This is a genomic window from Acinetobacter halotolerans, from assembly GCF_004208515.1.
Classification (GTDB): Bacteria; Pseudomonadota; Gammaproteobacteria; order Pseudomonadales; family Moraxellaceae; genus Acinetobacter; species Acinetobacter halotolerans.
This window is the reverse complement of record NZ_SGIM01000006.1, coordinates 57,672-115,342: the sequence shown is the minus strand read 5'-3', so window position 1 is coordinate 115,342 and position 57,671 is coordinate 57,672. Positions and strand designations below refer to the sequence as shown.

52 protein-coding genes (2 of these 52 cut by a window edge) are annotated in these 57,671 nt (G+C 39.7%); 29 read left to right on the top strand and 23 right to left on the bottom strand.

All coding sequences use genetic code 11. The features are described 5' to 3' along the window. Nucleotides 1-1,505, top strand: partial view of a mechanosensitive ion channel gene (locus EXE30_RS08935; RefSeq protein WP_130162080.1) — the 3' portion only. The gene continues 58 nt to the left of window position 1, outside the view; the window shows 1,505 of its 1,563 coding nt (coding positions 59-1,563); its start codon lies off the left edge, out of view; it ends in the stop codon at nt 1,503-1,505. Between the two features lie 94 nt (nt 1,506-1,599). Beyond that, nucleotides 1,600-1,776 carry a hypothetical protein gene (locus EXE30_RS15890; protein WP_165382395.1) on the top strand — a complete coding sequence of 59 codons (177 nt, stop codon included), beginning with the start codon at nt 1,600-1,602 and terminating at the stop codon, nt 1,774-1,776. A 31-nt stretch (nt 1,777-1,807) separates the two neighbouring features. On the opposite strand, the gene EXE30_RS08930 is transcribed toward EXE30_RS15890, so the two are convergent. The 5 genes from EXE30_RS08930 to EXE30_RS08910 all read right to left on the bottom strand — a co-directional run bounded on the left by EXE30_RS08930 (nt 1,808) and on the right by EXE30_RS08910 (nt 7,392). Further along, nucleotides 1,808-3,004 (bottom strand): BaiN/RdsA family NAD(P)/FAD-dependent oxidoreductase, encoded by a 1,197-nt coding sequence (locus EXE30_RS08930; RefSeq protein ID WP_130162079.1) that lies wholly within the window; start codon nt 3,002-3,004, stop codon nt 1,808-1,810. A gap of 31 nt (nt 3,005-3,035) precedes the next feature. After that, nucleotides 3,036-3,929: a 1-aminocyclopropane-1-carboxylate deaminase/D-cysteine desulfhydrase gene (locus EXE30_RS08925; RefSeq protein WP_130162078.1), complete on the bottom strand. Its 894-nt coding sequence runs from the start codon at nt 3,927-3,929 to the stop codon at nt 3,036-3,038. Between the two features lie 66 nt (nt 3,930-3,995). After that, on the bottom strand, nt 3,996-5,054 hold the full coding sequence (locus EXE30_RS08920; RefSeq protein WP_228256116.1) for an HlyD family secretion protein: 1,059 nt from the start codon (nt 5,052-5,054) through the stop codon (nt 3,996-3,998). 120 nt (nt 5,055-5,174) lie between these two features. Continuing rightward, entirely contained in the window at nt 5,175-6,830 is a 1,656-nt protein-coding gene (locus tag EXE30_RS08915; protein ID WP_130162076.1) for an MFS transporter, read from the bottom strand. Nucleotides 6,831-6,843: 13 nt separating this feature from the next. Next, nucleotides 6,844-7,392, bottom strand: a complete 549-nt coding sequence (locus EXE30_RS08910; RefSeq protein WP_130162075.1) for a TetR/AcrR family transcriptional regulator — start codon at nt 7,390-7,392, stop codon at nt 6,844-6,846. A 185-nt stretch (nt 7,393-7,577) separates the two neighbouring features. On the opposite strand from EXE30_RS08910, the gene EXE30_RS08905 reads away from it, so the two are divergent. Next, on the top strand, nt 7,578-8,201 hold the full coding sequence (locus EXE30_RS08905; protein WP_130162074.1) for a LysE family translocator: 624 nt from the start codon (nt 7,578-7,580) through the stop codon (nt 8,199-8,201). Between the two features lie 57 nt (nt 8,202-8,258). On the opposite strand, the gene EXE30_RS08900 is transcribed toward EXE30_RS08905, so the two are convergent. Further along, nucleotides 8,259-9,230, bottom strand: coding sequence for an MBL fold metallo-hydrolase (locus tag EXE30_RS08900; RefSeq protein ID WP_130162073.1), 972 nt, complete (start codon nt 9,228-9,230; stop codon nt 8,259-8,261). Between the two features lie 129 nt (nt 9,231-9,359). Here EXE30_RS08900 and EXE30_RS08895 point away from each other — a divergent pair, with 129 nt between their 5' ends. Beyond that, complete coding sequence (locus EXE30_RS08895; RefSeq protein WP_228256115.1) at nt 9,360-10,145, top strand: hypothetical protein; 786 nt, start codon at nt 9,360-9,362, stop codon at nt 10,143-10,145. Between the two features lie 346 nt (nt 10,146-10,491). Here the strand turns inward: EXE30_RS08895 and metG are convergent, their stop codons facing one another. Beyond that, nucleotides 10,492-12,549, bottom strand: a complete 2,058-nt coding sequence (metG, locus tag EXE30_RS08890; protein ID WP_130162072.1) for a methionine--tRNA ligase — start codon at nt 12,547-12,549, stop codon at nt 10,492-10,494. A 91-nt stretch (nt 12,550-12,640) separates the two neighbouring features. Continuing rightward, nucleotides 12,641-13,138: a hypothetical protein gene (locus tag EXE30_RS08885; RefSeq protein WP_130162071.1), complete on the bottom strand. Its 498-nt coding sequence runs from the start codon at nt 13,136-13,138 to the stop codon at nt 12,641-12,643. 107 nt (nt 13,139-13,245) lie between these two features. On the opposite strand from EXE30_RS08885, the gene EXE30_RS08880 reads away from it, so the two are divergent. The 4 genes from EXE30_RS08880 (at nt 13,246) to EXE30_RS08865 (ending at nt 16,850) form a co-directional block, all read left to right on the top strand. Next, on the top strand, nt 13,246-13,788 hold the full coding sequence (locus tag EXE30_RS08880) for a GNAT family N-acetyltransferase (protein WP_171457350.1): 543 nt from the start codon (nt 13,246-13,248) through the stop codon (nt 13,786-13,788). 182 nt (nt 13,789-13,970) lie between these two features. Beyond that, nucleotides 13,971-14,420, top strand: coding sequence for a hypothetical protein (locus tag EXE30_RS08875; protein WP_130162069.1), 450 nt, complete (start codon nt 13,971-13,973; stop codon nt 14,418-14,420). A gap of 157 nt (nt 14,421-14,577) precedes the next feature. Beyond that, nucleotides 14,578-15,807 carry an iron-sulfur cluster carrier protein ApbC gene (gene apbC / locus EXE30_RS08870; protein WP_130162068.1) on the top strand — a complete coding sequence of 410 codons (1,230 nt, stop codon included), beginning with the start codon at nt 14,578-14,580 and terminating at the stop codon, nt 15,805-15,807. A gap of 167 nt (nt 15,808-15,974) precedes the next feature. Beyond that, on the top strand, nt 15,975-16,850 hold the full coding sequence (locus EXE30_RS08865; RefSeq protein WP_130162067.1) for a 5'-methylthioadenosine/S-adenosylhomocysteine nucleosidase: 876 nt from the start codon (nt 15,975-15,977) through the stop codon (nt 16,848-16,850). Between the two features lie 75 nt (nt 16,851-16,925). Here EXE30_RS08865 and EXE30_RS08860 read toward each other — a convergent pair whose 3' ends face one another. The 4 genes from EXE30_RS08860 to EXE30_RS08845 form a co-directional block, all read right to left on the bottom strand. Then, the gene (locus EXE30_RS08860; RefSeq protein WP_130162066.1) at nt 16,926-18,947 is read right to left on the bottom strand and encodes a TRAP transporter permease; all 2,022 of its coding nucleotides are present in this window, start codon (nt 18,945-18,947) and stop codon (nt 16,926-16,928) included. Further along, nucleotides 18,944-19,420, bottom strand: a complete 477-nt coding sequence (locus EXE30_RS08855; RefSeq protein WP_130162065.1) for a DUF1850 domain-containing protein — start codon at nt 19,418-19,420, stop codon at nt 18,944-18,946. Before EXE30_RS08855 ends, EXE30_RS08860 begins: the two co-directional genes overlap by 4 nt. After that, entirely contained in the window at nt 19,417-20,421 is a 1,005-nt protein-coding gene (locus tag EXE30_RS08850) for a TAXI family TRAP transporter solute-binding subunit (protein WP_130162064.1), read from the bottom strand. Before EXE30_RS08850 ends, EXE30_RS08855 begins: the two co-directional genes overlap by 4 nt. Nucleotides 20,422-20,573: 152 nt before the next feature. Next, the gene (locus tag EXE30_RS08845; RefSeq protein WP_130162151.1) at nt 20,574-21,116 is read right to left on the bottom strand and encodes a DUF2062 domain-containing protein; all 543 of its coding nucleotides are present in this window, start codon (nt 21,114-21,116) and stop codon (nt 20,574-20,576) included. 324 nt (nt 21,117-21,440) lie between these two features. On the opposite strand from EXE30_RS08845, the gene EXE30_RS08840 reads away from it, so the two are divergent. The 8 genes from EXE30_RS08840 (at nt 21,441) to EXE30_RS08805 (ending at nt 32,656) form a co-directional block, all read left to right on the top strand. Further along, nucleotides 21,441-22,034, top strand: coding sequence for a LysE family translocator (locus EXE30_RS08840; protein ID WP_130162063.1), 594 nt, complete (start codon nt 21,441-21,443; stop codon nt 22,032-22,034). A 113-nt stretch (nt 22,035-22,147) separates the two neighbouring features. After that, on the top strand, nt 22,148-22,717 hold the full coding sequence (dcd, locus tag EXE30_RS08835; protein WP_004669899.1) for a dCTP deaminase: 570 nt from the start codon (nt 22,148-22,150) through the stop codon (nt 22,715-22,717). A gap of 261 nt (nt 22,718-22,978) precedes the next feature. Then, nucleotides 22,979-24,370, top strand: a complete 1,392-nt coding sequence (locus EXE30_RS08830) for a hypothetical protein (protein WP_130162062.1) — start codon at nt 22,979-22,981, stop codon at nt 24,368-24,370. A gap of 315 nt (nt 24,371-24,685) precedes the next feature. Then, nucleotides 24,686-26,074 carry a hypothetical protein gene (locus tag EXE30_RS08825; protein WP_130162061.1) on the top strand — a complete coding sequence of 463 codons (1,389 nt, stop codon included), beginning with the start codon at nt 24,686-24,688 and terminating at the stop codon, nt 26,072-26,074. A 257-nt stretch (nt 26,075-26,331) separates the two neighbouring features. Continuing rightward, the gene (locus EXE30_RS08820; protein ID WP_130162060.1) at nt 26,332-28,359 is read left to right on the top strand and encodes a hypothetical protein; all 2,028 of its coding nucleotides are present in this window, start codon (nt 26,332-26,334) and stop codon (nt 28,357-28,359) included. A gap of 14 nt (nt 28,360-28,373) precedes the next feature. Beyond that, nucleotides 28,374-29,081 (top strand): hypothetical protein, encoded by a 708-nt coding sequence (locus EXE30_RS08815; protein ID WP_130162059.1) that lies wholly within the window; start codon nt 28,374-28,376, stop codon nt 29,079-29,081. 29 nt (nt 29,082-29,110) lie between these two features. Beyond that, on the top strand, nt 29,111-31,573 hold the full coding sequence (locus EXE30_RS08810; protein WP_130162058.1) for a DUF6160 family protein: 2,463 nt from the start codon (nt 29,111-29,113) through the stop codon (nt 31,571-31,573). Between the two features lie 87 nt (nt 31,574-31,660). Beyond that, nucleotides 31,661-32,656 carry a DUF6160 family protein gene (locus EXE30_RS08805; RefSeq protein WP_130162057.1) on the top strand — a complete coding sequence of 332 codons (996 nt, stop codon included), beginning with the start codon at nt 31,661-31,663 and terminating at the stop codon, nt 32,654-32,656. A 58-nt stretch (nt 32,657-32,714) separates the two neighbouring features. On the opposite strand, the gene EXE30_RS08800 is transcribed toward EXE30_RS08805, so the two are convergent. Both EXE30_RS08800 and EXE30_RS08795 read right to left on the bottom strand, forming a co-directional pair. Continuing rightward, on the bottom strand, nt 32,715-33,683 hold the full coding sequence (locus EXE30_RS08800) for a tRNA dihydrouridine synthase (RefSeq protein ID WP_130162056.1): 969 nt from the start codon (nt 33,681-33,683) through the stop codon (nt 32,715-32,717). A 79-nt stretch (nt 33,684-33,762) separates the two neighbouring features. Then, on the bottom strand, nt 33,763-34,572 hold the full coding sequence (locus tag EXE30_RS08795; RefSeq protein WP_130162055.1) for a cytochrome C assembly family protein: 810 nt from the start codon (nt 34,570-34,572) through the stop codon (nt 33,763-33,765). A gap of 146 nt (nt 34,573-34,718) precedes the next feature. Here EXE30_RS08795 and ffh point away from each other — a divergent pair, with 146 nt between their 5' ends. Both ffh and EXE30_RS08785 read left to right on the top strand, forming a co-directional pair. Next, on the top strand, nt 34,719-36,131 hold the full coding sequence (ffh, locus tag EXE30_RS08790) for a signal recognition particle protein (RefSeq protein ID WP_130162054.1): 1,413 nt from the start codon (nt 34,719-34,721) through the stop codon (nt 36,129-36,131). Nucleotides 36,132-36,291: 160 nt separating this feature from the next. Continuing rightward, nucleotides 36,292-36,879 (top strand): RBBP9/YdeN family alpha/beta hydrolase, encoded by a 588-nt coding sequence (locus EXE30_RS08785; protein WP_130162053.1) that lies wholly within the window; start codon nt 36,292-36,294, stop codon nt 36,877-36,879. Here EXE30_RS08785 and EXE30_RS08780 read toward each other — a convergent pair. Further along, nucleotides 36,849-37,592: a pantothenate kinase gene (locus EXE30_RS08780; RefSeq protein WP_121930141.1), complete on the bottom strand. Its 744-nt coding sequence runs from the start codon at nt 37,590-37,592 to the stop codon at nt 36,849-36,851. The two genes, EXE30_RS08785 and EXE30_RS08780, sit on opposite strands and share 31 nt — an antisense overlap. A 15-nt stretch (nt 37,593-37,607) precedes the next feature. Beyond that, nucleotides 37,608-38,360, bottom strand: coding sequence for a biotin--[acetyl-CoA-carboxylase] ligase (locus EXE30_RS08775; protein ID WP_130162052.1), 753 nt, complete (start codon nt 38,358-38,360; stop codon nt 37,608-37,610). A 29-nt stretch (nt 38,361-38,389) separates the two neighbouring features. On the opposite strand from EXE30_RS08775, the gene EXE30_RS08770 reads away from it, so the two are divergent. The 5 genes from EXE30_RS08770 (at nt 38,390) to ligA (ending at nt 46,873) form a co-directional block, all read left to right on the top strand. Continuing rightward, nucleotides 38,390-39,190, top strand: a complete 801-nt coding sequence (locus EXE30_RS08770) for a sulfite exporter TauE/SafE family protein (protein ID WP_130162051.1) — start codon at nt 38,390-38,392, stop codon at nt 39,188-39,190. Between the two features lie 411 nt (nt 39,191-39,601). Next, complete coding sequence (locus EXE30_RS08765; RefSeq protein WP_004669914.1) at nt 39,602-40,297, top strand: GntR family transcriptional regulator; 696 nt, start codon at nt 39,602-39,604, stop codon at nt 40,295-40,297. Nucleotides 40,298-40,318: 21 nt separating this feature from the next. Next, the gene (smc, locus tag EXE30_RS08760) at nt 40,319-43,768 is read left to right on the top strand and encodes a chromosome segregation protein SMC (protein WP_130162050.1); all 3,450 of its coding nucleotides are present in this window, start codon (nt 40,319-40,321) and stop codon (nt 43,766-43,768) included. Between the two features lies 1 nt (nt 43,769). Continuing rightward, entirely contained in the window at nt 43,770-44,774 is a 1,005-nt protein-coding gene (locus EXE30_RS08755; protein ID WP_130162049.1) for a cell division protein ZipA C-terminal FtsZ-binding domain-containing protein, read from the top strand. Between the two features lie 74 nt (nt 44,775-44,848). Further along, entirely contained in the window at nt 44,849-46,873 is a 2,025-nt protein-coding gene (ligA, locus tag EXE30_RS08750; protein WP_130162048.1) for an NAD-dependent DNA ligase LigA, read from the top strand. Nucleotides 46,874-46,915: 42 nt separating this feature from the next. On the opposite strand, the gene EXE30_RS08745 is transcribed toward ligA, so the two are convergent. Then, nucleotides 46,916-47,971, bottom strand: a complete 1,056-nt coding sequence (locus tag EXE30_RS08745) for an SDR family oxidoreductase (RefSeq protein ID WP_130162047.1) — start codon at nt 47,969-47,971, stop codon at nt 46,916-46,918. A 354-nt stretch (nt 47,972-48,325) separates the two neighbouring features. Here EXE30_RS08745 and ftn point away from each other — a divergent pair, with 354 nt between their 5' ends. After that, nucleotides 48,326-48,790, top strand: coding sequence for a heteropolymeric bacterioferritin subunit Ftn (gene ftn / locus EXE30_RS08740; RefSeq protein WP_004669950.1), 465 nt, complete (start codon nt 48,326-48,328; stop codon nt 48,788-48,790). Nucleotides 48,791-48,840: 50 nt separating this feature from the next. Here ftn and EXE30_RS08735 read toward each other — a convergent pair whose 3' ends face one another. Further along, a complete protein-coding gene (locus EXE30_RS08735) occupies nt 48,841-49,416 on the bottom strand; it encodes a peroxiredoxin (protein WP_165382394.1) in 576 nt (191 codons plus the stop codon). 254 nt (nt 49,417-49,670) lie between these two features. Between EXE30_RS08735 and EXE30_RS08730 the strand changes: the two genes are divergently transcribed. The 5 genes from EXE30_RS08730 (at nt 49,671) to bioD (ending at nt 54,555) form a co-directional block, all read left to right on the top strand. Continuing rightward, nucleotides 49,671-50,405: an alpha/beta hydrolase family protein gene (locus EXE30_RS08730; RefSeq protein ID WP_130162046.1), complete on the top strand. Its 735-nt coding sequence runs from the start codon at nt 49,671-49,673 to the stop codon at nt 50,403-50,405. A gap of 323 nt (nt 50,406-50,728) precedes the next feature. Next, nucleotides 50,729-52,024 carry an adenosylmethionine--8-amino-7-oxononanoate transaminase gene (gene bioA, locus EXE30_RS08720; protein WP_130162045.1) on the top strand — a complete coding sequence of 432 codons (1,296 nt, stop codon included), beginning with the start codon at nt 50,729-50,731 and terminating at the stop codon, nt 52,022-52,024. Beyond that, nucleotides 52,011-53,165: an 8-amino-7-oxononanoate synthase gene (locus tag EXE30_RS08715; protein ID WP_130162044.1), complete on the top strand. Its 1,155-nt coding sequence runs from the start codon at nt 52,011-52,013 to the stop codon at nt 53,163-53,165. Before bioA ends, EXE30_RS08715 begins: the two co-directional genes overlap by 14 nt. Further along, nucleotides 53,162-53,914 (top strand): malonyl-ACP O-methyltransferase BioC, encoded by a 753-nt coding sequence (bioC, locus tag EXE30_RS08710; protein ID WP_130162043.1) that lies wholly within the window; start codon nt 53,162-53,164, stop codon nt 53,912-53,914. The genes EXE30_RS08715 and bioC overlap by 4 nt, the downstream gene beginning before the upstream one ends. After that, entirely contained in the window at nt 53,911-54,555 is a 645-nt protein-coding gene (gene bioD, locus EXE30_RS08705) for a dethiobiotin synthase (protein WP_130162042.1), read from the top strand. The genes bioC and bioD overlap by 4 nt, the downstream gene beginning before the upstream one ends. 87 nt (nt 54,556-54,642) lie before the next feature. On the opposite strand, the gene EXE30_RS08700 is transcribed toward bioD, so the two are convergent. The 5 genes from EXE30_RS08700 to EXE30_RS08680 all read right to left on the bottom strand — a co-directional run. Next, nucleotides 54,643-55,062 carry an ExbD/TolR family protein gene (locus EXE30_RS08700; protein ID WP_130162041.1) on the bottom strand — a complete coding sequence of 140 codons (420 nt, stop codon included), beginning with the start codon at nt 55,060-55,062 and terminating at the stop codon, nt 54,643-54,645. 21 nt (nt 55,063-55,083) lie between these two features. Next, nucleotides 55,084-55,509 carry an ExbD/TolR family protein gene (locus EXE30_RS08695; protein WP_004669976.1) on the bottom strand — a complete coding sequence of 142 codons (426 nt, stop codon included), beginning with the start codon at nt 55,507-55,509 and terminating at the stop codon, nt 55,084-55,086. 11 nt (nt 55,510-55,520) lie between these two features. Then, complete coding sequence (locus EXE30_RS08690; RefSeq protein WP_130162040.1) at nt 55,521-56,396, bottom strand: MotA/TolQ/ExbB proton channel family protein; 876 nt, start codon at nt 56,394-56,396, stop codon at nt 55,521-55,523. Between the two features lie 36 nt (nt 56,397-56,432). Then, complete coding sequence (locus EXE30_RS08685; RefSeq protein WP_130162039.1) at nt 56,433-57,140, bottom strand: energy transducer TonB; 708 nt, start codon at nt 57,138-57,140, stop codon at nt 56,433-56,435. A 149-nt stretch (nt 57,141-57,289) separates the two neighbouring features. Continuing rightward, a protein-coding gene (locus tag EXE30_RS08680) for a TonB-dependent receptor (RefSeq protein WP_165382393.1) crosses the window boundary here: on the bottom strand, nt 57,290-57,671 show its end. 2,297 nt of this gene lie beyond the right edge of the window; the window shows 382 of its 2,679 coding nt (coding positions 2,298-2,679); its start codon lies off the right edge, out of view; its stop codon occupies nt 57,290-57,292.

Sequence of the window (57,671 nt, the reverse complement as noted above, 5' to 3'; positions counted from 1 at the left end):
GGGACCAGTTTCAGCCTATTTTAGCTGCAATTGCGATTCTGTTAATCGGGTGGATTATTGCATTGGTGATTGCTGCTGGTGTAAAAAAATTACTGCAAAAACTTGATACCAATAATAGATTATCTACTGCGACTGGTCGTACGCCAAATATTGAAAATTTAGTATCTAAACTGATTTTCTGGTTTGTGATGATACTTGCCGTCGTTGGTGCTTTAAATGTTCTAAACATTAGTGGTGTAAGTGATCCATTTAGCAATATGGTCGGGCGGGTACTTGCCTATTTACCAAACTTACTGGCTGCGGTCGCAGTTGGATTTATTGGTTGGATCGTTGCTCGTTTAGTGAGAGCGGGTTTAACCAATGTTCTTGCCAGAACTGAACTGGATGAAAAACTGAGTAATGAAGTCGGCGTAACTGCGTTAAGCACAAATATTGCTGAGATTTTCTACTGGTTAGTTCTATTACTATTCTTGCCGATTGTTTTATCTATTTTGGGTTTAACTGGGCTGCTTATTCCTGTCCAGAATATGGTAAATGACGCAATTGCGTACTTACCAAATCTATTTATTTCAGGTGTGATCATTTTTGTAGGTTATATTCTTGCAAAAATTGTTCGTGGGATTGTTGAAGGACTAAGCAATAGTCTAGGTCTGCAAACCCAAGCTGAAAAAGTTGGTCTGTTTAAAAACTCTAATGTCTCAAGATTCTTGGGATCATTCGTTTTTGCCATTATTATTATCACAAGCTTAATTGTCGCATTTGAAGCACTTGGTATCGAAGCAATTTCTCAACCTGCCACAGCAATGTTGAATGACATCATGCTTGCGATACCGCAGATCATTGCAGCTGCATTGATCTTGATCGTTGCGTATATCGTTTCTCGTTTTGTTGGACGTATAGTCGCTGAACTTATTTCAGGGGCGGGTGTTGATGAAATTCCAATGAAGCTAGATGTACAGCGCTTCCTTGGTCAAACACGTGTTTCTGATGTTGTGGGATGTTTGATCGTCTTCTTTACCATGTTGTTTGCAGTATCTGAAGCAGCAAACCGACTTGGATTGGAGCAGGTGAGCGTACTCATCGCCATGTTCATCCAGTTTGGTGCAAGTATCTTGCTTGGTGCTGTGATTCTAGTGATCGGTTTCTGGCTGGCGAATGTCGTTGCAAATGTCGTGCAACGCGGTGAATATAATAGTTCACGCTGGTTAGGCAATCTTGTCCGCATCTTGATTATGGGGCTTGTTATTGCAATGGGCTTAAAAGCAATGGGAATCGCAGATTCTATTGTGAATTTGGCATTTGGTTTAACGCTTGGATCTGTTGCTGTCGCTTTTGCACTGGCATTTGGTTTAGGTGGTCGCCAACCAGCCGAACGTTTGCTGAGTGAGTTAATGGACAAAGCAAAAACTGAAGCAAAACAACCAAATCCATTGCATAAAAACGAGACTGTTTCACCTAATACTGTTCAACCGACACCGCCATCTCCGCCACATTCGGATGAATAGAAAAAATAATCTTTGATTTTTTCGGCCAATTCGACCACTCTTAGGAGTGGTCGTTTTACTTATATATGAATAAAAAAATTTATAGGAGACTGAGATGAAGAGGCCAAATCGAGTATTCGCACCCATTATTATTGCCGGGATCACTGTCGGGTTTTTGGCGAGTGCTTATAAATTTGTCTTTGCGAAATCGAATGCTGAAAAAGAACAATCAAGTTCAAATGAGCGGAAGTCATCTTCTTCAGAAGGAGAAAAGACTCCCGAGCGTCGTTAAAATTCTAAGCGAGCTCAATTGATGTCATGATCTACACAAATTGGGCTGCAGCTTGTGCTGATGACCATGCCCATTGGAAGTTATATCCTCCTAAGTGTCCCGTTACATCAAGCACCTCACCAATAAAATATAAGCCCTTCTGTTTTTTACTTTCCATGGTTTTGGATGAAACTTCGCTGGTATCAACGCCACCGAGGGTGACTTCGGCTGTACGATAACCTTCAGTTCCAGAAGGCTTGACTGAAAATGCATGCAATTGTGCTGCGATTTGTTCAAGTTGCAGATCACTGATATTGCCAATCGCCGTTTCGCTTTGCTCAGCCCAAATCAATTGTTGTAATTCGAGTACGATACTTTTTGCGGTGAATTCATTAAGTAGGGTACGTAGTAAAACTTTAGGCTGTGTTTTTTTCTTTTCTTTAAAGAATTGATTGAAATCTTGGCTTGGGAAAAAATCAATGTTGAAACGTTCACCGATATGCCAGTAATTTGAAAGCTGTAATGAGCTTGGCCCACTTAAACCTCGATGGGTAAACAATAATGCTTCAGTAAATTGATGGCGATCATTGCTCAAACTTACATCCAAGGCATTACCACTTAAGCGCGTGGTCACTTCTTTAAACTGATCTGAAAAAGTAAATGGAACTAACCCTGCGCGAGTTGCGAAGACGTGATGACCGAATTGTTGTGCAAGCTCATAACCAAAACCTGAACCGCCTAAGGTTGGAATGGATAATCCACCTGTCGCAACAACTAAGGATTCACATTGAAAGGTACCTTGATTGGTGTCGATAACAAAGCCAGATTCTTTTTGTGCCTTCACACTTTGAACCTCACAATGCGTTTCAATGTCGACTTGTTTGGTTTTTGCACATTCTGAAAGTAACATTTCCAAAATCTCTTTTGCACCTTTCGTGGTGAAAAGTTGTCCATGTTTGCGCTCTTCATATTCGATGCCATACTCACAAACCAAACCGATGAAATCCCAATTGGTGTAGCGTGATAGAGCAGAAATAACGAAATGTGGATTTTCAGAAAGAAAGTTTTTAGGTTCAACATCTAGGTTGGTGAAGTTACATTTACCACCACCTGACATTAAAATCTTTTTACCGACTTTATTGGCTTTTTCGAGTACCACAACCGAGCGCCCACGTTTACCTGCTTCAGCAGCCAACATCAAGCCCGATGCACCTGCACCTAAAACAACCACATCAACTTGATGAACCATGAGTATTACTCGGTAGACGAAAAGCGGGCAATTATAAAAGATTTAAGCAGCTTTTAGTATGTTTTAAGCGCCCTTGTAAACCACCTGTATGAATCACCAAAATTCGAGTATGTGCAGGAAAGTAATTTTGTTGAATTAAATCAAATACACCCAACATCATTTTAGCCGTGTAAACCTGCTCTAAGGGAATGGCATATTGTTGTTCAAACTCCTGCATAAACTGTAATAGCTCAGGTGTGGTTTTGGCGTAGCCGCCACAACAATAAGCGTCGGTGAGCGACCAATTATTTTTATCTGTCCATTTCTGAATGTCTTGCTTCAAAAAATCTCCTTTTAAAGCAGAAAAGCCTAAGACGAGTTGATGATCAGCACTGCTTTCGATGAGGCCTGCAATCGTTCCTCCTGTCCCCACTGCACAGCAAATTACATCATAATTTGCTAAGTCATCGGCAGATAGAATTTCCTGCGTACCTTGAATAGCAAGGATATTGGTTCCACCTTCAGGAACGATCATGGTCTGAGGATATTGTTGTTGTAACTGCGCTAAGTATTCAGTTTCATGGCGCAAACGATATTCAGCACGACTGACAAAATGTAGCTGCATACCAAAATCTTGTGCTGTTTCTAATGTTGGATTTAAGCGTTGTGAGGCTAACTCTTCACCTCGAATGATGCCAATACTATCAAAACCAAAATGTTGTGCTGCATAAGCGGTCGCAGCAATATGATTTGAGTATGCTCCGCCAAAAGTGAGCACTTGTGTTAAGCCTTGTTGTTGAGCTGCCAATAAATTGTATTTGAGTTTAAAAAATTTATTGCCTGAAATTCGAGGATGAATTTGGTCTAGCCGTTTGATGGTCAGCTGAACAGGATAGGGCAGTGCTAATGTTTGATAAGGAATGGGAAAAGCAATGTGATCAAACATTTCATTGAGCTAAAAATTAATTTGATCACATTGTAAATCGATTTGATTGAGAATGTCAGTGATGGTTTATGAATCAGTATCCACTGAGGTCACCACTGACATACCTGGTCGTAAGTTCTCTATGCCCTTTTGATTCGGATCAATGGCGATACGTACGGCAATGCGTTGCACTACTTTGGTAAAATTACCCGTCGCATTATCTGCCTTCAATACACTGAACTCTGAACCTGCGGCAGGTGAGATTTGCTCAACATGCCCCGTAAATTTTTGATGATTCATTGCATCCACAGTGAAGGTGGCTTTTTGTCCAATTTTCATATTGGCGATCTGAGTTTCTTTAAAATTTGCAATCACCCATGTTTGCTTTGGGATTAAATAAAGCAATTGGGTGCCTGCCGCGACGTATTGACCCACACGAGGATTGACTTCGCCTAACTGACCATCCAATGGAGCTTCGATGGTACTGTAATCCTTTGTCGTATTGGCTTGGTCAAGCTGAGCTTGTGCACTATTCACCTGTGCTTTTAAACCCATTTGTGCAATTTGCGCTGTTTTCAATGCTTCTTGAGCCACTAAAATATTGGCTTCAGCTTGCTTGAGCAGTGCAAGATTGTTTTGTGCATCAGCCGCCGCTTTGTCTTGTTCTGATTTAGAAGCAGCACCACTATTGCCCAGTTGTTGATAACGTCTCAATTGTGCAATAGATAAATCATATTGTGCTTTAACTTGCTCCAGTTTTGCCTGAGCTGCGACAACATCGGCTTGGCGTTGTGCGATGGCTTGGGTTTGATTGGCGAGGCTATTCTGGGCCTGTTCGACCTCTGAAACGGCTTGGGTGACCTTCTGATCATAGGTTGTGGCATCAATATGCATCAGCACTTGACCTTGTTTCACCTGATCAAAATCTTTAACCAGTACATCTTTGATATAGCCATTGATTTGTGAGGACAAAATCGTGGTTTTGCCTTTGATATAGCTATTGTCGGTTTGTTCAATCGCGGTGTGAAAAGGACCAATTCGCCATGCCCATAAAATAATAATAATTCCCACCAGTAAAACCCCTAACATCCACCATAGTGTTGAGCTTTTGGTTTTGATGAGTTTGCTCGCAGGTGGCGGAGGCATTTGTGCCACAGCATCTGGTGCTTTCGCTGGTGTAGTAGGCTCTTTTGGCTCAGCGGTTTGGGTGAGCTCTTTTTCCGGTTTATCTTGTTCTTCAGACATAATCTTTTCTCAATCAAACAATCAATTAGGTGAATTCGCTGGTTGTATATTTCTTCGTGCGATGTATTTGTCACGTATGTACTTAAATAAGCCCCATAACAGCAAAATAACGGCAAAGATGCCATTCAGTACAATGACGTCGTTATAGGCACGGACTTGAGCTTCACGCGTCACAACTTGATTTAAATTTTGCAATGCCTGCTTGTTTTGTAATGCAGGATCTGTGGTTGTTATCATGGCACTGTGCTGATAGCTCTGTAAACGTTGCGCAACAACTGGATCAGTGGGGTCTAAACTGCTATTGATTTCGACCTTGTAATCGTAGGTCTGACGTTGTTGATAGGTATTGAAGAATGATGATCCAACGAGACCACCAAAGTTTTGAGTGGCGGTGAATAGTACGATAAAGGTCACGACGTACTGCGGACCACGTTGTAAAGTACGTAGAAATCCCATCAACAATAATGGGCCAATAAATACACCACCCGCAAAACTGACTAAGAACTGACTTCGGTAGAAATTCGCAGGGCGAACATCACTGGTCAGGTGATAATCGAGTATGCATGCAATAAAAATCAAAATTTCGGCTAGGAACAGATTTAAGATCAAACGATCTTTATTAAAAGTAAGCGCGCTAAATACTGAGCCAGCGATGGTTCCGCAAAAGATAACCACATAGAGTGGAACAAACTGGTCAGGTCCCATCCCCATTGTTTTTAGAAAATTAACAGCAGCATAGCTTTGTTCGGACATGAGGAGTCTTAAAGCAAAGGCACTCACTACAAAACTCAGCAAATCACCCGTTGCGAGCCAACGCGTCATAATCAGTGGGTTACGCCGATAATGCTCATAGGTTAGACCCAAAACAATCAAGCAAAAACCAACGATCAAGGTATAAGCCAACCATGGGCTATTGAACCACCATAGAATTGGCCCTTGGGTGAGTACGATACATAAGCAAGCAAAGCCGGGGGCCAGCAAAGCAAAAGTGAAAAAATCTTGTTTTTCAAAAACGTCTAAGCGTAAGCTACGAGGAAGTTTTAACGCCACTACCATCGCAAAACAACAAATAGCTAAACCGAGTTCAAAGGTGTAAATCACATCCCATTGATTAGCACTGAGTAGGAATGGAGAAATAATCCAAGCTAAAGGCAAGCCTAATTGCTGAAACCCAAAGGCCAGATAAATTCCTTTCGCCATATCAGCCTTACCAAAGGCTTGCATGGTGTAATACATGCCCAGCGAACTTAGCGGCGCTGCGGCTAAACCTGCAATAAAACGAACAAACAGCGCCATTTCATAGGTTTTTACAAAGATGTGTAAGATCAGGACACCAATAAAAACCAATAATCCAATTTCTGAAAATAAACGCAGTCCATATTGTTGTCGCGCTTTGAATAAGATCAAATTTGAGCTGACATTTGCCATTACATAAGCGGCAGGTAACCATGCTGCTTGTGAGGGTGTTAAAGCATATTCACCTTGGAAAATTGGTAAATTAGCGATAATAAATCCATTACTTAAGCTCGCAGCGATGCAGATAAATAACCCAATAATAAAATAAGCAAAGCGTTTTGGTGTGGCATGTGCGATTGCGGCAGGCGAGCCGGGTAGTGTTGGGCGCTCATCAGCAGACCAATCAGGGGGAGTTTCAAGATAGCGAGGTGTTTTATCCATTTTATGCCTCAGACTAAACTTTAATACCGTTTAATAATAATTCTATTGCTCGTTTAGCCAAACGAACCTGATCTGATACGTTATGACCTTGAAATGAAGACCCTAAAATCGCCGCAATCATGGCAAAATCTTGTGTTGTTAGATCTGGGCGGCATAAATGATGTTGTATGGCTCGATCAATGAGTGGTTGTAATGCTTTATCACGCCGTGCATAAATGTTTAGCATGATTGGGTCTTGGCGATCAATGATACGCCAGTAATCAATCAGTACAATCAGATGAGGGAGCTGTTCAACATGACCTTCAATCAAGCGAATGAAACCATCATCAAACTCAAGTAAAGCTTGCGCTCTTTGTTCTAAACGAATGATGGCTTGTTCGAGTAGAGCGGCGATTAAGGCTTTACGATCAGAAAAATTACGATAAAACGTTGCACGTCCAACACCAGCGTGATCAATAATCGCCTGTAAGGGTACATGTACACCTTGAGTTCTGAAGATTTCCTCTGCGGCATTGAGTAACTCATCACGGTTATGAGCTGCTTGTTGCTGACGATTTAACATGATTTATATTCTAGGAATGTTTACATGATATTTAACGGACATTTTTGTCCGAAGTAAATTCAAGTCATTTTGATTTTTGTTTTAGTTCAGTAAAATAGTCAATGTGTTATGAAGAGTACTATCTTCTTTAAGTGGTTTTCGTATAAAATTTTCTATGGAAAATTATACTAATTTTGAGGTTTATCTTGGAATCAATATTGATTTTAGGCTCGATTACATTGGCATTGATGTTAGGTGCAATCAGTCCCGGTCCTACATTTATTTATGTAGCAAAAAACTCGATTTCGATTTCACGTAAACACGGATTATTTACTGCGTTCGGTACAGGTACAGGGGCAGCTTTGTTTGGTTTTCTAGCTGTTATGGGATTACAGGCGATATTACTTGCGGTGCCTTCAGCTTATTTGGCTTTGAAAATTTTTGGTGGTCTGTACTTACTTTGGCTCGCATACAAAATTATTAAACATGCGAAGGAGCCGATGGAATCAATGGAAAGTGCAGTGCAGACTATGAGTTATGCGCAAGCTTTTCGTTTAGGTCTCATCACACAATTAAGTAATCCTAAAATTGCGATTGTGCTTGCGAGTATTTTCACCGCGTTATTACCTAAAGAAATTCCAACCTATTTCTATGTGGTTTTACCAATGCTGTGTTTCTTTATTGATGCAGGTTGGTATTCACTTGTTGCTGTCGCACTGTCAGCAGAAGGACCACGTCAAGTTTATTTAAAATCTAAAACTGTGTTTGATCGTATTGCGGGTGGGGTGATGACCTTACTTGGCTTGAAGTTGATCTTCGGTATGAAATGATATAAGAAAGCGACCAAATAGGTCGCTTTCTTATGGATGGTTATGACGTTGTATCATTCAATCTTTGAAATGGGTTGGAATCCATTGATAGCTTTTACCATCTACTGAATAAATATGCCCAATCCCCGGAAATGGTAAATGTGGTGCTGCAATGGTTTGTCCATTCTTGGCAAAATTCGCAAATTGTTTTAAACGTGTCTGAACTGCTTTTTTCGGATCGATATCGTATTCAATTGCCGTTTGAGGTTTATCAAATTGCACGGTATGAGAATGAACAATATCACCAATAAACACGACACTTTGATCTTTGGTTTTTAGCTCATAACTATAGTGTCCTGGCGTATGTCCTGCCGTGTTGATGACTTTAAAGCCTTGAATTTCATCACCGAGCTTAAATGTTTTAAAACGTTGTTTCGCTTGATAGGGCGCGATAGCTTCCTTGATCATTTCGACAGTGCTTAAGTAGTTGGCTTGTTTGTCTTTTGGTAGTTTGGCTGCTTGTTTTGGATCTAGCCAATATTTAGCCTCATCATTTGATACATAAACTGTGGCATTGGGGAAATTAGCTGTGCCTTTTTGGCTGATTCCACACACATGATCTGGGTGTAAATGGGTAAGTAAAATCGTATCGACCTGTTCAGGTTTATATCCTGACGCAACTAGATTTTTCAAAATAGAACCAAGATGTGCACCGAAACAACTTTCTGCACCGCTATCGACTAAAATCAGTGATTTTCCTGTATTGACGAGGAATGCATTGATTGAGGTTTGAACACCTTTGTCTTGATCAGCATAGTATTTCTTTAAGATTTCTTGGACTTGTTGTGGGGATATATCTTTAAACAGACTTGGCGACATAAAGTTAGTGCCATCCAATAATGCCGTAATCTGTACATCACCAACTTGATGTTGGTAAAAGCCAGAGACTTGTTTTTGTTGTTGGATCGGGGTTTGAGGAGAGCTGGCTGCAAATGCTGAGAAACTAAAGAAACTTGTGCTCATCAAAGCGGATATAAAGATTTTATTCATTGGTAAAATTTCTCAAATTTAGTTGAATTGTCTATTTTTTAGCATGGATTTTAATCTAGCGCATTAATATTTTGAAATTAATAATTATAAAATTATATTATTGAAAAATCCTTAAGGAAAAAGAGTTCTATGAAGAAAAAAGAGACTCAAGAGAAGCCATTAGCTTATTTAGATCATAATATCTTAGATTTATTCACTGAACCTAAGTGTTTGCTATCCAAGGAATCTGAACTATTCCAATTCTTAAAAAATGAAGTTCAAGCTGTTTATTCTCCTACTACTCTCGAAGAAATATATCGATCAGTTATTAATGGGAAAAGTAGTGTTTATGGTTTAGCCTTTTTAGATGTACTTAAAGAATTGAATGCTCATTTTATTACTTTAATAACTGAGAATGGTGAAGTGACCAATACTATTTTTAGGTCTTGGGAAGAGCCTTTAATACACTTTAACCAATTTGTAGAAAATAATTATTTAAATAAATTTGTGCATCCTTTGAGAAATAATTTATTTGCAATATTTGGTGGAATTAAGGATTTTAACAAACTTGAAAATGAGCAAATTGATAATTTAAATAATTTATTGATATTTTTGGAGAGTTCTCTAAACTTTCTAGAAAGTTGTGAGGATAAAGATGAATATATTTTATCTGAAATAGAAAAGTATAAAGTTGAAATTCCTAAACTTAGAATGCAACAAAAAGAATTTGAATCATTTGTTCAATTATCAGTACAACATTTAGAGGATGCTAATAAAGAACAGGCAGCACATAAAAAATTTAGAGATTCATTGAAAGTCGATCTTAACCATCTAAAAAAAATTGAATTTCCAAATGTTTTAGTGCAAATATGGAAAATGTTGCAAAAAAATAACACCGAATTAGTTAATTTTGAGTTAGATGATTTTTTCAACTGAAAAAAGGATTTAATTCAGAAAGTGAAGTTTATATTTTTCAGAAAGTTAATCAGATTTATACAATGTTAAATCTGATTGGTTACTATCAGGATGAAGGTATACATAATAAAGAAAAAAGATTTATTGCTTCGTTTAGTGATATGTCTCACGCTTCCTATGCTTGTTTTTGTGAGTATCTGTTTACAATAGATCAAAATTTTTCCATAAAAGTTAGAGTAGCATACGAATATTTGAATGTGGCTACACAAGTTGTAAACATCGAGATTAATTCCACCCAGTGAACAAATTTATTCTAAAATTAAAAAAGCCCCTACAACGTAGAGGCTTTTCTTTCAAGGTCTAAATCTTAAGAAACTTTATCACCAGCTTTAGCACCAGACTCAGGTGAAATCACCCAAACACCTTCGCCATTACCTGCGGCAAGTACCATACCGTTAGAAATACCAAAACGCATTTTACGAGGAGCAAGGTTTGCCACCATCACTACCAATTTGCCTTTTAAATCTTCTGGTTGATAGAACTCACGAATACCACTAAACACATTACGTGGTTCAGCTTCACCAACATCCAAAGTCAATTGAAGAAGTTTATCCGAACCTTCGACAGTTGAAGCTTCTAAAACTTCAGCTACACGCAGGTCAACTTTCATAAAATCTTCAATACCAATAATTTCGGCTTCACCGACTTTTGGCTCAGGCTTTTTCTCGGCTTTCTTCTCTTTTTTCTTTTCAACTTTTGGCGCTTCTGCCGTAGCTACTAAAGAATCTTTAGAAGAATCAACCATTGCAGCAACTGCTTTCGGGTCGACACGTTGCATTAACGGTTGGAATTGAGCAATTTCATGAGCAACCAGTATTTGCTTACGTGATTCGAAGTTAAAACTTTCAAGTTTTAAGAAAGCCTGAACTTGTGCAGCAAGTGTTGGCAATACAGGGGATAAGTAAACTGCAAGCTGACGGAAAAGGTTGATACCCACTGAGCACACATCATGAACTTGTTGTTCTTGACCTTCTTGCTTTGCAAGTGCCCACGGTTTTTTCTCATCAATATATTGGTTCGCTTTGTCTGCTAGAGCCATGATTTCACGGATTGCAGCAGAGAATTCGCGTGCTTCGTATGCTTGTGCAATTGAATCGCCTGCATCAATAAAGCTTTGCACGAGTTCAGGCTCAGCACAGGTACTTGAAAGAGTATTATTGAAATTGGTATTAATGAATTTTGCACAACGGCTGGCAATATTCACCACTTTACCAACAAGATCCGAATTCACTTTTTGAACGAAGTCATCTAAGTTCAAATCAGAATCTTCAACTTTGTCTGAAAGCTTAGAAGCGAAGTAGTAGCGTAAATATTCAGGATTTAAATGCTGTAAATAAGTTTCAGCTTTGATGAATGTGCCGCGAGATTTTGACATCTTCTGACCATTCACCGTTAAGAAACCATTGACGAATAAACCAGATGGCGTACGGTAGTTTGCACCTTCAAGCATTGCAGGCCAGAACAGCGCATGGAAGTAAACGATGTCTTTACCAATGAAGTGATAGACTTCATTTTCTGAATCTTTTTTCCAGAAATCATCAAAACTTAAATCAGGGCGTTTGGTTTTGATGTAGTTTTCAAAACTCGACATATAGCCAATCGGTGCATCCACCCAAACATAGAAATATTTGTTTGGTGCATCTGGAATTTCAAAACCGAAATAAGGCGCATCACGCGAAATATCCCAATCCGATAAACCTGCTTCAAACCATTCATCTAGTTTGTTGGCAATCGAAACAGGTAAACGACCTTGATCACGTGTCCATTTCTGTAAATATTCTGAGAAATTTGGCAGTTTAAAGAAGTAGTGATCTGATGATTTTTCAATTGGTGTTGCACCGCTCAAGGTTGAGCGAGGATCAAGAAGTTCAGTTGCGTTATAGGTTGTGCCACAGACTTCGCAAGCATCGCCGTATTGATCTTCAGATTTACATTTAGGGCATGTACCTTTAATGAAACGGTCAGAGAGGAACATGCCTTTTTCTGGATCAAATAGCTGATTTACCGGACGAATCGCAATATTGCCTGCTTCACGGTTTTTAATATAAATTTCTTCTGAACGTGCTTTGTTTTCGTCACTATTGGTTGAATCATAGTGATCGAAATGTACGCCAAAGCCATCAAAGTCACGGATATGTTCTTTTTGAACGTTGGCAATTTGTGCTTCTGGGCTAATGCCATTTGCTTCAGCACGCAGCATAATCGCTGTACCATGAGCATCATCCGCACAAACGTAAGTCACGTCATGACCCATTGCACGCATCGCACGAACCCAAATATCTGCTTGGATATAACCGAGTAAGTGACCCATATGGATAGGACCATTGGCATAAGGAAGGGCATTGGTGACTAAAATTTTACGCACGGATATTGTTCTCTCATTCGTATTTCAAGGTGGATGATTTTACATGACTTAACACCGACTTGCACAAGGGAATCGGTGAATTCTTTAGAGATCACATACTCTGCATTTGTTTAACGGTTACACTGTGCTTAGAATTTTTTCTCAGAGAGATGATTTTGCCTTTAGATAAGAAATGAATGTGATAGCTTTTTAAGCTATTGCTCTTTGGGTCAACCGTGATTTCAGCAAATAAAGGCGTTTGCCAAAGTTCATCACTACCTAAAGTACCTAACCAAGCTTGCGCTTTAATCGCAACAGTCAACTCATCTTTTATCTCTAAATCACTGATGCTCATCTCGCTACACCAATGCACGGTTGTTGGAAATTCTACTTTTGAAAATTTCCAACAAATCGAAAGTGCTAAGCTTGTTGCAATTCCAGCATAATCATTGCTTTCATTATGAATGACAGGAAGTAATTGTTCTGCCAAATCACGCTCAAAAGAATCAATCATGCTTTGGATTCTTCTTTTACTTGAAAGAATGTACCTTAAGCGCTTTTCTTGTGCTTGAAGTTCATGTTGAATTTCTAAAAGTTCGTTTTCATTCATATTTAAAGCTTTATAAATAAGGTTAAGATTTCGATAGTGCAAAAGTATATCTGATCTATTTTTTTATATTGTGAATAGTTTTTAATTGAAATTTAATGGGTCTAAAAATGATCGAAACAGCTCGACTACGTTTAAGACAGTGGCGAGCAGAGGACTATGTATCCTTTGCCACAATGAGCACCAATCCACAGGTTATGGAATATTTTCCAAAACTGCTGACGCGAGCAGAAAGTGATGCCTTGATCGATAGAATGAAGTCGATTATCGAGACTCAAGGCTGGGGCTTTTGGGCAGTTGAGTTAAAACACAACCAGCAATTTATTGGTTTTACTGGTTTACATGACCAACCTACCCAGTTTTCTTTTTCGCCGTGTGTGGAAATCGGATGGCGACTTGATCAAACGCATTGGGGACAAGGCTATGCACCAGAAGCTGCTCAAGCGGCATTAGCATTCGCTTTTGATCAGTTGAAATTAGACAAAGTTGTGTCATTTACCACACTAGGAAATGAAAAATCGCAAGCGGTCATGCGAAAGTTGAAAATGAGAAAAATCACAGAATTTCAACATCCAGCTTTGAAATCAGATCACCCTTTAAGTTGGCATGTCTTATATGAGATCTCTAAAAATGAATTTCATGAAGTAAATTAAACGTTATTCATTTATATGATTTTTATATCCAAAAATTCATAAGGTTATCAATCAGAAATGATTTGAATATTCCTGTATATCCTTTGTTTCAATTTGCTGCAATCGCTAAAAAATCAACATAAACGCGGTATAACTAAAGTTGCTCCAAACAATTTATATTTACCTATAAGTGAGGAATTAAGATGACAAATGAAAAAATTGATGAGTTAAAAACTCAAGCAGCTGACTTAGGTAATGATTTAAAACACAAAGCAAAAGAAGCGCAATTACAAGGCGAAAAAGCGGTTGATGATTTAAAGCACTCAGCAGAGGAGCTTAAGTTAAAAGGTGAAAAAGCATTAGATGATCTAAAAAAAGATGCATCTGAGCAGAGTAGTGAAGGTAAAGAAGTTTTTTCTAATAAAGTGGATGAAATCAAAGCTAAACTTGAAGATACCCAACACACCGTTCAAGATAAATTTGATCACTTAAAAGAAGAAGCAAGTCATAAGTTAGATGATGCAAAAGTAAAAGCGGCTGAATTGAAAGAGGAAGCTGCTGCAAAATTTGATGATCTGAAAGCTCAGGCAAGTAGCAAATTGGATGATTTAAAGAAAGCAGCAACGGATACTATAAATAAATTCAAAGGCTAGTTGGCTAATTAAACTTAAATAACCGACGCTCATATCCTGTGAAGAAATATGCTGTAAAAAATAAGCAATTGTCTTCTTTGATATGAGCGTCACTTCTTCGATCCTGCTAAACTAACCAAACTCAGTCCTCTGTTGATCTGTTTTTGGAGTAAACAAAATGTCGTGGCTTTCTTCCTTAAAATCTGTTTTTTCACCAGCACAAGAAGTGAAGGAAGACGAGATTCAAACAGTTCTACAAAACTATGTATTACCTTATTCAGAAAATGGCTTAAAAGATCGGATTAGCCAAGTGAATGTCCAAGGTCGTATTTTGCAACTGACAATTAATACTTTTCCTGAAGAGAAAGATCATTTACAACAAATCCATGATGAACTTGCTGAAGCCTTAGAAAAATGTGGCATTCAAGAGTTAAATCTACATGTCGTTCAACAAAAACACGCTGCACATGGTGAAGCAGGTCATAGCTGTTCCTCTAAGCCTAAAGCGGAAAATACAAAGTTACCGCCTGTGATGGATGCGTCCGCAAAAGCTGAAACTGACCCAAATAACCCGCCTATTCAAAAAGCAGCACCGCAACAACGTGACATTGCAGCTCATCCACGCATTCAAAATGTTATTTTGGTGTCATCGGGTAAAGGTGGTGTAGGTAAATCAACCACGACAGTGAATCTTGCACTTGCACTACAAAAAATGGGCTTAAAAGTCGGTGTTCTCGATGCTGATATCTATGGCCCAAGTATTCCAACGATGCTTGGGAATGCGGGTCAAACACCACAAATTGAAAATGAACATTTTGTACCTTTAGATGCCTATGGTATGGCGGTGATTTCGATCGGTCATCTCATTGGCGCACATAATACCCCTGTGGCTTGGCGTGGACCAAAGGCAACTGGAGCATTGATGCAATTATTCAATCAAACGCTTTGGCCAGATTTAGATGTGCTGGTGATTGACATGCCACCGGGAACAGGTGACATCCAATTGACATTGGCACAGCGTATACCTGTGACGGGCGCAGTGATTGTAACAACACCTCAGAACGTCGCACTCATGGATGCAGTGAAAGGGATTGAATTGTTTAATCGCGTTAACATTCCTGTGCTTGGTGTGATTGAAAATATGTCGACACATATTTGTTCAAATTGTGGTTTTGAAGAACAAATTTTTGGTATCGGTGGTGGTGATCAAATTTCTGAGCAATACCAAATTCCATTACTCGGACGTTTACCTTTGGATGCTAAAATTCGTGAACATGCGGATCAAGGTAAACCAAGCGTAATTGCGCAAGATGCCGCGGCTGAAAGTTTTATGAGTATCGCGCAAGCTTTGCTTGAGCAAATGGAAAAATTACCAAAGCATCAAAAAGATGACAAACGTATTTTCTAAATAAACCGATTTCTAAGCTTAACGCTTCAAAAAACCAACATCATGATGTTGGTTTTTTTATGTGCTGAGCAAAATGATTTTTTGATTGATAAGAATTAAAAATATACCAATTAGTAAAAACTGGCATGTGGATTGCTTGTTCTCTCTTTTTGATTGAGAGTAGATGGATGATGCATTTTAAACGGTTTATGGGGATTGCGAGTGTCTGTACCGCTTTGTTTTTGAGTGCTTGTAATGGAGATGGTGATTCGAATTCTCAGCAAGCACAAGAAAAGCCCCAATTACAGCCTATCGTGATACAAGGTGCATTGCCGATTGAATCCGAAAGAATGGCTTCAAAGTTAGACAGTGTTACAGTCGAAACGATAGGCGGTTGGACGTTTTGGAAGGGGAGCTATAAGGGTTATCCCATGATTATCTCGAAGACTCGAATGGGTATGAGTAATTCGGCCGCAGCAACAGCTATTGCCATTCAACATTATCAACCCATTGCGATTATTAATCAGGGTACTTCGGGTGGACATGATCCTGATTTACATGTATTTGATATTGTTCTTGGAAAATATACGACCAATATCGGTGCATTCAAAACACCTTATCAACCTATAAATGGCGGTTCAAACTCACTGACATGGGACGAAGCATTTGATGTACTTCCTGAGGATGAATCTGATCCTGAACCGATTGCCATACGTAAGTTTGAAGGGGATCCAGCCTTACTGGTTGCAGCCTATAAAGCCAAAGCAAACTATAGCAAAGGCCAAGTTGTAGAAGGTACGATTGGTTCGGCTGATGTTTGGAATAATGAATTAGATCGAATTAATTTCTTGCATAGCACATATGGTACTTCTGTTGAGGAAATGGAAGCAGCATCGGTCGCACAAATTGCATATCAATTTAAAGTGCCATTTCTGGGTATTAGAGTTTTATCCAATAATATTACCAATAACGGTGCTTATGATCCGGCTACAGGTGAGGCATGTCAGGATTATGTATTAGATGTTGCGGAACACTATATGAAGGCAAAAACTGAAACTAAATAGGGATTAATACAGCAAAAAAGCTGTCTCATCACATGCTGAGACAGCTTTTTAGGTTTTATTCACAGCCCTGTAGTACTAGTGAGCTGATTGAGGTGGTGTAGAACCCGTTTCTTTTTTCGCTTGTGCGATATTCATGGCAATACAAATCCCCACAATAACAACACCAACGAGATCAGTCGTTGATTCAGGCACAATCATCATCAATGCCCCAATACCTAAGACCAATCGCCATAGCCAGTTCATCGTGGTTTTGAAATAGCCCTCTACAGCTGCTCCTAAGGCGAGAATCCCAATAATCGATGTCGTCGCGATGCTGACAATGCTCCATATCGAAGGTAGCGCAAATTCACGAGCATTAATGGCCACATTGGTGGTATCGATCATCAACATGGCTGGGTTATAAACAAACAGGAACGGCACAATAAAACCAGCTAAGGATAATTTAAGTGCTTGAAAACCTGTTTTCATCGGATCGCCTCCTGAAATACCAGCCCCAGCAAAAGCAGCCAACGCAACAGGAGGAGTAATATTGGCGAATAGGCCGAAATAGAATACAAACATATGTGCAACAAGAATTGGCACATCAAAATGAGCCAGTGCAGGGGCCGCCATTGTCGCCGTGATGATATAGGCAGGAATAGATGGAAGTCCCATGCCTAAAATCATCGACGCCACCATGGTAAATAACAGCGTAAGGAACAGGTTTCCAGCGCCAACACTCATGATATATGAAGTCATCACCGAACCGAAACTAGTCAAACTGACCACGCCGATGATCAATCCGACAACAGCACAGGCCGCCATGACCGATAAAGATTGTTTGGCACCATCCGCCAACGCTTCAAGAATTTGTTTAATTCCCATGCGTGTGGTTTTACGTAGATTGGCCACAACGATGGTTAAAAGAATAGTGTAGACCGCTGCATAACTGACAGGCATGGACTGGAATAAGAAAAACACCAACGCCACAATTGGAATGAGCAAGTGACCACGCTCTTTCAATACTTCTTTGACACGAGGCAAATCTGATTTAGGTAAGCCTTTGAGATTGTCACGGCCTGCACGAAAATGGACTTGTGAAATGACACCAAGGTAATACAACAGTGCGGGTAATATGGCAGCGAGGGCAATCGTGCCATAACTGACTCCCGTTGTTTCTGCCATGATAAAAGCACTCGCACCCATGATAGGAGGAAGAATCTGCCCACCAACCGAAGCACTGGCTTCCACAGCACCCGCAAAGTTCTTGTGGTAACCAATCTTTTTCATCAATGGAATGGTAAATGAACCTGTTCCCACCACATTGGCGACAGCAGTACCATTAATACTTCCCATAAAACCACTAGAGATCACAGCAACTTTTGCTGGGCCACCTTGTTTATGTCCAGCTAAAGCCATCGCGAGATCATTAAATAATTTACCCATACCTGACTTGGCCAAAAACGCACCAAATAAAATAAACAGAAAGATAAAGGTCACTGAAGCGCCAATCGCAGAAGAATAGAGTCCTTCTGTTTTTAAATACATTTGCCCGAAAATATCACTGACACTATAAGGTCGGGTAAGTAGTCGGTCTGGCATCCAACTAAAATGGCTGACAAAGGGGTAGGCAAGAAAAATCAGTCCAAGAATAGGCAACATCCAACCCATGACTCTTCGAGCTGCCTCAATAACTAATACCACCGTCATAATGGCAAACACGACATCTAGAGTATTTGGAATCCCACCTCGAGAGGTCATGATATTTTGGTATTCAATCCATAAATAACCAAACGAGGCGAAGGAGGCTAGCATTAACACCCAGTCAAACCACGATATATGCTGTCTATCACTACTTTGTCGTGCTGGATACAATAGAAAAATAAGTGCTATACCTATCGACACATGTGCTGAACGTTGGATCAGTTCAGGTAATGGGTTATAGGTAATAAACAAATGAAAAAGAGAATAAAAAATGGCCAATATCGTAATAAATAGACCAACAGATTTCTGTTTAGGGCTTCGTGTCACAGACTCTTTATCAAATTTTTCTAATAGTTGTTTTTGTTTTTCTAGATCTGTTTGTTCTGGTGTGACTGTATCATTGGGTGTATTCATAAACATTCTCCTAACCACCAGATCTTCCATAATGGTGTGTAACTGTTCTTAAACTGCACGAGGCTATAATCGGGGAGTTCATTAGCGATCGCCCAGCTTTTGTTTCCAAACAAAATACGTCCTTGCATATTTCGTGATACGGTCCAGTTAATCTCAGCAATTTTTTGCTTTACCGACATTCGAATTATGCCGTCCTTTTGAAAAATAATCGGATAATCACTTGGAGTTCCTGCACCAAATGCGATCAGATCTGTATAGACGAGCTGGAAACCCTTTTTCTCACGATGATAATTTTCTAGCCATAATGTTTTTTCAACTGAATGTCGCCATTGCAAATTAAAATCCGTTTCACGAATAACACAATCATGTTTTGGAGTGGTGACATGTGTGTTTGCAATGGGACACGCTATAACGACTCCCAATACGATTAGTCCACTGAAAAGTGCAGCCGAGGCTGCACTTAAAGACTTCATTTTGTTGCTGCAATTTCATCGTAATATTTTTTCGCTCCTGGGTGTAGTTGAGCAACTAAACCTTGTTGAGCACCTTGCAAGCTAATGTCTTTCGCGGCTTGATGACTGTTCGACAAACTGTTGAGATTTTCAAAGAATGTTTTAGTTAACTTGTATACATCATCTTCGGGTAGGTCAGAACGTACCACCAGAGCATTCATGATGGCTGCGGTAGGGATATCTTCTGCATTGTCATAAGTGCCTTTCGGAATGATCATTGGCAAAAAATAAGCCTGATCTTTAGCAATTTGTTTTACTTTTTCTGGATCAATACTGACAAGCTGTAAATCGTATCCACGTTGTAGTTCCATAAGTGAAGAGTTTGGAATACCACTGGTGAGGAAGGCCGCATCTAATTTTCCGCCTTTAAGTGCATCTGCCGCTTCGGCATATCCTAAATAATCCACTTTAACGTCTTTATAGCTAATACCAAAACCATTTAATAAACTACGAGCATTCACTTCAACGCCAGAGTTTTGAGCACCCACTGCGATACGTTTACCTTTCAAATCTTCAATGGTTTTGATTCCAGATTTTTTTGAAGTCACAATTTGCACATAGTTCGGGTAGAGTGCTGCAATCTGCTGAACATTGGTGATTTTATCCTTAAAGCTTCCTTGTCCATTGATTGCTTCAGTTAGACTGTCGCTCATCACGAATGCCATTTCAACCTTGTTTTGTTTCATTAGATTTAGATTTTCAACAGAAGCCCCTGTGGTCTGGGTTTTGGAGTTAACCCCATAAGTTTTATGATAAATTTCAGCCAAATTTGTTGCAATGACGTTATATGGACCAGATGCCCCACCTGTAGCAATATTGACGAATTTTGTTTGAAGGGCATTGGCATCAACTGCTGCACTACTCTTTTCTTGACCTGTATTTTTGTTGCCAGTATTGTCAGAGCAAGCTGATATACCCGTTATTGCTAAGCTCAATAAAATGAATTGGGGCCATTTTTTCATTACTCTCTCCTGTTTGTGTGCAAACCATAAATCCATCATTTGGTTGCTTTATTTAGTATCAAATTCATTTTTAACGCGATCAAATATGTTCTACTCTTACCGTATTATTATGGGGATGGCAACCTTTTTTGATGCTTCTTATACTAAAGAATTTATCCTTTTTTATGACGAGATTTCCATTTCTTGATCACCATCCAACGCCAGACCAGATGTGTAACGATGTAAAGTAGCACCGCACACAGCAGCGCCTCAACAAACAGGCCAGACACAAGTATTTTTGCTAAATGAAAATCAATATGACCATGACCAAAATTCCTTAACCAATTGATCATTTGATGTAAAACACCAAGTAACATCTCATTATTAATCATTTTGACATGATACATCTGGGCGCCAAACCAAAAGCCTAAATATAAAATAGGCACAACCGTCAATGGATTTGTAAGCCAAGCCATGCACAAGCCAATTGGCAAATTCACTTCAAAATATAAAATACTCAAAACGATAAACAGGCTATGAAAAGGCACGGGTAAGATGCCCCAAAACGTACCAATAAAGATCGCTTTAGCAATAGCGTGGCGGTTCACATACCACAGTAAGGGGTTTAAGGTACGTGTACCAAAAACTTTCATTAACTTGAGCTTGGCGATTTTTTCCGAAGAGGGGAGCCATTTCTGAAAGAATAGCTTAGGCATAAAAAGGGAAATGTACCAAAATAAAAGAGCAGCATTCTTCAACATAGCATGCTTAGCTTAGCTCAAACTTAAAAACCAATAAGGTCAGATGCAGCGATAGAAACTACCTTATAAAGGGTACTTTTATTGAGCTAGACTATCTTTGCTGTCTGTAAAGTATACAGAATCATTAAAGTGACTATAGAGTTATAAGGACTTGAAAATTATAAAGTATAAACAAAATATAAAGTTAGTTAGAATGGTAGTATAACTGCTTACAGTTATTTTTTTGCTATCAGATTGCCGTTCGATTAATCTAAAAAACACTTTTAGTGAGGTCATTCGATGATTTCATGGTTTTTTATTGGATTGGTTGCGACCATCTTATTGACCCCCGGTCCGACCAATACTTTACTTGCATCTTCTGGTATCCAAGTGGGTCTACGCCAGTCATTATTGCTGATTCCAGCAGAAGCTATTGGTTATATCATTGCGATTAGTGTGTGGGGGATGCTGATTGGTAAAGTCTCTGTCACTTTACCGTTATTACCCACTTTTCTTAAGTTGCTGAGTGCAGGCTATATTTTATTTCTCGCTTTAAAATTGTGGCGTACAGCACATCAAGAGGTGATATTAAATCAACCGACGATCCGGCCTAGAGAATTACTCTGCGCAACTTTACTTAACCCTAAAGCACTGTTATTTGCTTCTGCGATTTTTCCAACAGCTGCATGGAAGAACCAAGATATTTATTTAGCACATATGAGCACTTTTGTTGCCCTGATTCTTCCCATTGCTTTATTTTGGATCGCAGTAGGCGCTGCTTTGGCAACCAATAAAGTAGCTTGGTTATCGCAATCAAAATTACAGCAGATATCGTCAGTCGTATTGGTTAGTTTTGCGATTCCGATCAGTTATTCAGCACTCAACAATTTATAAGATTTTATTCTTGTTAACGTGGCTAGTTATATCGATTGGGCTATTGTTTTCATTAATGCCATTTTACGTTAAAGTAGCTGCCAATCATCAACTTCGTTTTTGGATAGAAAGACATGGCAATAAAATCTGATCGTTGGATTCGTGAAATGAGCGAAAAACACGGCATGATTGAACCTTATGCAGAAAATCAAGTTCGTTTCGATGAAAATGGAGAGAAGTTGATTTCTTATGGGGTCTCAAGCTATGGCTATGATGTCCGTTGTGCGCGTGAGTTTAAAGTCTTTACCAATGTGCATTCTGTCATTGTTGATCCTAAGAATTTTGATGAGAAAAGCTTTATTGATATCGAATCCGATGTTTGTATCATTCCACCCAATTCATTTGCGCTTGCGCGTACCATCGAGTATTTCCGTATTCCGCGCAATGTACTGACCGTGTGTTTAGGAAAATCTACCTATGCGCGTTGCGGAATTATCGTAAACGTTACGCCTTTAGAACCAGAGTGGGAAGGTCACGTTACCCTTGAGTTCTCGAACACCACGAACTTACCCGCACGTATTTATGCGGGTGAAGGTGTGGCTCAGATGTTATTCTTTGAAAGTGATGAAGTCTGTGAAACCTCATATAAAGATCGTGGTGGTAAATACCAAGGTCAAACAGGCGTGACACTGCCGAAGACTTAATTATCTAAGAGTATTCACCATAAAACTAGTGTGGTGAGTACTCATTTAGAAATATAGAAACTACTAAAATTATAAGTTACAAAGTTACAAAATGAATAAACTAGTAATCTAATAAAAATAAGCTACAATCAAGTTGGGTTGGTCTTTTTTTATACAAAATACAATTCTTCAGGTTGATATTACTATGTGATGGATATCTGTATATACGAATACTCGGAATAAAAATAATCATGTATGGATATTTTAAACACGGAGGTCGGTATGCGACAGTTTAAGTCTCTTCATTTAGCAATACTTACGGTAAGTAGTTTAGGCTTGAATACCGCGTATGCCGCTTCTAATACATTACAAAGTCTAAGCGATAGCGAGATGTCTGCAACAACGGGTCAGGCATTAATGAGTCTGTCCTTTATTTCACCAACTGATCTAGCAAATAAAGAGGCACAGCGTGTTGGTGGTGATACAAGTGTAGGTTTCTATAAGTTAGGATTAGAAGCCAATATGGAGCTCAATGTTAATATCAAAAAGCTTCAATTGGGATGCGGTGGTGTAAATGGTGCTGGTGGTTGTGATATTGATATTGATTATCTGAGTTTAAGTGGTTTGGGTAATTCTGAAACCTCGAATACAGATAGTGCGGCTGACCGCGCGGCGCGTGCAGGCTCATCTGCGGTTTTGACCAATCCATTTATCGAATTTGCTATTAGAAATCCAGATAAAGCGTCAACCCGTGAAATCGTTGGGATTAATTTAAGTTCAGAGAAAGCAGTTGGATTAATTACTTTTGGATTGGAAAATGGTCCCACAAAAAGTGGTATTAATTCTTTAAGTGGTTATATGGAAATTGCTGCAACAACTGGTCTTGCCAACGTGAATGGTTTTGGTACAAGTCTCGTGGGGGGTGAGGCAGCAAAGGGAACATTGAATCAGTCAGATGGTTATGATCCGATTACAGGTAAAGTGTGTAGTCTTCCTCTTCTTTGTGTCCCGACTATTGATTTTGAAACGAATTCATATGCCCTTAATCTTCGGGATAAAGCAACGGGAAGCAATATTTTAAAGGGTGATTTATTCCTTCCAAGACAAGCGATTACTGGGAAGCGAATTAGTAGTGCTGCTTTAACGGCAACTGCAACAGTCCGAGATATTGATTTGAGCGGGAATATTGTTGCCAACGCAATAGGACTAAACTTGGATAGAGAGGTAACAGGTACAATCCAGAACTTAATGGTTGATGTGGCGATCAGTGAGAATTTGGGTTTCTTCCATAAAGCGAATCTAAATGGTACAGCAGCCTCGCTATCTTTGCAGTCTAAAAATATTCAATGGAGTAATAATAATTCTGTTTCTCAAAATGGTTGGTGGTTAGAGTTCTCAGATCCAATTGATATCGGATTTATTGAACCTACTCTTAATGTAGATATTCCCAAAGCGACTCTCAATGAGGCATTTGCGCAAGTATCTAAGTATTTGAATGATAATCCTATTAATTGCGGTACATTTGGGGTGTTAAATTGTCTTTTTGGGGATACGATTCCAACAGGTACAGTTAACTTAATCAATGCGACACGTCCACAAATGGCACTGGTTGATTTAGAGTTGGCGACCCAAAAATTTACACCTAACTGTTATGGTACTTTAAAGTTCTGTTAATTTTTTAAATCTCAATAGGCCTCTGCTTTATTTTTATTAAGTAGAGGTTTTATGCATAGCGAGTAGTAAATTCGGTTTAATGACTGAATTTACTACTCGCTTTTTTTATTTAGCAAATGTCACCAGCCCTTGCTGAAATCGTAACGACATCAGACGAATGAACTACTAATTTAAGAAAATTAAGCTACAATCGAGTTGTGTTGTTTTTGTGCAAAAAAATATAAATTAATGTTTCGTTGTGATTGGTATTTGTAAGCATGGAAACTCGAAATAAAAAGTAATCAGGTTATGGATGTTTTAAACAAGGAGGTCGGCATGCGACAGTTTAAGTCTCTTCATTTAGCAATACTTGCGCTAAGCAGCTTATGTTTGAATTCTGCGTATGCTACTTCTAGCACATTACAAAGTCTAAGCGATAGTGAGATGTCTGCAACAACAGGGCAGGCTTTAATGAGCCTATCCTTTATTTCACCAACTGATCTTGCCAATAAAGAAGCACAGCGTGTTGGTGGTGATACAAGGGTAGGTTTCTATAAGCTAGGGTTAGAAGCCAACATGGAGCTTAATGTTAATATTAAAAAGCTTCAACTGGGATGTGGTGGTGTTAATGGAGTTGGTGGTTGTGATATTGATATTGATTATCTGAGTTTAAGTGGTTTGGGTAATTCTGAAACCTCGAATACAGATAGTAAGGCTGACCGATCAGCGCGTGCGGGTTCATCTGCAGTTTTAACCAATCCTTTTATTGAATTTGCCATTAGAAATCCAGATAAAGCGTCAACGCGTGAAATCGTTGGTATTAATTTAAGTTCTGAGAAAGCCGTTGGATTGATTACTTTTGGATTGGAAAACGGTCCCACAAAAAGTGGTATTAATTCTTTAAGTGGTTATATGGAAATTGCTGCAACAACTGGTCTTGCCAACGTGAATGGTTTTGGTACAAGTCTCGTGGGGGGGGAAGCAGCTAAAGGTACTTTAAATCAGTCAGATGGTTATGATGCTATTACGGGACGGGCTTGCTGTGTTTTGGGAATCCCAATTGGTTTTACAACAACCTCTTATGCGCTTAATCTACGGGATAAGGCGACTGGAAGTAATATATTAAAAGGTGATTTATATCTTCCAAGGCAAGAGATTACGGGAAAGCGAATTAGTAGTGCGGCTTTGTCGGCAACAGCAACAGTTCGGGATATTGATCTAAGCGGTAAGCTGAGTGCGAGAGCAGCTGGAATAATCAATTTAGATAATAAAGATACAACTGGTTTAATTAAAAATCTCATGGTTGATGTGGCGATCAGTGAAGATTTAGGTTTTTTCCATAAAGCGAATCTAAATGGTACAGCAGCCTCGCTATCTTTGCAGTCTAAAAATATTCAATGGAGCAATAATAATTCTGTTTCTCAAAATGGTTGGTGGTTAGAGTTTTCAGACCCAATTGATATTGGATTTATTGAACCTACACTTGCAGTTGATATTCCAAAAGCTACCCTTAATGAGGCTTTTAGGCAAGTGAGTGAGTACTTGTATCAAAATCCAGTTCAGTGTGGGGGTATTATTGCCGAGAACTGTTTGCTCGGTAGCGCTATTCCAGTTGGTACAGTTAACTTAATTAATGCGACGCGTCCACAAATGGCACTGGTTGATTTAGAGTTGGCGACCCAAAAGTTTACACCTAACTGTTATGGCACTTTAAAATTTTGCTAGATTCGAAATCAGCATTAAAAAGCAGCTTTGGCTGCTTTTTGTTTTATGCGCTCATCGGAAAAATGTAACATTTGACCAGTTTATTTTGCATTTGTGTAATTATTCGGCATAATAAATTCTGAGATTAGATGGGGATGAATTCGTCTATTCTATATTTTGAGTGATGCTAGGAAGCAGGTTTTTTGAACAAATCACTCAGAGGGATGAAAGAAAAAATATAACATAGGTGCGGAGCATCGTGTAACAGGAAGGTCAAAATGGCTATACTCCATATGGATTCATTTCAAAAGACTGTTTTAGCGAGTTTGATTGGATTGTGTGTCAGTCAATCAGTTTTTGCATTACAAGAAATCTCTGATGAGGGTTTAAGCCAAGCCATAGGCGAGGGAATTGCACTGTTGCCTGAAAATACGTATATGATTTTTCAGGGTGAAAAAGCAACCACTACACAAGCAGATTTACTTAATAGACAACTAGATACTGGTTATATTAACTACCTTCCAATCGGACCTCTTTCGCTTACTGCAGCAGATACAAATAAAAACGGAAGTATCGACTCAGGCGATCGTGCTGTTGGTAAGGCTGACCTGTTCTTATATGGTTTAGCGGTTACGGCTTCCAACTCAAGTCGTGCAAATAACCATAATGAACGTGTCGGTTTGAATAATGATGGAAATGCAATTAATGCTATTCGAAGCTGGGGTACTGCAAGTAATCCGTGGATTTTAAAAGTTCTGACCGAATCAAATGTCCCAACATTTACACCAGATGGTGGTGCTCCAAATACAGATACAGGCGACATAACTTACCTTGCTTTAGAAGCACCTCTTTATGAGGTCGGTACCCGAGATATCGCTGGAATTGATGCTTATAACTTAAAATTGGGGTTATGGGCAGATGCGTTTGTACGAAATCCAAATAAAGTGGATGGTGCTGTAGATCAGTTCCATTATGGAAATAATGTCGGTTTAATTGGAACAAGTGTAGATGCAAACCGTGCAAATAGGCTGCGTTTGCAGGGTGTTTGGAATGGATTTAGTTTAAATGGTAGCCATTTAAAAATATTTCAGACGCTTGATGGTGCGGGAACTACAGGAGGACTCAGCCCATTTTATAATAATACACTGGGTGTGTCAGGAGTATTCCGCTTTAACAGTGGTGATGGTGCTGATTTAAAAGCTGGTAGCGTCACAAATACACCAACGTCTACGGTAGAACCTTGGGTAAATCGTTATAGTACTCAATATACTGGTGCACCAAGTAATAACTCACCAAGTTCAGACTGGTTATATCGTATTCGTAGTCAAACAACAAAAATTACAGCTACTGGGCAGTGGACTGCACCTACGGGTCTAAACGATCGTGTATTACGCTTAAGTACTAGAGAAACTTCTGATACAAATAACTTAACAACACCTGCTATTCATGGTGGAAATGCGCCAACTTTTAATGGTAATGAAGGGTTGTTTATCTATAATTTAAATACTAACTTAGTATTAGGTAATTTATATCAACCTGTGATTTTAGGATCTGATGGTAAAAACTTTAGTTTGGAAGTTGCTCGTATTCCAAATAAAGAAAGTATTTATAAACAAATATATACCGACTATACTGGTTTAGATCCAAGTTATAAAGGATCAACTTGTAATATTTATCAATGTGGTAATAATGTTACTTTAGGTGGAAAAACCTATCAAGGTTCAAATGCAACCCACAGTAGTATTAGTATCGGTACTGTATATAGCGATGATGGTGGTAAAACACTTCAAGCATTTAAAGGAAATAGCACACAAGATGCTGTTGGAATTTCTTTTGGTTCTTTGAGTAGTGGAACTGTATCAAAAGATTATCATTTCTACCAATTGCAAAATCAGGAGCGTCGTGCAGGCAGCTATAGTTGCGGATTTTTGAATTTAAGTACTTGTTATGATACTTGGCAATATCGGACAGCAACAGGCTGGACTGGCAACGCAGGGTCAGGTTTAAGATTTGATTCTCGAGGCGCAAACTGGGCAAATATCAGTAGTACTTCCTATTATAATCCAACAGTAAACAATACAGGATATACCTTAGTTGATGCTGGAAATGGAACCCAATTCACTGTGCCCAATCAAACACCTTTACCAGATGCACTTTATAACAATGGACGCTGGCATACGACAACTCCAAATGCAGACATTAATACATATCGATTAAATACGGCTTCACCAACTAATAATATGGGATCAGCCGTTATTGATGGTGTGTTGATTCAACATCTTAAAATCACCACTACTGGACTATAAGAGGAGTATAAGAAATGAAAAAATTAACAACTTTACTCCTATTATGTAGTTTCAGTGTCGCACATGCAGGATTGCAAGCCTTAGATAATCATGAACTGCAGGCAGTAGAAGCTCAAGCAGGAGCTGATTTATCACTTAAACTTTCGTTAAATCATAGATTGGAAAATGGTAAATATGTTTTTGATGAAAGTGCTTGTAATAATCTTGCGTATTGCCGTTTAGCTATTTCTGTGAATAGGCGATTTGTTGATGCAAATAATAATCCCATTAGTAATCCGACCATTGATGATCCTGCACATAGATTATGGCTAGTCTTTAAAGGTATTCAGGGAACGATTGATATCCAAAAGCTTGGGTTGGATGGTGTAGATCTTGTCTATGGTGATACGATTAAACCTGCGATTCAATTAAGTTATCAGGCGACGTCACCTATCCTCATTCGTAACTTCGGTTTTAATGCTTTGGCTATCGAGCAGGATGACTTTACCAGTTATATTGATGCTGCAACAGGAAAAGTAGTGGAAGGTACAGATCCGAATACTGCGCCTACTAGTGGTTATGGTTATTTAAAAAACTCGACTTATACTTCAGCCAATGCACCAAATTCAACTTATGATCATGGTAAAGAAACAGGCTTTATGGGATTACGAATGAACGGTAATCTTGCGTTACAAGGAACAATTAAAGTCTTTGGTTGTGACGGTAGCCACCCACGTTGCTAATTGAGTGTAGATTTCAAAGGATTGAAGTGATGAAAAAAAACAATCAAAATCACAACGTAGCATATTTTGCGCTAAATACACTTGCAGCAAGCCTATTGATGATTAGTCATTCTGCTTATGCCATGCAAAGTTTAGATGATAGTGCATTGCGACAAGTTAACGGTCAAGATGGTATTTCAATTAATACGAGTTTTGATGAAGTCAATGTCAAACAGTTGTATTGGGAAGATGATGCAGGGAGAGGAAGTGCAAGTGCAACCAATAATAAATTGAGAGCAGTTGCTGAAGACTTTAAAATTGCTCAAAGTAATTCTAGTTCGCTTACACCTGGCACGAGCTATAAGATTAATAGTGGTAGTCATGCTGATGGTAAAGTTGGGTTAGATTTAAGTATTGCAACGAACCCATCTTTAATTACGATCGATAAATTTAAAATTTGTGATACAGAGGCCAGTCAGACTTGTAGTGATCCAATTGGGAATATGGCAATTCAAACCAGTTCAGTGATTAATATTGATTTCAACACACGGGATGGTTTGTTTAGTAAAACAGGGCAATCTACACTCAAATTGGGTGTCAATAATGCCAATATTTATTTGGGACAAACTGACGTAAATAATGAATTAAATCAGTTAATCTTAAAAAACCTTAACTTTAACTTCTTCGGCAAGGGCGTCATGTTTATTGATGCTGTAGAAGGCTTTAAATTACAAACTAATGCAGATGGTGTTGGTAAAGCAGGGCTAGCAACTACGCCTAGTTCAACATATGGTTATGTTGATTTTATCCGTGCACCAGATGCTGCAACTAGTAGTCTTATTGCGGGTAGTTATACGGACCTTACTAATGCGGGTTTAAATCTTGAGTTCATGCTCAATAAGAATGTAAGTAAAACAGATCCATATGCAATTAATCAATTGACAAAAAGTCCACAAGGCGCCAATGGATTGATTCGTGTAGGTGCAAGTGGTCGTATGGTTAATGGCTTTTTACAGTTGCGTGGAATTAGTAGTGAAGGGAAAAATAACCCTGTATATGGTACAAATTATGGGAATCCAGATGGTACGAACATTCTAGGTCAGGCCAAAAGTGGCAGTAATGTCATTGGAAATACTGGTATCGGTTTTAGAATGGGGGCGGACTTTACTATAGATAATGATTCAATGTTAGGTAGTGATGGAAAAGCAACAACTTTGGAAATAGGTGGTGCTGGACTAAATACCTATGGATTTGAGTTTGGTAATTTAACAGGCTTGCAACAAGGAACTCGTGGTTCTTTTAATAGTGGTAATGTTTACATTAACCTTGCAGATACTAAGTCTGTTTATTTACCTGCAAACTATGCTTTCCAAACAAGTCGGTTTGGAGATAACAGTACGCTGACGACAGATGCTGACTATATTCAAAATATTCATACAGGCACAGCAAGCACAAACCCATATAGTTTGCTTATAGCTGTTCGTGGTGCCGAGTTCCAAGCATTATCAAAACGTGGGCGATTCACTAATAGCGCAAGAACTAATGATACTTTTGGCCAAACTGTCCCAAATATTGCTGAGCGTACTAATAATCAATGGGGACTAGCCTTACCTTTTTATGGCTTAAATGCAAATATGGCAATGTTTGGTACAACTGTCGATGCAAGTAAAGTCTATTATTATCAAGTAGGTGGTACTCAAGGAACTGCCGTAGGCACAGGTCAGACCCCTCGATTAGGTTTTTCTCTGGCTATGAATACTTATGGTATTGATCGGGATGTTGGTAATAATAATGCTAAGTTAGGCAACAAAACGACTTCTATTTTAGTGATTGACGGTGCAACAGATTACTATATGGGACTTCGTAATATTGATATGCTTATGAAAGGGACTGGTAGTATTGGTGTTGAAAAAGGCAGTATGAATGTTAGCTTAGAAGATATGTTGATCGTTATGGCGGCGGAGGTCGCAGCTGGTTATCTACCAGGAGCAACATATAAAAGCTGTTTGACGAGCCCTATCTCTGCGTGTAGCAATGGAAGTTCTGCTCCTAATAATAATTTTGCAAATGAGAATGATGTTCTGTTTGGTTTGAAATTACGGCTAGGCGGAAATATGAATTTTTCACTTATTCCAAATAGTGAATATAAGGCTGATGGAACGGGTAATCGTCTCAATGTGGTCGGAGATTTCCAGCTGACAGGCGATAAAAATACCATACAAATTAGTGATCCAATCGATAAATCAACCATTGGTTTGGACAATATCACTGGTAAAGTGGCTTTTGATAATGCAATTGTGATTGCGCCTAAAGGTGGTCAGAACGGTGCAGATGGTGTTGTTAGTTTTAATGCGGATCTTACCTTTAACCCACAACGTACGACTGATGGCGTATTAAGAATTCGTGATATTAATCTGTACCCACCACAAACAGGAACAGGTGCACGTTTAGGCGAAATGGCCATTACTGGTGGTCGATTGAGTAGCCAATTTAGTATTATGCCACGTAACTAATTTAGCTCATCTGAAACATATTGAGTGATGTGAAAAGTATGTTATCTTGGTGATTATATTTTAAACACTTGTCTACGGATTAGGGCAATGAATAAAAAATTAGGATATGTATCATTGTTGCTATTAAGTCCATTTACCATGGCAATGCAACCAATGGATGATCAAAGCCTGTCATTAGCAACAGGGCAAGATGGTTTAAGTATTGGCATAAATACAGATATTGAGTTCAAGCATATTGCTGTGATTGATAAGGATGGCTTGTCTTATACTGGCTATACAGATCTAGATAATTATACCAATAAAGCTGGTTTGGTGATTGCCGGGGTGGCGGGACAGTCCACTGCGCAAAATGTAAAAGTCTCAGGTTTATCTGCTGGTTCAGCAACTCAATTAGGCTTGAAAGCTGTAATCGATACTGATCGAGGAGTTGGTGCGAGTGGTGCATTTGCTAATATAGCCTTATCTTTCGATGGTGTAGACGGTATTCGTATTTCACCGTTTTCGATTTATGCTGCACCAAGTACAACACTTTCAACTTTGATCGGAAACGTTTATACACCTAATTCAATTTTTGCTTCAGGTAATATACCGAAAGCGAATGTTAAAGAAGTGTTGCGATCAAATAACAATATTGATATCGCTTTTGATAACAATAATAAACCGTATATGAATCTTCAATTAGGTGCAGCGCCGCAAGGTAAAATGATCTTATTTGGCGGTGCGATTAATTCTATTTGTGGTACAGGTTCAGGCTGTAATATGGTGCTTGTATCGGACTATACAACCTCTGGCGATTCAGCAACTACTCCAGTCGGGGCTAGTTTTGACTTTCAGTTGACTGGTCATGAAGGCAATGCATTCTCATTAAACGGTTTCTATGCAGGTATTGAAAATACTGGTTTTATTTTTGGTAATACAGGTGAAAGTAGCAGGTTTGATTTAAAGTTAAATAATGTGACTCTAGGTACTGCTGGTCAAAGTGCGATTGGGACATTTAATACTTTGCCAAATGCATCTATTGGTAATATTGGTTTGACAGGTACTTCTGTAACCAATTTGAGAGTCAATATTGGTGGAATGTAATCTTTCGATTAGTTAGTACTTAAAAAGAGCGGCAATTAGCCGCTCTTTTGTTTTGTTGTTAAGTTATTGATTTATATTGTAAATTTGATTGATTTTCACTATTGTGATTCAAGCAAGATATAATCTGCTCAAGTTGTTTCATTCGCTTCACTTGTCCCCATAGTTCCTGTGCTTCGGGATAGGCTTTGCTCATCATACCTAACCACTGTTTATAACGCCCGATCATGCCGATTTCAGTTTTATATTGACCGCTTAAAAAGCGTTGTTGGAGTTCAACTAAATCTTGCCAAGAAAGCAGTGCATCGTTAATGTCTTGACGAACACATAAGGTAATATCAGGCGTGGTGACAGCAGCACGACCAATCATGATGTCCTGACAGTGTGATTGTTGTAAGCATGCTTTGGCATCGGCATTGTTCCAAATTTCACCATTGGCAATGACATTAATCTTTAACGCTTCTGTAATCGGCTGAATTTTTTCCCAATAGGCTGGCGGGGTATAACCATCTGCTTTGGTTCGAGCATGTACAGTTAACCAACTCGCGCCTGCATCTTCTATAGCATGAGCATTATCTAAAGTGTGGTTTTCATCTAGATAACCCAAGCGCATTTTGGCAGAGACAGGGATATGTGCAGGAACCGCATCGCGAACAGCTTTGACTAATAGGTGGACTGTTTCAGGTTCATCGAGTAGTACCGAACCACCTCGATGGCGGTTCACCGTTTTTGCAGGGCAGCCAAAATTTAGATCAATTGCTGGTGCACCTAGCTCGACGGCTTTCGATGCATTGGCTGCAAGCATGTCTGGGTTATTGCCTAGGAATTGTACATGTACGGGTGTACCTGCTGCTGTTTTTCCATCATTTTTAAGTTCAGGGCAGAAATTATAATAAATATGATCAGGCAGAATAGTATCAGTAATACGAATAAACTCAGTGACACACCAATCAAAACTGCCGACATGAGTGAGGACATCACGCATGATTGGATCAGTTAGACCTTCCATTGGGGCGAGCACAAGTTTCACGATGGTTACCTAGTTAAGCGAAAACAGCGTTATACGCATTTTAAAGGAGGCTGTCTAGTTTTATTAGAAGTGTAAAAACTTAACGTCCTAAAAGCATTTCTAAGACAAACTTGCTACCAATAAAGCCAATGGCTAATAAAATGAAAGCAGTCACTGTAAAGCGAATGGCCTTGAGTCCACGCCAGCCAAATTTGTAACGTCCGATAAGCAGAGCACCATATAAAAACCACGAGATAATACTAAATGCCGTTTTGTGTGCAAGGTGCTGAGCAAAGAAATTATCAATGGTGAAAAAACCAAAGATCAGCGCAGCCGTCAATAAACCAAAACCCGTAATAATCAGATCAAAAAGCAACGATTCCATCACTTGGAATGGGGGGAGCAGGTTCACCCAAATCCGTTTTTTCTGCTTCTTTTTGAGTTCTCGGTCTTGGAACCAAAGTAATACGGCTTGTATGGTCGCCATCAAGAGTACGGCATAGGCCGATAAAGACAGGATAATGTGTAGATCTAAGCCAAAGCTATGCAGCTCAATAAATTGATTCGGCTGGCTATAGGCATAACCCAAGATTAGACCAACCGCTGCCACAGGTGTACCAATCAGATTTAATGGCAAGATTGGACGAATCAGACTCAAGATCAAACTGAGGACGAGCATCAGTCCCGAAGTAAAAGAGATAAGGTTAAATACATCATAGTTGATGCCCATTGGTGTCATCATGTCTTGATAGAGGACTGCACTGTGAAGCAGTACCCCTAAACTCACCATCAGACCATAACACCAAAGATTTGGTGTACGTTTTGACATTAGACGAATAAACAAATACCAAAACGAACTGGTATAAGCAATCAGTGCCAAAATTGTGTAAACCAAGGGGAGACTAATCATGTCAAACCTTTTTTAGGAGGATGAATAATATTCACCATTAAGATATAAATTCGCTGCGAACTACAGTATCCTATAGCATCTTATGCATAAATTTTCTATTTTAAGAAAGATTTTTTTGCAACTAGCCATTTTAAGCGGATTTCGCAATGTTTGATACCTTAACAGAACGACTCACACAGAGTTTAAGAAATGTTACTGGCTCAGGGCAGCTGACCGAAGACAATATTAAAGATACCTTACGTGAAGTACGTATGGCACTTCTTGAAGCCGATGTGGCGTTACCTGTAACACGTGAATTTATCGCGAAGGTAAAGGAAGAAGCGCTCGGTCAAGAAGTCATGACGCAGCTTTCTCCTGGTCAGGCATTTGTAAAAATTGTCTATGATGAACTCACCAAAATGATGGGTGAGGAAAATGCAACATTAGATTTAAGTGCAAAACCACCTGTCGTGGTGTTGCTTGCTGGTTTGCAAGGTGCGGGTAAAACCACCACTGCAGCAAAATTAGCGCGCTTCTTAAAAGAACGTCAAAAGAAAAAAGTAATGACGGTTTCTGCGGATGTCTATCGTCCAGCGGCTATTAAACAGTTAGAAACCGTATCCAACGAAGTTGGTGTTGGTTTTATTCAGTCACATGCGTCTGAAAAACCAATTGATATTGTCAATCGTGCAATTGAACAAGCAAAAATTCAATTTGCTGATGTACTGATTGTTGATACCGCAGGTCGTCTGCATGTCGATGAAGACATGATGGATGAGATTAAAGCGCTGCATGCGGCAGTGAAACCAACTGAAACCTTATTCGTTGTTGATGCGATGACAGGTCAGGATGCTGCCAATACCGCAAAAGCTTTCAATGATGCTTTGGCATTGACCGGTGTGATTCTCACCAAGACTGATGGTGATGCCCGTGGTGGTGCAGCACTTTCAGTACGTGCGATTACAGGTAAGCCAATTAAGTTCTTAGGTATTGGTGAAAAGCTCGATGCACTTGAGCCATTCCACCCTGATCGCGTTGCACAACGTATCTTAGGGATGGGGGATGTCCTTTCTTTAGTCGAAGAAGTTGAACGTAAAATCGACAAAGAAAAAGCCGAAAAAATGGCGAAAAAGTTGCAAAAGGGCGGAGCCTTCAATTTTGAAGATATGCTGATGCAATTTGAACAAATGAGCAAAATGGGCGGCATGATGGGCTTCTTGGACAAGTTGCCTGGTATGAGCAATTCTGGTATTCAAGATGCGATCGAGAAAGCGAATCCAGAAAAGCAAGTCAAGCGTATGGAAGCCATCATTCAGTCGATGACCATTAAAGAACGTCGTAATCCTGATCTTATGAATCCGAGTCGTAAGAAACGTATTGCTGCAGGTTGTGGGATGGATGTGGCTGAGGTCAATAAGTTGATCAAGCAACAAACCCAAATGGCAAAAATGATGAAAAAGTTTGCCAATCCATCAGGTATGAGCAAAATGCTGAAATCGTTTGGCAATATGCAAAAACAATTTGGCGGTGGTGGTGGCGGTATGGGACCTTTATTTGGAAATAATGACTCCAAGAAATAACCGATCTACATCCAAAAAAGGCGCAATCTGCGCCTTTTTTTATTGAGTTTGAATGGCTGTATTCTGTATAAAATTGATACAAAAGATCAATATCTAATCAAAGATTAAAAGAAGAAAATTGGTTTTAAATCTATGTTTTATATTGAAAATAGTGTTAATTATGTCGCATAAAACAAGCAATACGGTGTATCTCGCACATTGTGAAAATGCAGATCCAGACCAACATTGGTATTTGTGGCTGGAACAACAGCTCAAGCATCAGGATGTAACTGTTGAGCGTATTTTTTTGGCTGATGCATGCCATCCAGATAGCGAAATTTGGCAAACATGTTTAGAGGCGCAGTTAAAAAAATTAAATGAGCACAGTATTGTGGTTGCTCATGGTCTTTCCTGCGTGGCTGTTGCTCAGTTTCTTACAAAGAAGCTGCAACAACAAACCATTAAAGCCGGGATATTTATCGCGGCTTTTCATGAATCGTTGCCTCAGCATCCTGAGTTGAATTTATTTATTGCTCATTCCACTTTTGATAGCGGAATATTGAGACAAAATATCCAGCGTCGTGTGGTGCTGTTCTCTAGCAATGATCCTATTGTTCCAGTTCCGTTCAGCTTTAAATTTTCACATCTATTAAATGCCCAACTGATTGAGGTGACTCAGGCTGGGCATTTTCGTGCCGAAGATGGTTATATTGAATTTTCACAATTATTACAGATACTTCAAACTTTAGTTAAAGCCGAATTGAGTTGAACATAGGTTTTCAATCCCTTCAATAATAAATCTGATTCTACTTGTGGTTGATAGTGATCTAAGAACTTGGCAAATAAATGTGCATCACCTCCTGTTAAGACCAGACTTTTTGGTGACTGTTGCATGATTTGATCAATGCTACTGATCAGCCCCAGTAAAATGCCATGATGAACTGCATCTACAGTATTGTGACCGGGTTTTAAATTATCAAAGGCGGAATCAGGAATTTTAATGCCTTTGGTATTTTGAATAAGTGCATCGCGCTGCAGATACAAATTTGGCAGGATATAGCCACCTAAATGTTGTAAATCTTTCACGAGGTCAATTGTGAGCGCCGTGCCGCAACCGATGACACAAAAGCTTTCATTCGGCTTTGCCACTGCCAAGACTTGTAGCCAACGGTCAATCCCGAGTTGACTAGGATCATCGTAACCACATGTCAATCCTGCGTAATCGGCATGAACTTGTGCAAAAATAATCGGGATATCCAAAATATCGAGAATGATTTGGATACGCTGATTATTTTCAGTATCCAGCACTGAAGAAATGCCCACCCGACTCAAATTTTGATAGCGGAAGTGTTGAATCAAACCTAATAATAAATCAGCAGGAGACTGTAGATGTAATTCGGCAGCGTGTTCAATCACCTGATCTTGTTCTGTGATCCAGTATTTTAAGCGGGTGTTACCAATATCGAGCCATAAGCTTTTCATAGGACGATAATTTCCTCAAACGGACGCAAGTCGTAAACGACCTTGATAGAAGTGCTGTAGTTGATTTGTTTGGATCATGACTGCGCCATCATTTGAAATCCCTTGAAAAATGCCCAGAACTTTGCCTTGAGCATGTTCAAACTCAACCTGTTGATTTAACCAAATCGCATGGTGATTAAAACGATCTGCTAAATTATAACAACCATGTTCAAACCATCGCGAGGCTTGTTGAATCGCCGTATACAACTCAGCGATCAAACTTAAGCGATCAATCTGCTCTAAACCTAACATCTGTAAAGAAGCAATCGGTTGATCTGCACTTTCAATCGCTGGGGTATTTAAATTGATTCCCACACCCACAATGGCTTGATTGGCGGATAATGGCTCAACCAAAACCCCGCCCCATTTACCTTGTGGGCTATATAAATCATTGGGCCATTTGACTTGTAGGTCTAAACCTTGCAGGCTTGGCATCTGTAAAATATTAAGGGCAACTTCAAGTGCAAGACGCCCATCTAAAGCTGTTTTGCTTTGAATCAGTGTGCTTAAATAAATGTTGCCTTCAGGTGACGCCCATTGTCGCTGGTGCTGACCACGACCTTGCGTCTGTTGTGCACTGCACACCAAGCCTGTAGTAATACCTTTTTGTGCAATTTCACGCATATCATCATTGGTCGATGTTGTGGTCGTTTTGAGTAAAACCACTTCAGGATATTGATTTTTTGCGTTCAATAATTGCTGTAACTGGCGAGTTGCGAAATCATCCATCGTTTTAAAAGTAGAGTGGTCATGTGTTTATGGAGTTAATCATATATTTGTTGATTGGTGCAATCGCAGGATTTACAGCGGGGCTATTCGGCGTAGGTGGTGGTTTAATTATTGTACCAATTTTATATATCGTCTTTACTCAAATGAATTATGACCCGAATGTCATTATGCATATTGCGATTGGTACTTCCTTGGCAACGATCATTGTGACCTCAATTAGCTCGGTGATGGCACATCATCGGCAAGGTGCGGTGTTATGGTCAGTATTCCAAAATTTAGCGCCAGGATTGGTCCTAGGCTCATTTCTTGGTGCTGGGATTGCCGATCTGATGTCTGGGCAGCATTTGCAGCTTGTGATCGGTGTATTTGCGATTTGGATGGCATTTAAAATGTTCAGAGGAGCTTATGCGATAGTCAATTCTAGTCGCCATTTGCCTTCTGCACCGATCCAGTTTGCTGCGGGTGGAGGTATTGGTGTTGCCTCGGCGATTTTTGGGATCGGTGGAGGAAGTTTAACCGTTCCATTTTTAAACCGATATGGGGTGGTGATGCAAAAAGCAGTTGCTACTTCGGCAGCTTGTGGCTTGCCAATCGCAGCAGCAGGTGCAATCGGGTTTATGTGGTTTGGTGCCAAAGAGCAAATCAATGTGCCAAATACCATTGGCTATGTACATATTTATGCTTTTCTCGGTATTAGTACCATGAGCTTTATTACTGCAAAAGTGGGGGCGAAAGTGGCACATCGATTATCTCCTGCGATGCTGAAAAAATGTTTCGCTGGCTTATTGGTCACCGTAGGTTGTTATTTTGTCTATAAAGGGCTGATGTAAGCTTCTTTAATTGAATTCTGAATAGACTTCCATCACGACAAGCATGTTTTGATGGAAGTTACGTAGCGCCCCATTTTGCTGATCGCATAATTAGAAGTGAGGTTTTAAAATGTGCTTTTACTCATTAAATTTTTATTTTATGTGATTTTAGTCAATAAAATAAATTGCTCATATTTTATCTTTCAGATATGTGGTCAAATCCGATAAAAAAATGTAAATACCTGATATTAAAAATAGAAAATCTTGGTTTTTTAGTCAAATTGAGTGTTTTAACCGTGTTTTTAGCGTGATTGGCTTAAAAAGCAATAAAATTGTCTGACAATGATATAGAATTTATACAGGAAGATCAGTTAAAACAAAAAAGCACAACCAGTATCGGAAAATGCGTATAACAAAGATAGCGAGGGACTCATGAATCTCGAAGAGGCTGATAGTCTTTCTGAACAGATTGCAAAATATATTAGTGAACAAATCATTAGCGGTGAGCTGGTTGAAGGCGAACGTATTCAAGAGCTACGCATCGCCAAAGAATTAGATGTCAGTCGTGGATCTGTCCGTGAAGCATTATTATTGCTAGAAAGGACTTATTTGATCGAAATTTTTCCGCGTCGAGGGGCGATTGTTTCTGAAATGTCTGCTCAACAGGTCAAGGCATTATTTGATACCAATGTGATGGTGCTTGGTCATATCGTGCAACGTATCAGTGAAACTTGGCGTGTCAATGAGGCAGAGCAATTACAAGCATTGTTGGATGAGTTGGTCGAGTTTGTTCGCGCAGGGGATATTGAAAAATTTTATGATGCGATCTTTAAATATTTAGCAGAACAACACGATATGGTGGCCAATCCTTATTTGATGCAGTTTTATAAAGAACTGTTGCCATCGTTACGTCGTAGCTATTTTTTAACCTTAAATACTTCACGTCGGGAGTTACAAGAATCATTTACCCTGTTTAAACTGGTGATTGATGCTATTTTGATCCGAAAATCACAACAAGCTGCTTTATTTATGGAAGATTTTTGTCGACACTTGCGCAACCTTGTGTTGGAATCTCTGACACGTATGAAACAGATTGAATTGGCTTGGGCGAGACGCTCACGCCGCTAATTAGGGTTAAGATACGGCAGTATGCGTTTAAGCAGTTTAAAACTTTCCGGCTTTAAATCTTTTGCCGATAGTACAACCTTACATTTTAAGGCGAACCGTACAGCGGTTGTGGGGCCAAACGGTTGTGGAAAATCAAATGTCATTGATGCGATTCGCTGGGTTATGGGCGAGTCTAGCGCACGTCAGTTGCGTGGTGGCAGTATGCAGGATGTTATCTTTACAGGAACATCCAAGCGTAAACCAGTGGGTGTGGCTAGTGTCGAACTTCGCTTTGATAATACTTACGGTAAATTAGGCGGCGCATACAATGCTTATAATGAACTTGCTGTACGTCGCCAAGTCACTCGTGAAGGCAAGTCTGAGTATTTTTTAAATGGCACACGCTGTCGTCGTCGGGATATTACCGATATCTTTTTGGGGACAGGTTTAGGGCCGCGTTCTTATGCTGTCATAGAACAGGGCATGATTAACCGTCTTGTAGATGCCAAACCTGAAGAAATGCGGGTGTTTATTGAAGAGGCGGCAGGGGTTTCTCGCTATCAAGCGCGTCGTCGTGAGACTTTACAGCATTTAGAACATACTGAACAAAACCTTGCACGCTTAGATGATATTGCGGCTGAACTTAAATCACAGTTACGGACATTAAAACGGCAGTCAGAAGCTGCGATTCAATACAAAACCTTAGAAACTCAAATTCGAACTTTAAAAATAGAAATTTTGTCCTTTCAAGCCGATCAAAGTCATAAGTTACAGCAAGAATATACCTTGCAAATGACCGAGCTTGGAGAAAGCTTTAAATTGGTTCGTTCAGAGTCACATACGATTGAACATGATTTAGAGGCAACCAGTGCATTATTCCAACGCTTAATTCAGCAGTCCTCTCCATTGCAACAAGAATGGCAACAGGCAGAAAAAAAACTGGCTGAATTGAAAATGACATTGGAACAAAAACAGGGTTTATTTCAGCAGAACAGCAGCAGTTTAGCTCAGCTTGAACAACAAAAAGCACAAAGCAAAGAACGTTTGCAATTGTCTGAATTACAGGTTGAAACCTTAACAACTCAGTTTGATGAGCAAAACGAGGCTTTAATTGGACTTGAACAACAAACCCAATCCTCAGAGCAAAATTTAAGTGATCTACAGGCTCAACATAAGCAAGCACAGCAACAGTTTGAACAGTTAAAAAGCCAAGTTGACAAGCAACAACAGCAAAAGCTGCAAATGGCTGCTCAAATCGAACAATTGACAAAAAATGTGTCGCGCATTGAGCAACAGAAACAAACCTTGCAAATGCAAACGAGTCAAATTCGTGCTCAAGTACAGCAGGATGAACAGGCGCAATTGCAGCAACATCAGCAGCAGTTACAGCAAGAGATTGTTGTGCTAGAAACAGCCATTGAGCAGTTACAGCAAAGCGTGCAGACCCAGCAAGACCAGCAACAGTTGAGTAAGACAGATTTACAGACGCTCAAGACAGATATTCAGGTTTTATTGGCTGAGCGAAAGAATTTAAATCAATTGATGGCAAAGCAAAGCCCAAAGCAGCATCAAGATGCTGTGCGATTGATGCAAAACTTGCGTTTGACCGCTCAGGGTAAAGCCCATGCTGCCATCATTGAGAAGTTTTTAGCCAAGTGGTTGCAAGCGCATTTGCTGGATGATGAGCAGTCTTTCCAAGAAGGTGTGGCGCGTCAATTGAAGTCATCTGAGCAGCAACAGATTCAAATCCAGCATTTGATTTGTTTAAGTGAATGGATCGAATCACCTCAATCTTCGCTATGGTCAAATGTCGCTGTGGCTGAAAATTTAGCGTTAGCATTGGATCATCAAAAAGATTTAAACCCAGCCCAGTCAATTTTAACTCTTGATGGTTATCATGTTGGGGCGGATTGGGTTATTGGCTTACTTTATGATGAAGATAGCCAAACTGCACAGGGTTTGCTGAGTCATCAAGTACGTTTAGAAGAAATCGAGCAACAACTTGCTGAACATCAGCCGCAGTTATCTGCTTTGGAACGTCAATTTTCGCAACAACAGCACGTTTTGCAACAACAGCAACAGACTGCGCAACAACAGCAGCAACATCTGAAGCAAAAGCAAAAAGAGCTGCAACAACTGGATGTGGAGATTGCCAAGTTACAAAGTACGGCACAGGCTTTTGTGTTGCAGCAACAGCAACTGGCAGATCAGCTCAAACAGCTAGATGTGCAGCTTGAAGAAGATGCCATGCAGCGTGATGATTTGGAAATTGATCTACATGCTTTGGCGATCAAGTTAGAAGCCGTCCTGCCGAACTACAAGACTTTGCAGTTTCAAGTCGAAAATTTAACGGAACAGTTGGATGAACAGCAGCAGCATTTAACCCAACAACAGCAACAGCGTGAACATTTACGTCGTCAAACCGCTCAAGCGAGTCAGCAAATTGAGTTGTTAGAGAAAGATATTTCGTTCTTAAAAACACAATATCGACAAATCATTGAGCAAATTGAACAGGCGAAGAAGTTTGTTGATCCGATTCAGCTTGAATTACCAAATCTTGAGTCACAGTTTCAAGAGCAATTGCAGCAAACGGAAAAGCTGCAAAAAACATGGAATGAATGGCAGCTTGAGCTGAATCAAGTACAAGAAAAACAACAACAGCTCACTGAACAACGTCATTTGGCGCAGCAAAAAGATGAGCAGGTACGTGAGCAACTCGAACAGAAACGTTTGGCTTGGCAGGCAGCTAAATCAGATCGCGAGCATTATTTAGAACAGCTTAAAGCGCTCAATTCTGACCCATTGTCCGATGTGTTGATTGAAATCAAAGACCATCAGCAGAAATTGGAAAAAGCCCAGCAACAATTTGAAAAGATTGGAGCAGTCAACTTGGCTGCATCGCAAGAATATGAAGAAGTTTCACAGCGTTTTGATGAGCTGAGCCATCAAATGCAAGATTTACAAAATACCGTAACTCAACTGAAAGATGCGATGAAAAGCATTGATCAGGAAACGCGTAAGTTGTTTATGAGTACGTTTGATCAGGTCAATCAAGAGCTGCAGTTATTATTTCCAAAGGTGTTTGGTGGCGGTGAAGCGACTTTAAGTCTTGAAGATGATTGGCAGTCAGGCGTGAAATTGATGGCGCGTCCGCCAGGCAAGCGCAACAGTTCTTTGGCGCTACTTTCAGGCGGCGAAAAGACCTTAACAGCAATGGCATTGGTATTTGCGATTTTTAGATTGAATCCTGCGCCGTTCTGCGTATTGGATGAAGTTGATGCGCCGCTGGACGATGCGAACGTGCAACGTTATTGTAATTTGGTAAAAGAGCTTTCTGAACAGGTGCAATTCATTTACATTACACATAATAAATTGGCAATGACAATGGCAACAGATTTGTTAGGAGTGACCATGCCTGAGCCAGGTACATCAAAATTAGTGACTGTTGATTTAGAACAGGCAAAAGAATACGGGTTAGTTGCGGAGTCTTAGTATGGAAATGAATACAATAATAGGCATTGTTATCGCCGTTGTGATTATGCTCGTTGGCCTAACCATGATTTTAAGAAAACCTAAACCAGTTGAGCCTTCATTAGAAACTGATTTGCATATTAACCCTGAAAGTAATCAGCCTGTTATTCCGCGTCATGTGCGTGATCAATTGCAACATGATAACGTGATCACCGAAACAGACCGTGTTGAACCAAGTTTAAAGGTTGAAACGATTGAACAGGAACCGCAAGTTGCTGTACCTGTTGCAGTTGAAGAAAAAACCACTACGGTTACAGATGCTTCTACAGTTGAAGTTGTGAAGCAGGGCGAGACTGATCTGATTAGTGAAACTGAAACCACTGAGCAGCAAGCAGAAAAAACGGTAGACATAGAACAAGTCGCATCAGCAGAAACCGAGGCGATGGAAAAGGATGGGGACACCAAGTCTGAATCAGAATTAAGTTTCAATCCAGATATCGAGACAGTCGCAATCGCAGAATTTGAAGGCGAGAGTAATATTTTGGATGTACATCTGCATGAACAGCAACGTTATGATGATGAAAGTGCATTAGCAACGGCTGAACAGATTATCGCCCTTAATGTTTATCCAAACCCACGCCGTGCGTTATCTGGTGATAAGGCATTAAAAGTTCTACTTAAATATGGTCTACGTTTTGGTGAGATGTCGTGCTTCCATCGTTATGAAAATACCGATGAACCAAGTGCATTAATGTTCTCTGTATTGCGTATTACGGATCATGGTCCTGCTGGTTTTGATTTGGAAACCTTGTCGACTGAACAAGTGCAAGGTTTGGCATTTTTCTTGGCATTGCCAAATAGCAAGGCAGTCACAGGTTATGACATGATGACCAGTATTGCGGGCTTAATTGCACGTGAAGTGGATGGCAAAGTCTATGACGAAAATAATCTGGAGTTCACGCCGCAGCTGAAAGAACATTGGCGTCATCATGTGATTGATTATCGTCCAAATCAAGCAGCAACATGATTAATCTTTTATAATAAATTCAGTGAAATGTTTTATAGGGCGGTTTTTCCGCCCTTTTATATGGTGAAAAACAAATGGAACAAAATTCAGTGATTGAGCAAATGCGTCAATTGATTCAACTCATTGCAAAACACAATCATGCGTACTATGTCATGGATCAGCCTTCCATTTCAGATAGTGAATATGACCATTTGTTTCATCAACTTAAAGCTTTAGAACAACAACACCCTGAGCTTGTACAGGCAGATACACCAACCAATAAAGTCGGTGGGCAAGCACTCTCTAAATTTGAAAGCGTCACACATAAAGTTCCGATGCTGTCTTTGGGTAATGTTTTTAATCAAGAAGATTTGTTTGCTTTTGCCCGCCGTATTGATGAGCGTTTACCAAATCAAAAAGTCCAATATGAAGTGGAATTAAAACTGGATGGTTTGGCGATTTCATTGTGGTATGAACAGGGTGTACTGGTTCGAGGCGTGACCCGTGGCGATGGGGAGACGGGTGAAGATATCACTCAAAATGTTAAAACTATTCGTAATTTACCAAAAGTATTATCCAGTCAATATCAAGAGATTCCGCAATTTTTAGAAGTGCGTGGCGAAGTCCTGATGCCAAAGCAAGGCTTTGAAAAGCTCAATGCAGACCAAGAAGCCAAAGGTCATAAAACCTTTGCCAATCCGCGTAATGCCGCAGCAGGAAGCCTAAGACAGCTAGATCCAAATATCGCTGCATCGCGTCCATTAGCATTCTATGCCTATGGAATCGCGCAATGCGAGCCACATCATAACTTGCCGACCATGCATGATAGTTTACATTGGTTGACTAAATTTGGATTTGAAATCGCAGAGCGACAATTTCTCTGTGCTTCGATTGATGAAGTACAGCAACGCTATGAACAGATTCAGCAAGAGCGTCCAGATTTAAAAGTTGAAATTGATGGCATGGTGGTGAAGGTTGATAGCCTTAAACAGCAGCAGCAACTCGGATTCCTCAGTCGCGAACCACGTTGGGCCACGGCTTATAAATTTCCTGCACAAGCTGCACTCACTAAAGTTGAAAATATTGATTGGCAAGTGGGTCGTACTGGCACATTGACTCCTGTTGCAAGGCTTAGCCCCGTGAATGTTGGTGGGGTAATGGTATCCAACGTAACTTTGCATAATATTGGTGAAATTCATCGCTTGGATGTGCGCATTGGAGATACGGTCAGCGTGTATCGCAGTGGTGATGTGATTCCTAAAGTAGAGAAAGTCTGGGCTGAATTCCGACCTGCCGATTCAGAAATCGTACATCTCCCTACGAATTGTCCAGTATGTGATTCACCCGTAGTAATGCCAGAAGGAGAGGCATTAGCACGTTGTTCAGGCGGTTTGTATTGTGCTGCGCAACGTATTGAAGCGATCCGTCATTTTGTATCTCGTAAAGCTTTAGACATTGAAGGCTTGGGTGATCGATGGGTGGAGTCACTTTTACACCTTGATTTGTTGAAAGACGTTGCTGATATTTATCACCTGCATGAACATCGGGCGACGTTACTGACTATTGAAAAAATGGGGGAGAAGTCTGTCCAGAATCTGATTGATGCGATTGAAGCCAGTAAAAAAACCACATTAGCGCGTTTTATTTATGCATTAGGAATTCGTGGTGTCGGTGAAACAACAGCACGGATGCTTGCCAATACGTTTCAAACACTTGAAGCTTTAAAACAAGCTGATGTTGAAGCACTAAAGAAAACACCTGATGTTGGTGACATCACTGCAGAGTGGATTGCAGACTTTTTCCAAGCGACGCACAACCTAGAAGTTTTAGACCGTTTATTGGCTGCGGGGATTCACTGGGATGCACCAACAGCACCAACACGCCAACCATTAAATGGGGAAAGTTGGGTGGTGACGGGTACGCTAGAAACGATGGGGCGTGATGAGGCAACTCAAAAGCTTCAAGCCTTGGGTGCTCGTGTGAGTGGCAGTGTGTCGAGTAAAACTAAATGTGTGGTTGCTGGTGAAAAAGCAGGTAGTAAGTTGGAGAAAGCGCAGAAACTGGAAATTAGAGTTTTGAATGAACAAGAGTTTTTGGAATTCTTGGCGCAGTATTCGTAAAAATTGTAGGCAGCGATTACCATCGCTGCCTACAGCATTATCTTAAATATATTTTCGCACCACACCATCATCTAGTAGTTGTTGAAAGTGTTCAACCACACTTGATTCGATATTTCTGTACTGAATCCCAAGCTCTTGCTGACTCTTTTGCGCATTAAAATAAATTGGATAGCCCATATTCAGTTCGACAAATGATTTGGAAAATCCTGCTAGTGGACCGAATAATTTAAACGCAGATTTAGGCAGTTGATTTCGCGGGAATGGAAATTTATTGCCAAAATTCTGACGTAAGATTTTCCCCATTTCCAATAAACTTAAAGTGCCGCCGCTAATAATATAACGTCCTTTCGCATTAGTATTGATCGCTGCTTGAATGTGCGCATCTGCGACATCACGAACATCAACGATTCCATTCCACATCGGTGGTACACCGAGCAAGGTCATACCATTGGCAAATTGCTGTAAGACTTCGACACTGCCTGATTGAGTATTTGCGGTTAATGAAGGACCCATGACCAGCGCTGGATTAATACAGACCAAATCCCAGCGATTTTGCTGTTCAGCCATTTCCCAAGCTTTACGTTCTGCTGCGACTTTTGAATAAGGGTAAGGTTGGTGTGTTTCATTACTGGTATTGTTCCAGTGACTTTCATCAAACTCATTATTTGATGTATTGAGAATTTCGACAGCATCGCCATAGGTCGATGCAATGCTTGAAGTAAGAACCACACGTTTTACCGATTCAGTGCGGTTTACGCTGTCCAATACGTTTTCTGTTCCAATCACCGCAGGTTCAATAATATCTTTGACCGCATCTTTGTAGTTGGTGACAACAAAAGGAGAGGCAGTATGAATGACCACTTCACAGCCTTTCATTGATTCATCAAATGCACCCAACTGAAGTAGGTCAGCTTTAAAGAAGTGAATTTGTCCAGATGACTTCTCAGCAAGATCATAAAGATGTTGAATTTTATTCTTTTTTGATGGATCTCGAACTGTTGCATGAACGGTATATCCTTGATTTAGAAGACGCTCAATAATCCAACCAGCAATATAGCCCGTCGCCCCAGTGACCAAGATTGGTTTACTTTTATCCATTTTGTATATCCAAATTGTGTTTTTGTAAATGATTCTATTTAACCAGTTTTATGTGAACATACAACTGTCGAATGCTTTTTTTTTAGCTTTTTTTGATCAATTCATGGAGTGAATAAGAAGCATTGCCAATCGTTACAAAAAACAAAATATGCCATTTTTAGTAAATTCATGGTGAGCCAAAAGAGTTTATCTACTGCAAAGGCTTATTTTATTTCAATAAATTGGGTTAATTAGAACTGTAAATGCGTATGTTTCTCATTTTAATTTTATAAAAATCATAAACTTACACAATTATAATTTTGCAATTAAACTCTAAGTTGCTCATAATAAATGTATTCGAAAGGAGTAAGTATTATGCGTGGCAATCCAGAAGTCATCGACTATTTAAATATGCTCATTGGCGGTGAATTGGCTGCTCGTGATCAATATTTAATTCATTCAAGAATGTATGAAGATTGGGGTTTGAGCAAGATTTATGAGCGCATTGATCATGAGATGCAGGAAGAAGCTTCTCACGCCGATGCAATCATTCGTCGTGTATTGTTTTTGGAAGCAAAACCGAATATGAACCGCGAAGACATCAATGTGGGTACAGATGTTGTGAGCTGTTTAAAAGCAGATTTAGCGCTTGAATATCATGTTCGCGAAAAACTTGCGGTTGGTATTAAGCTCTGTGAAGAAAAAGGCGATTATATTAGCCGTGATATGTTGCGCCAGCAGCTTTCTGATACAGAAGAAGATCATACTTATTGGTTAGAAAAACAATTGCGTTTAATTGAATTGATTGGTTTACAGAATTATATTCAATCGCAAATGTAAAATTTATAAATTAAAAAACTCAGCTTTATGGCTGAGTTTTTTTGGGTAATTTATTTCTTTTGAGCAGTATTTAAATCTTTCAAGACTTGATCCGCATGGGTCTGTGTATTCACACTGGTATAGTGATACAGAATTGCGCCTTGTGGATTGATGAGAAAACTTTCTCGTTTCGCGATTTTGGTTACGCCTAAATTTCTGACGATGCCAAATTTACTGGCGAGTGTGCCTTTTTCATCCGCTAGAATTGGGAAGGGTAAGCCTAACTTTTCAGAGAACTTTTGATGCGAAGCAACATCATCTAAACTGACGCCTAACACAACCGCATTCGACTTTAAAAATTGTGGATAGAGTGATTTAAATTGGTTGGCTTCTTCAGTACAACCTGCGGTGTTATCTTTAGGGTAGAAATAGAGTACCACCCATTTGCCTTTATATTGGCTTAAAGTATGCCATTTGCCATTTTGATCTTGTAATTTGAAATCGGGAGCAGATTGTCCGACCCATTCTTTTTGAGCGGTATTTTGCTTAGAAAATAAGGTGCTTTGTGCGCTACCTAAACTTGGTGCGCTAAGTAAAATAAGAGAACTACATAGAATAAGAACTTTGGATTTTATCGTAGCCATCATCTTGATCTCAAAGTGTGGTAGACGCTTACTTTAGCAAATTTAAAAATTTGATGTGTGAGTAAATTCTTTACAGGGCTTTTGATTGTTTTATATAGTTGAATTTAAATGAAGTATAACTAAAAGGAAAATAGAGTGGATGTCGGTGTAAATTAAATTGAAACAAAATTGGGAACGTGTCATTCCTGCGACATTATTGGTTGATTTGGAAAATAATGATTAGAAAAAACAGGTTATAATTTTTAAAGTTTGCATAATTGGGTCATAAGGTGAAGCAAAAGATTTTACTCATCACAGGATGGGGCGGTGGCGTTGAATTATTAAAACCTTTACATGATGCTTTAGCACAACAAGGACATCAGGTTGAACGAATCAATATTTTTAATACTTTTGATGACGGTGTTTTAGAACAGCATGTTGAACTTGCACGAAAATATGATGTGATTGTGGGATGGTCTTTAGGCGGTGAACTTGCAACATTGTTGGTCAATTTGATCCAGCAGCAATATACAGAGCAAAAGGTTTTAATTACGCTAGCTTCAAATCCGTGTTTTGTCGCCCAAGAAAATTGGATGACAGCGATGCCCGTCGAGACCTTTATTCAGTTTAAGCAGTCATTTGAGCAAGATGCGATTACCACCTTAAAACGGTTCGGGCTACTGGTATGTCAAGGTGCAAGTTCCGCTAAAAAAGATTTTTTGGCCATGCAAAAACTGATTCAACCACAACCAATTGCATTACTTAAGCATGGGTTACAATTGTTGGAGCAGTTAAATCTGGTCAATATCTATAAAAATTATCAAGGTGCTCAGTTGCACGTGTTTGCAGAGCATGATGCCTTGGTTCCTTACCAAGTTATTCAAAATATCCGTCACTTGGCTGCAAAGAATCAATCTATTGTTTCGGTTGGTGGTGCATCACATGGTTTTCCATGTTTTATGGTGAATGAAACTGTGCAAATAATTGAGGATTTTCTTAAACAGACGGTTTAATCTTGTTGAGAAATGAAATTTCTCGCAATGTATTTTAGATTTTGACAGGTTTAATATATTAATAAGTTTAGCTCTAAATATTTAACCAGAAACTTGATACGCGGAAACGTCATCCACAACCTGCGCGGTATCAATAAAATGTGATTTCTGCGATTAAATTAAAAATATGGTGAAAGTGAACAGGTTTTGTGGATGACAAATGGTTTTGCCTACTTTTCCCGAAAGAAAAGTAGGTCGAGCCGAAGGCTTGTACTGGAAATGAATGAGCACTCGGCAAGACCCCGATATAACTAAGATTTAATTTAACGAATGAGGAATAGGGGATGACCGATTTATTTGATTTAGAACATATTTGGCATCCTTATACTTCGATGTTAAATCCACTGCCAACTTTTAAAGTGAAACGTGCCTACGGTGCGACTATTGAGTTGGAAGACGGTCGCACTTTGATTGATGGTATGTCTTCATGGTGGTGTGCGATTCATGGTTATAACCACCCTGAACTCAACCAAGCCGTTACTGATCAATTGCAGAACATGGCGCATATCATGTTTGGTGGTTTTACCCATGAACCAGCGATTGAGTTGGGTAAATTATTATTAAAAATTACGCCGCCGAGCTTAGATAAAATTTTCTATGCGGATTCAGGTTCGGTGTCCGTTGAAGTGGCTTTAAAAATGGCAGTTCAATATTGGGCTGCATTGAATCAACCTGAGAAAACCAATTTTATTACCACGCGTTCTGGCTATCATGGTGATACTTGGAACGCGATGTCGGTCTGTGATCCTGTCACGGGAATGCATCAGATATTTGGTAGTAGTTTACCGAACCGAATTTTTGTGCCTGCACCGCAAAGTCGTTTTGATGGTGAGTGGAATCCACAAGATATTCAAGAACTCAAACAGCAAATTGAACAACATCATCACAGTATAGCTGCCCTGATTATTGAACCGATTGTACAGGGTGCAGGGGGAATGCGGTTTTACAACCCTGAATATTTGCGCCAAGCCAAAGCCTTATGTAGCCAGTACAATTTATTGTTGATCTTCGATGAAATCGCAACAGGTTTTGGTCGTACAGGTAAAATGTTTGCTTGGGAACATGCGCAAGTTGAACCAGATATCATGTGTATTGGTAAAGGTTTAACGGGTGGTTATATGACGCTGTCTGCGACCTTAACCACCAAAGAGGTGGCTGAAACCATTAGTCGTGGTGAAGCTGGCGTGTTTATGCATGGTCCAACTTTTATGGCGAATCCTTTGGCTTGTGCGGTTGCTCTAAGAAGTACTCAATTATTGGTTGAACAAGATTGGCAGGGCAATATTCAGCGTATAGAAAAGATTCTTGCTGAACAATTAACAGATTTAGCACAGCTGGACCACGTTGCTGATGTGCGTATTCTGGGTGCGATTGGGGTGGTTGAATTAACCTCTAGTGTCGATATGAAAAGCTTACAACAACAGTTTGTTGAGCGTGGCATTTGGGTGCGACCTTTTGGAAAGTTGGTCTATGTGATGCCACCATATGTAATCACTGATGATGAATTAAATTACTTATTAGTACAGATGAGTGAAGTGGTGAAAAATATGCAAGGAGCAAATGCCAATGTCCTTGCTTGATCATTATGCCGAACAGCTTGACCAGCTCAAACAGCAAGGCAATTTTCGTCAATTTACCTCGAATCAACAGCAAGGAAGATGGATTACGATCCAAGATCGAACCATGCTGAATCTAGCCTCCAATGACTATTTGGGTTTGGCAGCAGATTTAAGTTTGAGAGAGGAATTTCTCGATACTTTGAAAATAGAACGGGCATTGTTTAGTTCATCTTCTTCGCGTTTACTTACAGGTAATTTTGCAGAATATGAGCAATTTGAAAATAGCCTAAGCAAAGCTTTTGGTCGAGCTGCCTTACTTTTTAATAGTGGCTATCACATGAATATCGGTATTTTGCCTGCCTTATGTGATAGCAAAACTATGATTTTGGCGGATAAACTGGTTCATGCCAGTATGATTGATGGTATTAGACTATCCAACGCTCAGTATGTGCGTTATCGTCATAATGATTTGCAACATCTGGAACAGTTATTGCAAAAGTATCAACAAGATGAGCAAGTTGAACGTATTATTGTGGTGACTGAAAGTATTTTTAGTATGGATGGTGATGAAACCGATTTAGCTGCATTGGCTCAGTTAAAACAACGCTTTGCTAAAACCATGCTATATGTCGATGAAGCTCATGCCATAGGTGTGAGAGGTGAGCAAGGATTAGGTTGTGCTGAGCAATATAGTGTATTGCATCAGATTGATTTCCTTGTTGGGACTTTTGGTAAAGCGATTGCTTCAATTGGCGGTTATATTATTTGTGATCCTATCATCCGTGATTACCTCATTAATAAAATGCGTCCTTTGATTTTCAGCACAGCGTTACCACCAATCTCGATGGCATGGTCTGACTTTATCTTTAACAAAGTTTTAAATATGCAGCAGCAGCGTCAACATTTAGCTGAAATCAGTCAGTATTTACAGACGGCGGTGATTGCGAAAGGTTTTTCAAGTCCATCAAGTAGTCATATCATTCCGATTATTGTCGGCGAAAGTCAGGCAGCGATTGAAAAGGCGAAATATGTACAGCAACAAGGCTTTTATGCCATGCCAGTCCGTCCGCCGACTGTGCCGCAGAATAGTTCACGCTTACGCATTTCATTGACTTCTCTGGTGCAAAAAACTGAATTGGAACAATTGGTGGAGTGTTTGTGAGTTTAAATAAAACACTGGTCGCGCAGCGCTTTGCCAAAGCTGGGCAAAGTTATGTTGAACATGCTGTGGTACAGAAGCAGATTAGCGAACAGCTATTTGAATATCTCAAAAAGCATTGTCCCGAATTTTTAGCTTCAGTACTTGAGATTGGTTGTGGTTCTGGTAATTTAACCGATTTATTCCAATCCTATTTTCAGGTTGAACAACTGTTTTTAAATGATTTATATGAAGACGTGCAGCAGCATTTTGCTGATGTGGAAAATATAAATTGGTTGATTGGTGACATTGAACAACTTGCCTTACCAACATCATTAGATGCCGTGATTTCCAGTTCAGCTTTGCAATGGATGACTGATCTACCTGCATTATTGAAACGGATTCATATAGCATTAAAATCAAATGGTTATTTCGGTTTTTCTACATTTGGGGCAGAGAATTTAATTGAGATCAAGCAACTGACTGGACAAGGTTTGAATTATTATTCTTTAGAGACCTTACAACAACAATTAGAAGAAAATGGTTTTGAGATTTTATTGATAAAGCAAGAGCAAAAGCATCTGTATTTTGATCAGCCTAAAGCAGTTTTGCAGCATTTGAAAGCGACGGGCGTGACCGCGACCGCAAAATCGCATCGCTGGACCAAGCAATCCTTACAACAGTTTTATTTAGATTATCAACAATTTCATGATGAGCATGGTTTTCGTCTGACTTACCATCCTATGTATGTGATTGCGCGGAGAACAGCATGAGTACAGCAATTTATTTCGTCAGCGGTATTGATACTGAGATTGGTAAAACTTATGCCACGGGGTATCTCGCCAAGCTCTGGACAGAACAAGGACAGCGAGCCATTACTCAAAAGCTAGTGCAAACGGGCAATGTTGATGTGTCCGAGGACATCGAAAAACATCGTGAAATTATGGGGACTGGGTGGTTTCAAGAAGATCATGAAAAATTGACCATGCCTGAGATTTTTACTTATCCAGCTTCACCGCATTTAGCCACGCGTTTGGATGGGCGAGAGTTAGATTTTGCAAAAATTGAGGCTGCAACTAAAGAACTTGCTCAGCGTTTTGATGTGGTGCTGTTAGAGGGTGCGGGTGGTTTAATGGTGCCATTAACCACAGAGTTGTTAACCATTGATTATATTGTGCAGCATCAATTTCCAGTGATTTTGGTGACTTCTGGGCGTTTAGGCAGTATTAATCATACTTTATTAAGCTTGGAAGCATTAAAACAGCGTGGTTTGAGTTTGCATGCTTTGGTGTATAACTTAAAAGATGAATCGAAAGACCCATTGATTTCTAAAGATACTGCGGATTATTTAAAGGCTTATTTGGCAAAGCATTTTCCAGATGCAGAATGGATTGAGTTGGAGAGATTCGACTAAAACATAGAATAAAAAAAGCTAACAAGCGCACTTGTTAGCGGAGGAGGAACTTAGAATTGTGAAACCTAATTTATAGTGTTTATTTTTCTAGTTATTACTCACGATCCCAATTTTAGTGACTTCACTTTGCTGGGCTAATGCCATGACCATCGCAATGTTTTTATATTCTGCTTGAGGATCAGGTTTAAATTTAATCTGATCCTGATCTGCTTTTTGAGCAACAGAGTCAAACAAAGCCTTTAATGCCTGACGATCAGCAACCGTTTGATCATTCCAAAAAATCTGACCTTGTGCATCAACTCTAAGATTGATGGTTTCAGGTGGTTTTTGATCTGTTGGCGGTGGAGGCGTACCATTTGGTAAATTAATATTAATGGCATTGTTTGGGATCGGAATCGTGATGATGAACATGATCAATAATACCAGCATGACATCAATCAATGGCGTCATGTTGACGTCAAGCATGACATCATCTTCACTACTTTTTGGACCAACATTCATACCCATGACTAACTCCTTATCGTCTGATTAAGGTGAACTAGGCGGAGTAGTGACAAATGCAATTTTGCCGATACCCGCTTGTTGGGTGGTACTAATCACCTGATCAATCGCTTCATAATGCGTGAGTTGATCGCCACGGATATGAACCTCGGGCTGAGGGCGCTTTTGCGCCTCAACTTGTAAACGTGCAAGTAATGTTTCTTTATCTGCAACGTTTTGTTCATTCCAAAAAATATCGCCAGTTTTATTGACTGAAAGTTGGATATTTTGAGGTGTGGTGGCATAAGGCGTATTTTTTTCTTCAGGAAGTTTCACAGGCACTGTGTGTGTGACAACTGGAACAGTGATTAAAAAGATAATCAGCAAAACCAGCATGATATCAACCAACGGTGTTGTGTTAATCGTACCAATGACATCATCGTCATCTTGGCCAGAATTCATCATCATGCCCATAATCGTATTCCTTATTTAGAATCACGGTTTGGGTGATTGCCATTTAGTTCACCACTCAATAAAACAGCATGTAAGTCCGAACCAAATGAACGGACATTGTCCATCACTGCTTTATTACGACGAGTCAGCCAGTTGTAACCGAGTACCGCAGGGACTGCGACAGCAAGACCAATTGCGGTCATGATCAAGGCTTCACCAACAGGTCCTGCGACTTTATCAATCGATGCTTGCCCTGAGATGCCGATTGCGGTAAGTGCGTGATAGATTCCCCAAACTGTTCCAAATAAACCAACAAAAGGCGCTGTAGAACCAACCGTTGCGAGAAATGCCAAACCATTACCTAAATGGCTTTGTACTTTTTCAATTGCACGTTGGATCGAAATGGTCACCCACGTGTTGAAATCAATTCTTTCTAATAAAGAACCATCATGGTGTTTGGTTGAGTGGATTCCTTTTTCAGCGATATATCGATAACTACTGCTAGGATTTAAACTTTCTTTGGCACTATTGAGCGTATCTGCTTCCCAAAAATTACGTTCAGCTTCTATACCGTGACGTTTAACTTTACTTTGTTGGAATACCTTAGAAAAAATGATGTACCACGTCCCAATCGACATCAATACCAAAATAAATAGTGTTGTTTTGGCAATAACATCGCCTTCACGCCAAAGCGCTTCTAAACCATAAGGGTTATAAGCTTCTTGTTCAGTAGCTGGAAGTGGAGGAGGTGTTGCTGTCGTTTGCGTGGTTTCATCCGCCACGACTGTGGTTACAGGCGTTGTTTGGGCGATTTCTTCTGCCCAGACTGTGCCCAATGGGAGTAAAGTGCTGGTTGAAATTAAACCAATAGCCGCGAATCGAGCGATATGTTTTGCTGTTTTATTCATTTTAAATTCTCCAAAAAATTTATTTAATTCATTGATTTAAGTGATCGTGAAAGTGTATTCGATTTCATACCAGTCTTGTTGAGGAACACCGTCTTTCATGGCAGGTGTAAATGAACATAAGCTGTATGCTCGTGTTGCTGCTCTATCTAGCGCTTTAACACCACTTGATTTGTTCACTTTGGCATCGATGACTTTTCCAGAACCATCGACAAGTAAACGCATCCGTACCGTTCCTTCTTCGCCAGCCATTTCTTGTTCACGTGGATAGTCTGGTTTTTTACAACCTACGCTACCTTCTGATACCCCACGTGAAATTCCAGCAGGTTTTGGTGCGGGAGCAGGTGCGGCGATCGGTGCTGCAACAGGACTCGGACTGGGTGCTGCGACAACAGGCGTAGCTGTAGGAGTCGCAACTGTATTTTGTACAGGTGGCGTTGGCGTTGGTTTGGCAACAGGTGTTACTTTTTCCACTTGTTTAGGTGGATCAGGCATTTTTGCCACTTTCTCTACCATTTTGGGTGGTTCAGGTGGTTTTTCCTCTGGTTTTGGTGGAGGAGGTGGAGGGGGCGGTTCAATATCTTGAATAATCTGTAGTTCGACAGGTTTCTCGACAGGCTTAATCGTTGCAGTCGTTAAACTTGTTACTAAAATATAGGCGATCACGAGATGTAGAAATAAAACCACACCAAGACCAATCAGACGTTTGGCAGATTGATTTTCATTCTCAGCAAAGGGTATGCCCATAATTGCTCCTGAAAATGTAATCGCTGAGTTATATAAAAGTATTTTGGCTAGATTGAAAATCTTGGTAGCAATTTTTATCTTATATACACATCAGGATTACGTTGAACCACTACAAGATAAAAAAGGAATATCTTGCAGTGGTTAGAGTTTTAGAATTTATAAGTGCCTCTTAGGAAATATGCACGTCCCGTTACGTCGCTATAGCGAGGGTCATAACCATATTGAAAGTTATCGAGCACATTCGAAGGAGAAGGTTCAGCATCAAATAGATTTTTGATACCAGCAGTCAATTCTAGATTTTTAAAGCCTTTATACGTTCCTGAAACGTTGTACAAGGTGTAGTCACTTACGCGGTGGCTATCATATTTCTCATCACCAATTTGGTTTTGATCTTTATAGCCACGGTAAAACTCTTGCTCGAAGACCATTTTCCAGTTTTCGTAGCTCCAGTTAAGGTTGGCAACATGTTTCCAACGTAAGATTGCTGGATCATCATATTTACCAACATAACCTTCCCATGCACCACCTTTC

Coding starts and splice junctions, on each gene's coding strand:
- EXE30_RS15890 (WP_165382395.1), top strand. CDS start 1,600: ATGAAGAGGCCAAATCGAGTATTCGCACCCATTATTATTGCCGGGATC.
- EXE30_RS08930 (WP_130162079.1), bottom strand. CDS start 3,004: ATGGTTCATCAAGTTGATGTGGTTGTTTTAGGTGCAGGTGCATCGGGC.
- EXE30_RS08925 (WP_130162078.1), bottom strand. CDS start 3,929: ATGTTTGATCACATTGCTTTTCCCATTCCTTATCAAACATTAGCACTG.
- EXE30_RS08920 (WP_228256116.1), bottom strand. CDS start 5,054: ATGCCTCCGCCACCTGCGAGCAAACTCATCAAAACCAAAAGCTCAACA.
- EXE30_RS08915 (WP_130162076.1), bottom strand. CDS start 6,830: ATGGATAAAACACCTCGCTATCTTGAAACTCCCCCTGATTGGTCTGCT.
- EXE30_RS08910 (WP_130162075.1), bottom strand. CDS start 7,392: ATGTTAAATCGTCAGCAACAAGCAGCTCATAACCGTGATGAGTTACTC.
- EXE30_RS08900 (WP_130162073.1), bottom strand. CDS start 9,230: ATGAATAAAATCTTTATATCCGCTTTGATGAGCACAAGTTTCTTTAGT.
- EXE30_RS08895 (WP_228256115.1), top strand. CDS start 9,360: ATGAAGAAAAAAGAGACTCAAGAGAAGCCATTAGCTTATTTAGATCAT.
- EXE30_RS08885 (WP_130162071.1), bottom strand. CDS start 13,138: ATGAATGAAAACGAACTTTTAGAAATTCAACATGAACTTCAAGCACAA.
- EXE30_RS08880 (WP_171457350.1), top strand. CDS start 13,246: ATGATCGAAACAGCTCGACTACGTTTAAGACAGTGGCGAGCAGAGGAC.
- EXE30_RS08875 (WP_130162069.1), top strand. CDS start 13,971: ATGACAAATGAAAAAATTGATGAGTTAAAAACTCAAGCAGCTGACTTA.
- apbC (WP_130162068.1), top strand. CDS start 14,578: ATGTCGTGGCTTTCTTCCTTAAAATCTGTTTTTTCACCAGCACAAGAA.
- EXE30_RS08865 (WP_130162067.1), top strand. CDS start 15,975: ATGATGCATTTTAAACGGTTTATGGGGATTGCGAGTGTCTGTACCGCT.
- EXE30_RS08860 (WP_130162066.1), bottom strand. CDS start 18,947: ATGAATACACCCAATGATACAGTCACACCAGAACAAACAGATCTAGAA.
- EXE30_RS08855 (WP_130162065.1), bottom strand. CDS start 19,420: ATGAAGTCTTTAAGTGCAGCCTCGGCTGCACTTTTCAGTGGACTAATC.
- EXE30_RS08850 (WP_130162064.1), bottom strand. CDS start 20,421: ATGAAAAAATGGCCCCAATTCATTTTATTGAGCTTAGCAATAACGGGT.
- EXE30_RS08845 (WP_130162151.1), bottom strand. CDS start 21,116: ATGCCTAAGCTATTCTTTCAGAAATGGCTCCCCTCTTCGGAAAAAATC.
- EXE30_RS08840 (WP_130162063.1), top strand. CDS start 21,441: ATGATTTCATGGTTTTTTATTGGATTGGTTGCGACCATCTTATTGACC.
- dcd (WP_004669899.1), top strand. CDS start 22,148: ATGGCAATAAAATCTGATCGTTGGATTCGTGAAATGAGCGAAAAACAC.
- EXE30_RS08830 (WP_130162062.1), top strand. CDS start 22,979: ATGCGACAGTTTAAGTCTCTTCATTTAGCAATACTTACGGTAAGTAGT.
- EXE30_RS08825 (WP_130162061.1), top strand. CDS start 24,686: ATGCGACAGTTTAAGTCTCTTCATTTAGCAATACTTGCGCTAAGCAGC.
- EXE30_RS08820 (WP_130162060.1), top strand. CDS start 26,332: ATGGCTATACTCCATATGGATTCATTTCAAAAGACTGTTTTAGCGAGT.
- EXE30_RS08815 (WP_130162059.1), top strand. CDS start 28,374: ATGAAAAAATTAACAACTTTACTCCTATTATGTAGTTTCAGTGTCGCA.
- EXE30_RS08810 (WP_130162058.1), top strand. CDS start 29,111: ATGAAAAAAAACAATCAAAATCACAACGTAGCATATTTTGCGCTAAAT.
- EXE30_RS08805 (WP_130162057.1), top strand. CDS start 31,661: ATGAATAAAAAATTAGGATATGTATCATTGTTGCTATTAAGTCCATTT.
- EXE30_RS08795 (WP_130162055.1), bottom strand. CDS start 34,572: ATGATTAGTCTCCCCTTGGTTTACACAATTTTGGCACTGATTGCTTAT.
- ffh (WP_130162054.1), top strand. CDS start 34,719: ATGTTTGATACCTTAACAGAACGACTCACACAGAGTTTAAGAAATGTT.
- EXE30_RS08785 (WP_130162053.1), top strand. CDS start 36,292: ATGTCGCATAAAACAAGCAATACGGTGTATCTCGCACATTGTGAAAAT.
- EXE30_RS08780 (WP_121930141.1), bottom strand. CDS start 37,592: ATGAAAAGCTTATGGCTCGATATTGGTAACACCCGCTTAAAATACTGG.
- EXE30_RS08775 (WP_130162052.1), bottom strand. CDS start 38,360: ATGGATGATTTCGCAACTCGCCAGTTACAGCAATTATTGAACGCAAAA.
- EXE30_RS08770 (WP_130162051.1), top strand. CDS start 38,390: ATGGAGTTAATCATATATTTGTTGATTGGTGCAATCGCAGGATTTACA.
- EXE30_RS08765 (WP_004669914.1), top strand. CDS start 39,602: ATGAATCTCGAAGAGGCTGATAGTCTTTCTGAACAGATTGCAAAATAT.
- smc (WP_130162050.1), top strand. CDS start 40,319: ATGCGTTTAAGCAGTTTAAAACTTTCCGGCTTTAAATCTTTTGCCGAT.
- EXE30_RS08755 (WP_130162049.1), top strand. CDS start 43,770: ATGGAAATGAATACAATAATAGGCATTGTTATCGCCGTTGTGATTATG.
- ligA (WP_130162048.1), top strand. CDS start 44,849: ATGGAACAAAATTCAGTGATTGAGCAAATGCGTCAATTGATTCAACTC.
- EXE30_RS08745 (WP_130162047.1), bottom strand. CDS start 47,971: ATGGATAAAAGTAAACCAATCTTGGTCACTGGGGCGACGGGCTATATT.
- ftn (WP_004669950.1), top strand. CDS start 48,326: ATGCGTGGCAATCCAGAAGTCATCGACTATTTAAATATGCTCATTGGC.
- EXE30_RS08735 (WP_165382394.1), bottom strand. CDS start 49,416: ATGATGGCTACGATAAAATCCAAAGTTCTTATTCTATGTAGTTCTCTT.
- bioA (WP_130162045.1), top strand. CDS start 50,729: ATGACCGATTTATTTGATTTAGAACATATTTGGCATCCTTATACTTCG.
- EXE30_RS08715 (WP_130162044.1), top strand. CDS start 52,011: ATGTCCTTGCTTGATCATTATGCCGAACAGCTTGACCAGCTCAAACAG.
- bioD (WP_130162042.1), top strand. CDS start 53,911: ATGAGTACAGCAATTTATTTCGTCAGCGGTATTGATACTGAGATTGGT.
- EXE30_RS08700 (WP_130162041.1), bottom strand. CDS start 55,062: ATGGGTATGAATGTTGGTCCAAAAAGTAGTGAAGATGATGTCATGCTT.
- EXE30_RS08695 (WP_004669976.1), bottom strand. CDS start 55,509: ATGGGCATGATGATGAATTCTGGCCAAGATGACGATGATGTCATTGGT.
- EXE30_RS08690 (WP_130162040.1), bottom strand. CDS start 56,396: ATGAATAAAACAGCAAAACATATCGCTCGATTCGCGGCTATTGGTTTA.
- EXE30_RS08685 (WP_130162039.1), bottom strand. CDS start 57,140: ATGGGCATACCCTTTGCTGAGAATGAAAATCAATCTGCCAAACGTCTG.